The 57,671-nt window shown below is 39.0% G+C and carries 48 protein-coding genes and 1 pseudogene (2 of these 49 running past the window's edge); 6 read left to right on the top strand and 43 right to left on the bottom strand.

Annotated features, from left to right (window positions below):
- On the top strand, positions 1-72 hold the 3' portion of the coding sequence (locus tag ACVC7S_RS03780; RefSeq protein ID WP_447266241.1) for a chloride channel protein. 1,479 nt of this gene lie to the left of the window's left edge; only the last 72 of its 1,551 coding nucleotides appear in the window; its start codon lies beyond the left edge, outside the window; the stop codon is at positions 70-72.
- Positions 73-740: 668 nt separating this feature from the next.
- Positions 741-1,811 carry a tyrosine recombinase XerS gene (gene xerS, locus ACVC7S_RS03775; protein ID WP_000817892.1) on the top strand — a complete coding sequence of 357 codons (1,071 nt, stop codon included), beginning with the start codon at positions 741-743 and terminating at the stop codon, positions 1,809-1,811.
- A gap of 76 nt (positions 1,812-1,887) precedes the next feature.
- Here xerS and ACVC7S_RS03770 read toward each other — a convergent pair whose 3' ends face one another.
- From ACVC7S_RS03770 to eno, 24 genes are all read right to left on the bottom strand, one after another.
- Positions 1,888-2,877, bottom strand: a complete 990-nt coding sequence (locus tag ACVC7S_RS03770) for a lipoate--protein ligase (RefSeq protein ID WP_409002719.1) — start codon at positions 2,875-2,877, stop codon at positions 1,888-1,890.
- A 195-nt stretch (positions 2,878-3,072) separates the two neighbouring features.
- Positions 3,073-4,776 (bottom strand): dihydrolipoyl dehydrogenase, encoded by a 1,704-nt coding sequence (gene lpdA, locus ACVC7S_RS03765; protein ID WP_447266240.1) that lies wholly within the window; start codon positions 4,774-4,776, stop codon positions 3,073-3,075.
- A gap of 41 nt (positions 4,777-4,817) precedes the next feature.
- Complete coding sequence (locus ACVC7S_RS03760) at positions 4,818-5,861, bottom strand: dihydrolipoamide acetyltransferase (RefSeq protein ID WP_000752692.1); 1,044 nt, start codon at positions 5,859-5,861, stop codon at positions 4,818-4,820.
- Positions 5,862-6,309: 448 nt separating this feature from the next.
- Positions 6,310-7,302 carry an alpha-ketoacid dehydrogenase subunit beta gene (locus ACVC7S_RS03755; RefSeq protein WP_265480852.1) on the bottom strand — a complete coding sequence of 331 codons (993 nt, stop codon included), beginning with the start codon at positions 7,300-7,302 and terminating at the stop codon, positions 6,310-6,312.
- Between the two features lie 16 nt (positions 7,303-7,318).
- The gene (locus ACVC7S_RS03750; RefSeq protein WP_447266239.1) at positions 7,319-8,287 is read right to left on the bottom strand and encodes a thiamine pyrophosphate-dependent dehydrogenase E1 component subunit alpha; all 969 of its coding nucleotides are present in this window, start codon (positions 8,285-8,287) and stop codon (positions 7,319-7,321) included.
- Between the two features lie 177 nt (positions 8,288-8,464).
- Entirely contained in the window at positions 8,465-9,805 is a 1,341-nt protein-coding gene (locus tag ACVC7S_RS03745; protein WP_447266238.1) for an MATE family efflux transporter, read from the bottom strand.
- Between the two features lie 41 nt (positions 9,806-9,846).
- On the bottom strand, positions 9,847-11,115 hold the full coding sequence (locus ACVC7S_RS03740) for a dihydroorotase (RefSeq protein ID WP_447266237.1): 1,269 nt from the start codon (positions 11,113-11,115) through the stop codon (positions 9,847-9,849).
- Positions 11,116-11,127: 12 nt separating this feature from the next.
- Positions 11,128-11,592: an NUDIX hydrolase gene (locus ACVC7S_RS03735; protein ID WP_447266236.1), complete on the bottom strand. Its 465-nt coding sequence runs from the start codon at positions 11,590-11,592 to the stop codon at positions 11,128-11,130.
- 9 nt (positions 11,593-11,601) lie between these two features.
- The gene (locus tag ACVC7S_RS03730) at positions 11,602-12,255 is read right to left on the bottom strand and encodes a uracil-DNA glycosylase (protein ID WP_447266235.1); all 654 of its coding nucleotides are present in this window, start codon (positions 12,253-12,255) and stop codon (positions 11,602-11,604) included.
- A gap of 117 nt (positions 12,256-12,372) precedes the next feature.
- Positions 12,373-12,666 (bottom strand): hypothetical protein, encoded by a 294-nt coding sequence (locus ACVC7S_RS03725; protein WP_447266234.1) that lies wholly within the window; start codon positions 12,664-12,666, stop codon positions 12,373-12,375.
- A 23-nt stretch (positions 12,667-12,689) separates the two neighbouring features.
- A complete protein-coding gene (locus ACVC7S_RS03720; protein WP_447266233.1) occupies positions 12,690-13,382 on the bottom strand; it encodes a YjjG family noncanonical pyrimidine nucleotidase in 693 nt (230 codons plus the stop codon).
- A gap of 30 nt (positions 13,383-13,412) precedes the next feature.
- Positions 13,413-14,027 carry a hypothetical protein gene (locus ACVC7S_RS03715; protein WP_447266232.1) on the bottom strand — a complete coding sequence of 205 codons (615 nt, stop codon included), beginning with the start codon at positions 14,025-14,027 and terminating at the stop codon, positions 13,413-13,415.
- 831 nt (positions 14,028-14,858) lie between these two features.
- Complete coding sequence (locus ACVC7S_RS03710; protein ID WP_447266231.1) at positions 14,859-15,581, bottom strand: HamA C-terminal domain-containing protein; 723 nt, start codon at positions 15,579-15,581, stop codon at positions 14,859-14,861.
- A complete protein-coding gene (locus ACVC7S_RS03705) occupies positions 15,557-15,802 on the bottom strand; it encodes a hypothetical protein (RefSeq protein ID WP_447266230.1) in 246 nt (81 codons plus the stop codon). The genes ACVC7S_RS03710 and ACVC7S_RS03705 overlap by 25 nt, the downstream gene beginning before the upstream one ends.
- Positions 15,803-15,811: 9 nt before the next feature.
- Complete coding sequence (locus ACVC7S_RS03700) at positions 15,812-17,065, bottom strand: restriction endonuclease (protein WP_447266229.1); 1,254 nt, start codon at positions 17,063-17,065, stop codon at positions 15,812-15,814.
- Complete coding sequence (locus tag ACVC7S_RS03695) at positions 17,062-17,568, bottom strand: hypothetical protein (RefSeq protein WP_447266228.1); 507 nt, start codon at positions 17,566-17,568, stop codon at positions 17,062-17,064. The genes ACVC7S_RS03700 and ACVC7S_RS03695 overlap by 4 nt, the downstream gene beginning before the upstream one ends.
- A gap of 12 nt (positions 17,569-17,580) precedes the next feature.
- A complete protein-coding gene (locus tag ACVC7S_RS03690; protein ID WP_447266227.1) occupies positions 17,581-20,082 on the bottom strand; it encodes a DNA cytosine methyltransferase in 2,502 nt (833 codons plus the stop codon).
- Complete coding sequence (locus tag ACVC7S_RS03685; protein ID WP_447266226.1) at positions 20,082-20,291, bottom strand: helix-turn-helix domain-containing protein; 210 nt, start codon at positions 20,289-20,291, stop codon at positions 20,082-20,084. The genes ACVC7S_RS03690 and ACVC7S_RS03685 overlap by 1 nt, the downstream gene beginning before the upstream one ends.
- Positions 20,292-20,375: 84 nt before the next feature.
- Positions 20,376-20,879: a hypothetical protein gene (locus ACVC7S_RS03680; protein WP_447266225.1), complete on the bottom strand. Its 504-nt coding sequence runs from the start codon at positions 20,877-20,879 to the stop codon at positions 20,376-20,378.
- Positions 20,880-21,162: 283 nt separating this feature from the next.
- The gene (locus tag ACVC7S_RS03675) at positions 21,163-21,705 is read right to left on the bottom strand and encodes a ClbS/DfsB family four-helix bundle protein (RefSeq protein WP_447266224.1); all 543 of its coding nucleotides are present in this window, start codon (positions 21,703-21,705) and stop codon (positions 21,163-21,165) included.
- Positions 21,706-21,836: 131 nt separating this feature from the next.
- Positions 21,837-22,751 carry a peptidase gene (locus tag ACVC7S_RS03670; protein ID WP_447266223.1) on the bottom strand — a complete coding sequence of 305 codons (915 nt, stop codon included), beginning with the start codon at positions 22,749-22,751 and terminating at the stop codon, positions 21,837-21,839.
- Positions 22,752-22,934: 183 nt separating this feature from the next.
- Positions 22,935-23,771 carry an AraC family transcriptional regulator gene (locus ACVC7S_RS03665; protein ID WP_447266222.1) on the bottom strand — a complete coding sequence of 279 codons (837 nt, stop codon included), beginning with the start codon at positions 23,769-23,771 and terminating at the stop codon, positions 22,935-22,937.
- Positions 23,772-23,973: 202 nt separating this feature from the next.
- A complete protein-coding gene (locus tag ACVC7S_RS03660; RefSeq protein ID WP_447266221.1) occupies positions 23,974-24,468 on the bottom strand; it encodes a YkgJ family cysteine cluster protein in 495 nt (164 codons plus the stop codon).
- 124 nt (positions 24,469-24,592) lie between these two features.
- Positions 24,593-25,897 (bottom strand): surface-displayed alpha-enolase, encoded by a 1,305-nt coding sequence (gene eno / locus ACVC7S_RS03655; protein ID WP_000022813.1) that lies wholly within the window; start codon positions 25,895-25,897, stop codon positions 24,593-24,595.
- A gap of 310 nt (positions 25,898-26,207) precedes the next feature.
- Here eno and ACVC7S_RS03650 point away from each other — a divergent pair, with 310 nt between their 5' ends.
- Complete coding sequence (locus tag ACVC7S_RS03650; RefSeq protein WP_268725186.1) at positions 26,208-26,678, top strand: hypothetical protein; 471 nt, start codon at positions 26,208-26,210, stop codon at positions 26,676-26,678.
- A 76-nt stretch (positions 26,679-26,754) separates the two neighbouring features.
- Complete coding sequence (locus tag ACVC7S_RS03645; protein WP_447266220.1) at positions 26,755-27,201, top strand: DUF1694 domain-containing protein; 447 nt, start codon at positions 26,755-26,757, stop codon at positions 27,199-27,201.
- On the opposite strand, the gene ACVC7S_RS03640 is transcribed toward ACVC7S_RS03645, so the two are convergent.
- From ACVC7S_RS03640 to ACVC7S_RS03590, 11 genes and pseudogenes are all read right to left on the bottom strand, one after another.
- Positions 27,198-28,313, bottom strand: a complete 1,116-nt coding sequence (locus tag ACVC7S_RS03640; RefSeq protein WP_447266219.1) for a glycerate kinase — start codon at positions 28,311-28,313, stop codon at positions 27,198-27,200. The two genes, ACVC7S_RS03645 and ACVC7S_RS03640, sit on opposite strands and share 4 nt — an antisense overlap.
- Positions 28,314-28,322: 9 nt before the next feature.
- Entirely contained in the window at positions 28,323-28,967 is a 645-nt protein-coding gene (gene serB, locus ACVC7S_RS03635) for a phosphoserine phosphatase SerB (RefSeq protein WP_447266218.1), read from the bottom strand.
- A gap of 61 nt (positions 28,968-29,028) precedes the next feature.
- Positions 29,029-30,462 (bottom strand): glycogen synthase GlgA, encoded by a 1,434-nt coding sequence (glgA, locus tag ACVC7S_RS03630; protein ID WP_447266217.1) that lies wholly within the window; start codon positions 30,460-30,462, stop codon positions 29,029-29,031.
- Positions 30,459-31,598 carry a glucose-1-phosphate adenylyltransferase subunit GlgD gene (glgD, locus tag ACVC7S_RS03625; protein WP_447266216.1) on the bottom strand — a complete coding sequence of 380 codons (1,140 nt, stop codon included), beginning with the start codon at positions 31,596-31,598 and terminating at the stop codon, positions 30,459-30,461. Before glgD ends, glgA begins: the two co-directional genes overlap by 4 nt.
- Positions 31,588-32,730: a glucose-1-phosphate adenylyltransferase gene (locus ACVC7S_RS03620; protein WP_447266215.1), complete on the bottom strand. Its 1,143-nt coding sequence runs from the start codon at positions 32,728-32,730 to the stop codon at positions 31,588-31,590. The genes glgD and ACVC7S_RS03620 overlap by 11 nt, the downstream gene beginning before the upstream one ends.
- 161 nt (positions 32,731-32,891) lie before the next feature.
- The gene (gene glgB, locus ACVC7S_RS03615; protein ID WP_447266214.1) at positions 32,892-34,787 is read right to left on the bottom strand and encodes a 1,4-alpha-glucan branching protein GlgB; all 1,896 of its coding nucleotides are present in this window, start codon (positions 34,785-34,787) and stop codon (positions 32,892-32,894) included.
- 269 nt (positions 34,788-35,056) lie between these two features.
- Positions 35,057-36,480, bottom strand: a pseudogene (locus ACVC7S_RS03610) (NADP-dependent glyceraldehyde-3-phosphate dehydrogenase).
- Positions 36,481-36,675: 195 nt separating this feature from the next.
- Positions 36,676-38,961: a type I pullulanase gene (gene pulA, locus ACVC7S_RS03605; protein WP_447266213.1), complete on the bottom strand. Its 2,286-nt coding sequence runs from the start codon at positions 38,959-38,961 to the stop codon at positions 36,676-36,678.
- Between the two features lie 154 nt (positions 38,962-39,115).
- On the bottom strand, positions 39,116-41,074 hold the full coding sequence (gene ligA / locus ACVC7S_RS03600) for an NAD-dependent DNA ligase LigA (RefSeq protein WP_447266212.1): 1,959 nt from the start codon (positions 41,072-41,074) through the stop codon (positions 39,116-39,118).
- A gap of 86 nt (positions 41,075-41,160) precedes the next feature.
- Entirely contained in the window at positions 41,161-43,062 is a 1,902-nt protein-coding gene (locus tag ACVC7S_RS03595; protein WP_447266211.1) for an ABC-F family ATP-binding cassette domain-containing protein, read from the bottom strand.
- A gap of 77 nt (positions 43,063-43,139) precedes the next feature.
- The gene (locus ACVC7S_RS03590) at positions 43,140-44,294 is read right to left on the bottom strand and encodes a DUF4352 domain-containing protein (protein ID WP_447266210.1); all 1,155 of its coding nucleotides are present in this window, start codon (positions 44,292-44,294) and stop codon (positions 43,140-43,142) included.
- A gap of 386 nt (positions 44,295-44,680) precedes the next feature.
- Between ACVC7S_RS03590 and ACVC7S_RS03585 the strand changes: the two genes are divergently transcribed.
- Both ACVC7S_RS03585 and ACVC7S_RS03580 read left to right on the top strand, forming a co-directional pair.
- Positions 44,681-46,399, top strand: a complete 1,719-nt coding sequence (locus ACVC7S_RS03585; protein ID WP_447266209.1) for a phospho-sugar mutase — start codon at positions 44,681-44,683, stop codon at positions 46,397-46,399.
- Between the two features lie 110 nt (positions 46,400-46,509).
- Complete coding sequence (locus tag ACVC7S_RS03580; protein WP_447266208.1) at positions 46,510-46,857, top strand: thioredoxin; 348 nt, start codon at positions 46,510-46,512, stop codon at positions 46,855-46,857.
- Positions 46,858-46,889: 32 nt separating this feature from the next.
- Here the strand turns inward: ACVC7S_RS03580 and ACVC7S_RS03575 are convergent, their stop codons facing one another.
- The 8 genes from ACVC7S_RS03575 to ACVC7S_RS03540 form a co-directional block, all read right to left on the bottom strand.
- On the bottom strand, positions 46,890-50,144 hold the full coding sequence (locus ACVC7S_RS03575; protein ID WP_447266207.1) for a DEAD/DEAH box helicase family protein: 3,255 nt from the start codon (positions 50,142-50,144) through the stop codon (positions 46,890-46,892).
- On the bottom strand, positions 50,141-52,030 hold the full coding sequence (locus ACVC7S_RS03570) for an Eco57I restriction-modification methylase domain-containing protein (protein WP_447266206.1): 1,890 nt from the start codon (positions 52,028-52,030) through the stop codon (positions 50,141-50,143). Before ACVC7S_RS03570 ends, ACVC7S_RS03575 begins: the two co-directional genes overlap by 4 nt.
- A gap of 106 nt (positions 52,031-52,136) precedes the next feature.
- Positions 52,137-52,946 carry an MBL fold metallo-hydrolase gene (locus ACVC7S_RS03565; RefSeq protein ID WP_001289488.1) on the bottom strand — a complete coding sequence of 270 codons (810 nt, stop codon included), beginning with the start codon at positions 52,944-52,946 and terminating at the stop codon, positions 52,137-52,139.
- 1 nt (position 52,947) lies between these two features.
- Entirely contained in the window at positions 52,948-54,297 is a 1,350-nt protein-coding gene (vicK, locus tag ACVC7S_RS03560; protein ID WP_447266205.1) for a cell wall metabolism sensor histidine kinase VicK, read from the bottom strand.
- Positions 54,290-54,997, bottom strand: a complete 708-nt coding sequence (gene yycF / locus ACVC7S_RS03555) for a response regulator YycF (RefSeq protein ID WP_220106883.1) — start codon at positions 54,995-54,997, stop codon at positions 54,290-54,292. The genes vicK and yycF overlap by 8 nt, the downstream gene beginning before the upstream one ends.
- Before the next feature lie 63 nt (positions 54,998-55,060).
- A complete protein-coding gene (gene mutY, locus ACVC7S_RS03550) occupies positions 55,061-56,233 on the bottom strand; it encodes an A/G-specific adenine glycosylase (protein WP_447266204.1) in 1,173 nt (390 codons plus the stop codon).
- Positions 56,234-56,315: 82 nt separating this feature from the next.
- Positions 56,316-57,290, bottom strand: a complete 975-nt coding sequence (gene pta / locus ACVC7S_RS03545; RefSeq protein WP_447266203.1) for a phosphate acetyltransferase — start codon at positions 57,288-57,290, stop codon at positions 56,316-56,318.
- Positions 57,291-57,333: 43 nt separating this feature from the next.
- Positions 57,334-57,671, bottom strand: partial view of an RluA family pseudouridine synthase gene (locus tag ACVC7S_RS03540; RefSeq protein ID WP_447266202.1) — the final stretch only. Its footprint extends 559 nt past the window's final position; 338 of the gene's 897 nt are visible here — the last part of the coding sequence; its start codon lies off the right edge, out of view — the gene reads right to left on this strand; the stop codon is at positions 57,334-57,336.

The following is a 57,671-nucleotide window of genomic DNA, read 5'->3' as shown; positions in this document are numbered from 1 at the left end:
TATCTGGGTGATATGATTCACCTGGTGATTCCAAAAAGTGAAATTGGAAAAGTCAAAGATTTGTTGCTGTAGGTTTTTTACATAATTCATATTATGTAAAAATTTAATTTAATACATTAAAAAACCGATTCTCAGAAATGAGATCGGTTATTTTTTGCAGATAAAATATTTTACATACAAATAATTGAACTTGGGTAAAAATAAGACTATAATTAAGTTAGAAATGATAAAGCATAAAGCTAGAAAGGAGTTTACTGTATCCTAAGGGTCAGTATTATTAATAAATTATGAAAAAAATAATTATTTTTATCTTGTTAATCCTCTTAATCTTTTCTATTATTGCAATTTTTATATACAACATGTTATAAAAAATAAATAAAGAGATATTTTTGACACATGTAATATAATCAAATTGTCGAATAAACAGCTCAAGGATAAACTAAATCCCTAGAAGACAACAGTCCTCTAGGGATTTTTTACGTCGGTTTTTGATCAAAGTGTATTTTGGAGCTGAAAATGGTTTATCCTTTTTGGATTATGGATAATTGAAAAAATTTTTAGTTTTTACTTAAATAAAGTACATAATTGAATATAATTGGCTTAAAAAATTTTTTTGGTTATTTTTTTATTTTTTGCACTTTAAAAAAACTCATATAACATCTTTCCGAAAAACTATAATTTTCTTGAAAAATATATAAGTCTATGCTATACTACTAGTAGACTAATTTATGGAGAAAATCATGAAACGTGAGATTTTACTAGAACGAATCGACAAACTAAAACGAATCATGCCCTGGTATGTTCTGGAATACTACCAATCTAAGCTTGCTGTTCCATACAGTTTTACAACCTTGTACGAATACCTCAAGGAATATGACCGATTTTTCAGCTGGGTTTTAGAGTCTGGGATTTCAAATGCTGATAAAATGGCTGATATTCCTTTATCGGTCTTGGAAAACATGTCTAAGAAAGACATGGAATCCTTTATTCTTTATCTACGAGAACGACCTTTGCTGAATGCTAATACAACCAAACAGGGCGTTTCACAGACAACCATCAATCGAACCTTGTCAGCACTTTCCAGTCTTTACAAGTATCTAACTGAGGAAGTTGAAAATGACCAAGGAGAGCCCTATTTCTATCGTAATGTAATGAAGAAAGTTTCAACCAAAAAAAAGAAGGAAACACTTGCTGCTCGAGCTGAAAACATCAAGCAAAAACTCTTTCTAGGTGATGAAACAGAGGGTTTTCTAACTTATATCGATCAGGAGTACCCACAACAGCTCTCCAATCGAGCTCTATCTTCCTTTAATAAGAACAAGGAGCGAGATTTGGCCATTATTGCACTTCTCTTAGCCTCAGGTGTCCGCTTATCTGAAGCTGTTAATCTGGATCTAAGAGATCTCAATCTCAAAATGATGGTGATCGATGTCACTCGAAAAGGTGGTAAACGAGACTCTGTCAATGTCGCAGCCTTTGCCAAGCCTTACCTAGAGAATTATCTCGCCATTCGAAATCAACGCTATAAGACGGAAAAGACAGATACAGCGCTCTTTCTGACCTTATATCGTGGTGTTCCCAATCGTATCGATGCTTCTAGTGTTGAAAAAATGGTTGCTAAGTACTCAGAGGATTTCAAAGTTCGTGTAACACCCCATAAACTACGCCATACTCTGGCTACTAGGCTCTATGATGCTACTAAATCGCAAGTTTTGGTCAGCCACCAATTAGGACATGCCAGCACACAAGTCACTGACCTCTATACCCATATCGTCAATGATGAACAAAAGAATGCTTTGGACAGCTTATGATTGTTGCGTAATAATAATTATGTAAAATTAATCTCAAAAAAAGAAGTTGATAAAATATGCAACTTCTTTTTTCTTTTTATCCCACTACCGCTTCAGCGATTTCTTCACGGCTGATACCAGCAAAGTAGCGTGTAATATCAATAGTCTCTAAGGCCTTAAGAACATCCTCACGTTCGTATTTCACGCCACGAAGGATATCTTCTACAGCTGCAACATCTTCGATACCAAAGAAGTCACCATAGATCTTGATGTCTTGGATTTTTGATTCAATGACGTTGGCAAAAACTTCAACCTTACCACTAGTGAATTTTGTTCCACGACGGATGTTAAATTCAGGTGATTTACCGTAGTTCCAGTCCCAAGTACCAAACTTAGTATCCTTGATACGATTGATTTCCGCCAATTCTTCTTCTGAAAAGACGTATTCAGTCATCTCTGGGTACTCTTTTTTCATGTATTCCAATAGCAAATCACGGAATTCCTCAACTGTGATTTTTTCTGGTAATTCATTGACAATATTGGTTACACGAGCACGGACGGATTTCACACCTTTTGACTCAAATTTGTCTTTTGAAACCTTGAGGGCGTTAGCAAGTACTGACAGATCAACGTCAAAGAGCAAGCAACCGTGGTGCATGATACGCCCATTGATATAGGCTTGGGCATTTCCACAGAATTTCTTACCGTCAATTTCTAAGTCATTACGACCTGTAAATTCAGCTTTAACACCAAGTTGAGCCAAAGTATTGATGACTGGAGTTGAGAAGCTCTTGAAGTCAAAGGCACGGTTTTCATCTTCTTTTGAGATAATCGTGTAGTTGAGGTTGTTCAGATCGTGATAAACAGCTCCACCACCACTGATACGGCGGACTACCTCAATGCCATTTTCTCGAACATAATCACGGTTGATTTCTTCGATAGTATTCTGGTGACGTCCAACAATGATAGATGGCTTGTTAATCCAAAGAAGGAAGATTTGATCCTCATCTAGTAAGTGTTTAAAGGCATATTCTTCCAAGGCAATATTAAATGCAGTGTCGTTTGAATGATTGATAATATATTTCATAGTATTTCCAAAAATTTAGTTTTTAAATTCTGTTCATAGCAATCCAATTTTCTAAAGTGGTAAAAAGAAATGTAATGTGTTATCGTTACATTTCTCGGAAAAATTGAGACAAGGGGCTCAATTTTTAGGCATGGAACTCTAATAGAGGTCGCTGCCGTCCGTACTACTTTAAGAAAATTTAGTTGAAAAACTTATTTATTTTTTCTTTGGTGAATGGATGGCCATTCCTAGAACATCTGCGAATGCTTCGTACATCACTTCAGAGTATGTTGGATGTCCGTGGATGGTCTTCAGCATTTCTTCAACAGTGATTTCCATTTCAATAATGCTTGACGCTTCGTTAATCAATTCTGCAGCTGCAGGACCGATGATATGGACACCAAGGATTTCTCCGTATTTCTTATCTGCAATGACTTTTACGAAACCTTGAGCCGCATCAGAAGCAATAGCACGTCCGTTAGCCGCAAAGTTGAATTTACCGATGGCTACATCGTATTTCTCACGAGCTTGCTCTTCTGTTAAACCGACTGCTGCTACTTCAGGAAGAGTGTAAATGGCTGCAGGAGTCAAGTTGAGTTTTGCTACGACGTGATTTCCTTTGAGGGCATTTTCAGCGGCAACTTCACCCATGCGGAAGGCTGCGTGCGCCAACATCTTGGTACCATTGATATCACCTGGTGCGTAGATACCTGGAACAGAAGTTTCCATGTATTCGTTGACCTTGATACGTCCACGATCCAATTCAAACTCAACATCGCCAATACCTTCAAGATCTGGAACACGACCGATTGACAGAAGAGCTTTGCTTGCAATGATATCGTCTTTTCCTTCAACTTTAATACGAAGTTGACCATTTTCCTCAATGATTTCTTGCAGTTTTGTACCTGTCAAGATGGTCATTCCTTTACGCTCAAGGATCAAGCGAAGATTCTTAGAAACTTCCGCATCCATAGCTGGAACGATACGGTCCATCATTTCGATAACAGTTACTTTTGAACCAAATGTCATGAAGGCTTGACCAAGTTCGATACCGACAACACCACCACCGATGATAACAAGGCTTTCTGGAACTTCGTTCATTTCAAGAATATCGTCACTTGTCATCACGAGTGAAGATTCCATACCAGGAACGTTGATCTTGCTGACTTTTGAACCACCAGCAAGGATGATTTTCTTGGTTTCAAGCAATTCCGAACCATTTACCAAGACATTCTTGTCTTTAGTGATGGTACCAATTCCTTTATGAACAGTAACTCCGTAGCTACGAAGAAGACCTGCAACTCCACCTACCAAGGTATTGACAACCTTAGATTTAGTTTCTAAAAGTTTATCCATATCTACAGTGAAGTTTGGATTTTCGATGACGATACCACGGTTTGCTGCATGACCGATGTTTTCGATGATTTCAGCGTTGTGAAGGTAGGTCTTAGTTGGGATACATCCACGGTTCAAGCACGTTCCACCGAGTTCAGATTTCTCAACAAGGGCAACCTTCCCACCGAGTTGGGCAGCTTTAATGGCTGCAACATAACCAGCAGGACCTCCACCAATTACAACGATATCAAAGGCATCATCGCTCTTACCGTCGTCGTTTGAGGCGCTAACTGCAGGCGCAGGTTTTGATTCTGGTGCAGCCGCTCCAGCTGTTGGGATGTTTTCCCCTTCTTCGCCAAGATAACCGATAACTTCAGTTACTGGAACAGTTTCACCATCTCCTTTAAGGATGGCAATCAAGTATCCATCTTCTTCGGCTTCCAATTCCATGCTGACTTTGTCAGTCATGATTTCCAAAAGGATTTCTCCTTCTTTTACAAATTCTCCGACTTTTTTATTCCATTGGACGATTTGTCCTTCTGTCATATCTACGCCGGCTTTTGGCATAATTACTTCTAAGGCCATGTCTTACTTCCTTCTAAATCTCTAAAATAACAATAGCTGACTTAAACCAACATTGAGATTGGATTCTCAATCAAGGCTTTCAAGTCTTTCATAAACTTAGCACCAGCCATACCATCTACGACACGGTGGTCAATGGTTAATCCTAGACTCATGATTGGTCGGATAACAATCTCACCATTGACAACAACTGGTTTCTCGATTGTCGAACTTACACCCAGAATAGCTGAGTTGGGTTGGTTGATGATCGGACCAAAGGACTGAACGCCAAACATTCCCAAGTTACTGATTGTGAATGTCGAATTTTGAAGTTCACTTGGAGCTAATTTACCTTCCAAGGTGCGACCAATGACATCTTTGAAGGCTACAACCAACTCTGAAAGGCTCATCTTTTCAGCATTGTAAACAACAGGTGTCATCAATCCATTATCCATCCCAACTGCCATAGCAAGGTTGACATAGTTGTGAGTGACAATGGTCTTACCATCTTCAGTCAATGAAGCGTTGATGTAAGGATGTTTCATTAATGTCTTAACAACAGCCAGTGAAAGAAGATCAGTAACCGTGATTTTCTTACCAGTAGCTTCCATGATTGGTTCAAGAACCTTCTTACGAAGAGCTAGCATTTCAGACATATCGACATCGTAGTTGAGCGTGAAAGTTGGCGCAGTTAGGTAGGATTCAACCATACGTTGGGCGATTACCTTACGCATTGGTGTCATTGGAATACGCTCAATCTCACCATAAGGAGTGATATTATCTGGAACTTCTTCCACTTTTTCGATTTGAGCAGGAGACTTGATGGTGTCGTTTTCGATATTTTCAGGAAGGAAGGCCAGAACGTCCTTCTTCATGATCTTACCACGATGACCAGTTCCTTGGATTTCCTGCCAAGCAATGTTATGTTCAAGGGCAATTCGTTTTGCAAGTGGCGAAATGCGAACCACGTTTGTGTCTTTATAAGTTTCCACGTCTTCTTTGTGGACACGACCGTTTGCACCTGAGCCAGAAACGTCGTAGAGGTTGATACCTAGATCATCCGCTAACTTTCTAGCCGCAGGAGTCGCTCTTAGCTTGTCATCAGCCATGACCTCTCCAATTCTATACTAAGATATTAAGGACGAAGAGGGCAATGAAAAAATAGGAGATTGACGATGTGTTCGATGAACACAAGGAAATCTATCTTTTTTTCGCAGACCTCCGTCCGAATTCAATTACATGATACTAAGGGCGTCAAAAAGCGACTGAAAAATAGGAAATCTACGTAGGCTTCGATGAAGCTAAGGAGATTTATCTTTTTTCCGAGCTTTTAGCCCGTGTTCAACTCTACAAGTAACTTGGACACGAAACGTGTCTCAAGTTACTACGGTTGCCGCTATTAGGCGGTCAACCTAGTAGACTTACTAAGTCGTTCGTCGAATAGTATCGATTCGACTCCCTTCTGTCGCAACTTTACAAATAAGTTGGATACGAAATGTATCTCAAGTTGTTAAAGTTAAAAAGAACAGTTGTTTACATAATTTATCTTATGTAGTTTTATTCTTTGTTATAGGTTTTACGGATTGCATCTTTGATGCTTTCAACTGTTGGAATCATTGCATTTTCTAGATTTTGTGCGTAAGGCATTGGCACATCTTCTCCTGCACAACGACGGATTGGTGCATCTAGATAGTCAAATGCTTCTGATTCTGAAATAATAGCTGAAATTTCACCGATATAGCCACTTGTTTTGTGGGCGTCGTTGACCAGAACAACCTTACCAGTCTTCTTCACTGAGTTAATGATGATATCCTTATCAAGTGGCACAAGGGTACGTGGGTCCACAATCTCAACTGAAATTCCCTCTTCTGCTAATTCTTCTGCAGCTTGAATCACACGACGAAGCATTTTTCCATAAGTAACAACTGTTACATCCGTTCCTTCGCGTTTGATTTCGCCAACTCCAAGTGGGATTGTGTAGTCTGGATCAACTGGCACTTCCCCTTTTTGGTTAAATTCTGACTTGTACTCAAGAATGATAACAGGGTTATTATCACGGATAGAAGACTTGAGCAGTCCTTTCATGTCAGCAGGCGTACCAGGCGCTACAACCTTAAGTCCAGGAATGTGAGTAAACCAAGACTCTAGGGATTGCGAGTGCTGAGCCGCAGAACCAACTCCGTTACCAGCTGCACAACGGACAGTCATTGGAACCTGACCTTTACCACCAAACATATAACGTGTTTTAGCAGCTTGGTTGACGATATTGTCCATGGCAATAACCGAGAAGTCCATGAAGGTCATATCGACGATTGGACGAAGTCCCGTCATGGCTGCTCCCGCTGCCGCTCCAGAGATAGCAGCTTCAGAAATCGGACAGTCACGGATACGTTCTGGACCAAATTCTTCAAGCATTCCAACAGAAGTTCCGAAGTCTCCTCCGAAGACACCGACGTCTTCTCCCATCAAGAACACATTTTCATCGCGACGCATTTCCTCAGACATAGCAAGGATAATGGTGTCACGGAAGGACATTGTTTTTGTTTCCATTTTTATCTCTTTCTCCTTAGTCTGCGTAAATATCTTCAAATGCGGATTCAAGCGGTGGGAATGGGCTTTCCTCAGCAAATTTAACAGAAGCTTCTACTGCTTCCTTGACTTGTGCTTGGATTTCTTCCAATTCTTCAGCGCTAGCAATGTTATTTTCAATAAGGTAATTGCGGAGGTTTTCAATTGGGTCTTTTTGTTTCCACAATTCCACTTCTTCGCGAGTACGATATTTACCAGGGTCTGATGATGAGTGACCAAGCCAGCGGTAAGTGACACTTTCAATCAATACAGGACCATTGCCACCACGAACATGGTCTACAGCTTTCTTAAACCCTTCATAAACGTCGATGACGTTGTTTCCATCTTCGATAAACATTCCAGGAATTCCATAAGCTGCGCTACGGTGATGGATATGTTCCACGTTAGTCATTTTCTTGATATCCGCAGAGATCCCATAACCGTTGTTAATGCAGTAGAAAATCACTGGAAGATTCCAGATGGAAGCCATGTTCACTGCTTCGTGGAAGACACCTTCGTTGGTCGCGCCATCTCCAAAGAAGCAAACCACGATTTTTCCAGTGTTTTGCATTTGCTGACTGAGGGCTGCACCAACAGCGATTCCCATACCACCACCTACGATACCATTGGCACCAAGGTTACCAGCATCAAGGTCAGCAATGTGCATGGAACCACCTTTTCCTTTACAGGTTCCAGTGTATTTCCCAAGGATTTCAGCCATCATTCCGTTGAGGTCAATCCCTTTGGCGATAGCTTGACCATGACCACGGTGGTTTGAGGTAATCAGATCATCTGGATTGAGGGCTAGCATAGCTCCGACGTTAGCAGCTTCTTCTCCGACAGAAAAGTGAGTCATACCGGGAACTTTCCCCTTTTTCACTAACTGAGCGATTTTTAAGTCCATGCGACGGATTTCTTCCATCTTACGGAACATCTCTAGCAAAAGATTTTTATCTAAAGTTGACATAATCTTGCCTTTCTAACATTGTTCTTACCTTACTATTTTACCTTTTTTAGTATACGCTGTCAAAGTATTTGTTAAGAAAAATTCACAAAACACAAAAAAGAAATCCCCGACGAAACAGGGTTTTCTTTAATTAGAATATTTTTTTCACAAACTTGTTTTCAATTTATTTTCCAAAAATTAGTTGAATCTTTTCATAATTGTTTGCAAGCGCCATTGATAGAGGATAGCACTAACGACTAAACTCGCTATTAAACCAATCCAGTAAGAATAGGCTCCCAAAGTTGTTACTTGGTCTAAGAATAAACCTAATGGAATGGACACAGCCCAGTAAGCAATTACTCCAAGATAAAAGGGAACAACCGTGTCCTTGTAACCTCTGAGAATTCCTTGCAAAGGAGCTGCAACAGTGTCAGCTAACTGGAAAAATAGACTATAAGTTAGGAAGGTAGATGTTAGTTTAATGAAGTCTGGATTATTTCCATATAAACTGGCTACGACATCTCTCAAGATATAGAGGAAGCTTAAGGTAAAACCTGCAAATATCAACGCTATCCAACGACCAATTTTGATATAGGTCTTTGCATCATCAAAACGCTTTGCCCCAACCTCATAAGAAACCACTATTGCCATAGCAGAAGAAATGCTCACTGGAAAGGCATACATGAGAGTTGAGAAGTTCATGGCTGACTGGTGGCTGGCAATAATCATAGACGAAAACTTTGCCATAATCAAACCAACGACTGAAAAAATAATCACCTCAGCAAATACAGTACCACCGATTGGTAAGCCCAAACGAATCCCTTCTTTGATCTTCACTAGATCAAGCGGAAGTGGTTTTTCCAAATGAAACTCTTTTAACTTTTCCTGCTTTAAAAGGATGATGACTGAGATTCCAAGGAGGCACCAGTAAGCCAAGGAAGTACCTAAGCCTGCTCCTGCTCCCCCTAACTCTGGAAACCCAAAGGCACCGTAAATTAACAAATAGTTAAATCCACAATTTAAAGGTAGTAATAAGAGCATGAGGTACATAGATAGCTTGGTCAAGCCCAGTGAATCAAGTAGCGATCGGATAACACTGAAAAGCAGCAAGGGAATAATTCCGATAGACAAGTACCAAAGATAAGAAACCGAAACAGCTGCCACTTGATTTTCTAAGCCGATATGATTTAAGACTGGTGGTGCAAAAAAAATCACAATCCCGAGCAAAATCAAAGACAATCCAAAAGCCAAATAGATAAATTGATAAAAGTCAGAAGCTACTTCTTCTTTTTTACCTCGTCCTAGATGATGGCCTATGATGGGAACCATAGCCGAAACAATCCCTGTTAAAAAAGTAAAGAAAGGATTCCATAGACTCGTTGCTGTTGAAACGCCAGCCAAGTCCATGGTATTGTACTGTCCCGTCATGGTTGTATCGACAAAAGAGGCAGAATAATTGGCAAACTGATAAATCAGGATAGGGAAAAATATCTTAAGAAATAAGACAAACTTATCTTTAAATTGATGGGTTCGATACATATACGCTCTCTATTCTTATAGTTTATAGAGCAGAATCCCATCTAGTTTTTGTAAACGATTTGTCCCTTACAGATGGTATATTTGACCTGCCCTTTTAAGGTTTCACCGATAAATGGTGAGTTTGCTGATTTTGAAGCAAAGTCTGGACCAACAGTATGATCAGCCTTGTCATCAAAGATAGTGATATCCGCTGGACCATTCTCAGCCAAGTAACCCGCTTCAAAGTTATATAATTTAGCTGGATTAACAGTCATTTTTTCTAGTAATTCCATCAAGCTTAGTTCACCAGCTTCCACCAAATAAGTCAAACCAAGAGAAAGAGAGGTTTCCAAACCAGTCATACCAGATGGCGCTTTGGTGATATCTTCTACATTTTTCTCATCTGCATGGTGAGGCGCGTGGTCAGTCGCGATTACGGAGATGACTCCCGACTTAAGACCTTCAATCACGGCACGACGGTCTGACTCCAAACGAAGCGGAGGATTCATTTTAGCATTGCTACCTTGAGTCAAGAGGAGTGCTTCTGTCTTAGAAAAATGCTGTGGCGCTACTTCTGCTGTGACTTGCGCACCTAGACCTTGAGCGAACTCCACTACCTTGACACTTTCCTCCTTAGATAAATGCTGGATATGAACATGGGCATTGGTTGCGTAGGCAATCATGACATCACGCGCAATCATGGCGTATTCTGCCACCCCTGTCGCACCACAGATATGGAAATGTTCTTTAGCAATGTTTTCATTAAACCCAAGAATGCCGTTCAATCCGGGATCTTCCTCATGAAGGCTGATAAAGGTATTGAGTTTTTTGGCTTCTTCCATGGCTTCCTTGACAACTTTACTACTTTCAAGTGGAATACCGTCATCAGAAAAACCAACCGCACCTGCTTCTAAGAGTGCCTTAAAGTCTGTCAGGTCTTGCCCATTAAAATTCTTAGTAATGGTCGCAACCGTTTTGACATTAATCTTTTCCTTGGCAGCAGATTGGAGAACTTCTTGAAGAGTCTCTACATCCGAAATGGTTGGACTGGTATTAGCCATCATGACAACTGTTGTAAAACCACCCGCTGCTGCAGCTAGGGCACCGGTATGAATATCTTCCTTGTGGGTTTGACCTGGTTCACGGAAATGAACATGGATATCGACCAAGCCAGGAGCAACTACTAGACCAGTAGCATCAATTAGCTCTGCTCCTTCTTCCTTGATTTCAGGCGCAATTTTGATAATCTTTCCATCTTCAACCAAAACATCTCTGACTTGATCCAAACCAGACTTGGGATCCATTACACGACCATTTTTGATTAGTAGCATCTGCTTTCTCCTTTATTCATAGAAATCAACTTGGGTTTCCAACAATTTATCCCCATCATAAACAAACTTGGCTGAAAAGAAGGGTTTGTCCTCTAAAAGCCACTCAACAAAGGTGTGGTCACCCTCCCAAGTTGGCTTGCTCAAGACCTCGTCATAGGGAACCCATTCCAGCGTACCCTCGTTGCAGTCAATCAAGTCCCCCTCAAACTCCGTTACCTTAAAAACATAGGTGTACCAGTCTAAATCAGGCGTGAACTCAGGAAAAGTAATAACGCCTTTTAGAACAGGCTTGGCTTTGAGGCCTGTCTCTTCAAGAATTTCACGCGCTGCGCATTCCTGAGGTGTCTCTCCTCGCTCTAGCTTACCACCCACCCCAATCCATTTACCAGCATGGACGTCATTGGGCTTCTTATTGCGATGAAGCATGAGCAGTTCTTTTCCGTTATCAATGTAGCAAATCGTCGCTAACTGAGGCATATTTTCTCCTTATCTAAGCCATTCGATTGGCTCTTGTCCTGTCTCTCTTAAGAATGCATTGGCCTTAGAAAAAGGCTTGGAACCCCAAAATCCTCTATAAACAGATAAAGGACTGGGGTGAGCTGATTCGATGATCAAGTGATGAGGATTGGTAACTAAGGCCTTCTTCTTGCGTGCATAAGCACCCCAGAGTACAAAGACTACCGGTCTATCGAGATTATTGACAACCTGAATCACTGCATCTGTAAAAGGCTCCCAAATCTGCCCAGCATGACCATTGGCCTGTCCGGCAGGAACCGTCAAGCAAGCATTGAGAAGTAAAACTCCTTGCTCAGCCCAAGCTGTCAAATCATGGGATTCCTTAACGCCAATATCGTCTGCTAATTCCTTCAAGATATTTTGCAAGGACGGTGGCGCTGGAATAGCATCTGGAACCGAAAAACTCAAGCCCTGCGCCTGACCTGGCCCGTGATAAGGGTCTTGCCCTAGAATCACCACCTTAACCTCTTCCAGAGGAGTGGTCAAAAGAGTCTGAAAAACTTTTTCCTTAGGCGGATAAACTGTTCCTTGCGCATAGACCTGCTCCATAAACTGATTGATTTTCCCGAAATACCCCTCAGGTAATTGCTCCTTAATCAAAGCATGCCAAGATGAGTGTTGCATAGCCAACTCCTTCATTTTTACTGCCTCTATTATAGCAAAAAGTGGCTATTGAAACCACTTTTTACAGTTCTTATATACTGTTATTGACCCTATTATTTGACATTAGTATTGACAGTATCAATCAGCCATTAAAAACTTTTCGATTGTATCAATAGCATAGGAAAGTTGATTATTTACAGACATCATCCGTTCAAGATTAGCGTCCATATAGTAGAGTTCAGATAAGCCACCCCTAGGGAGAAAGAGTGAATAGTGGATATTCATCTTCTCTCGAGTACTTAACTCTATATGATTGCTTATGGTATACTTTAACTCTTTTAACGAATTTACTTGAGCAACCACACCTTTTAACTGATACTGCTCGATGAGGTTTAGTAAGTTGTCAATCTCTTCAATGACTTTAGTTTCCATATCATCACCTCTTAGGAAAAGTACTAGATAGTATCCAAACAATCTAGTAAGTCTTGGTAGGAATGGACTTCGTAAGTCGGCTGAGCTTGCGTCTTGTTTTCCAGATGATAGGGATTGTACCAGACAGTATCAATCCCAGCATTATTGCCACCTTGAATATCAGCTGTTAGGGAATCTCCAATCATCAGGGTCTTTTCTTTATCAAATCCAGTAATCTGCTGACCAATTTTTTCATAGAATAGTGCGTCAGGTTTTTGAGTTTGCAACTGCTCGGAAATAAAGACTTGGTTGAAATAGGGAGCCAGACCTGATTGAGCCAAACGACCCGTCTGAATGGCAGTGATTCCATTTGTCGCAGCGTACAGCTCATAATCACGCTCGATGAGACTGTCCAAGAGTTCATGAGCGCCCGAAAGAGTTTGTCCCTGATGACCGAGATAAAATTGGTATCGCTGAGCAAGTAACCTACCGTCTTTCTTCAGTCCAAAATGATCAAATAAACGAGAAAAGCGCGTGTTAACCAGTTCTTGTTTACTGATTTTCTTTTGCTCCAACTTCTTCCAGAGAGCCTTGTTCATAGGAACGTAATAGTCTTTGTAGGCTTGAATATCCGCAACTCCTTCTTCTTTTAGAAGTTGTGTCAGAGCCACATCCTCAGCAGTATCAAAATCAAGCAAGGTGTGATCTAGGTCGAAGACTAAAAATTTGTAGGGCATTGAGTTTCCTTTCTGAGTGAGAAAAAGCAGCTAATATTTGTTTGGGAAATATTTTTTTCCCAACTGCCATAAATACTGATCAATTTCTTTAAGATTAAATTCTTCTAATCCATAGTATTCTCTAAAAGCAATAATTATATTTTTAAATTTTTGATAATCTTTTAGGTCTGCATTCTTAAAGTTGAAAAATTTATCTGTTTTTCTAAAATATTTTAATACCTTTTCTACATAGCTATCATAAATAGGGTATTCGTTAGGATTATGATGAGAACAGTATTTGGTAGAAAAAGAATAAAACTTTCTAGTGACTCCATTGATCGTAACATTTTGAATTTCATTGACTAAAGTTACATCACCTTGTTTCAACCTCTCGTCAATTGTAAGACTCAGAATATGCTCTGCAACTGGATAAACTGAAAAAATATTTGTGCTATAAAAATCATTCGACGTAGCAACCTTTAATAAGATGTCAGAAATTTCTTCATTACTTGGTAAAAGCTCAAAAAATAATTTATCTAAAGCATCTTCTTGCAACTGATAATTTTTAAGATTTTTCCACGTTTTCAAGTATTTTCCTACTTCAATGCCTGACGGTTTAGAAATAACAATATCTGATTTCTGTTCTCTATTATAGTTAATTTGCATACTGATCTCACTTAAAGGAGTTGTTAAAATAATTGATAGATTAATTATACCACAGCTCAGACAGCAGTCCAAATTATCAAATACCTATAACCTTTCAAATAGCGACTTATTCGCTATTTTTATTTCCCCTTGACTCTCCTGCTACTTAGAGTTATCATCAGACAAACAAAATAACGTAAAATTGAAACATGTCAATTGACAACTTTCAATGGACTTCAGGACTACGTTCCTGAAAATATATTTTCAAAAGATATTTTTTGAGCTAATATCCCATTAAACGACAACGGCAGCTTATTGGTATGTGCTTGTAAATTTTTAAATATTGAATGAGCTGAAGAATATTATTGTCGAGCTTCTCGGTCAGAAAGTAATAAAGATTGGGAATTTTGGAATGGGTATTTGAGGTATGATAAGGTTGAGATTTTGAGTATTGAATTGAGATGTGCTAAATAATATTGTCATTAATACAGTCTCATATTTATACCATAACCCAAACAACAGTCCAAGATATCAAAGTTTACAATTCTATAACCCTAAAGAGGGGCTGGGATAAAAGTCATACCCCGAAAAAGTACAGTCAGCAGTCCTAAAATATTACTAATAACTGGATTATCATTTACAAAAAATACGCCATAAAATTTGGCGTGTTTTTATAATTTCTCAATTATTTCTCTTTCATAATCAGTAAAATTCAAGCTATCTATATTACTCTTTATATAATTAATTAATTCAGTAGAATCTATATTTGTACGAATTTTTTTGATGGCAGTAGATGGAACTCCGTAATCTAATAAAACACTTTTCACACCACCAACCCCGTCATTTTCTAGCTTAGCTATAAATGACGAGTAGTCCGATTTCTTTCTTAAGCTTATGATGCAACTTCCGAACTAATTCATTCTTGCTTGTAACTGGAAATAATAGTAAGTGAATTTTTAGTCGTTCTTTATTCTGAAAGTTAGATACCTGTTTTTCAAAATAATTACGTGTTTGCTTCATTACCTCTTTTAATTTTTCTTCAAAATTTTCCGAAACTTTATCCGATCCCTCCTCAAACTCAAAAGATTCCAAAATATTGTTATCAAATAACGCAAAGAAACAAGCATTTATTTTAATTAATTTTGAAAGAAATTTTGTATTGGGGTCAATTAACTGTTTTATAGCATCGTTCTCGATACTTAAATCACTAAACCTATTACTTATTATTGTAAATTCTTGATTAAAAAAATCAACATTAAAATGGTTATGCAAATCTTTCGCCAATTCTCTTAAAGCAGAATTTTTATCTGTATAGAACTTACTCTCTCCCAACCAGAGGTCATTATTTTGCGTATCATAGTGAACGGCATCAAACCCATGAACTACTGCATTAAATGAATCTTTGAAATATAATTTAGATATCAATTGAGGCTCATTCAACTTTCTATCCAGCAAATGATATAAAATTAATTCACCAAACTTACCTCTTTTTAGATATTTATCATCTTCCTTTGAGTATTGTTTACTTAAATAGTACTCACTTGCATTTTTTATTTCATCAATATTATAGAGCAACTTCCTCCCTTTTCTATGTGCTTTCCGAGGGAATCTTTAGAGAGTTCTAATGCTTTAACTTTTCCAAGTGCAAAATTTGCCCTATCATCAAAAATATCTTCCGACCAGTCGTCAATTTTTTGATAAATTTCTCTATCATCACCTAAGTCGAATGAAATGTAAAAGCAGTGCGTTTTATCATCCATATCGGACTTAAAATATTCTGTGTTGTATACTACCATAATACCTATTTAGCAAATAGGTTTATTATCAATCACTAAATAATCATATCTAAAACAATCACTATAATGAATGTCGATTTTATCTATAATAGAAGCAAAATCTAAATCACTAACCGAATCAAATTCATCCGTCTCTAAACCAGTATTTAAAACAAATCGATAATCATTGAAGTCATAAAAATCAGGTTCCGTCGAAGATGTTAAATTCACCATAATTCGAGATGCTTTCGCTAGCAAACAAATATACTGAAAATCTCTATCAATATAGATTGTTTGGTTATTTGGATGTGCCATGCTAAAGTGCTGATTAGGTGTAATCATAATAAGGTTCTCTAAATAATCGGCAATTTCAGGAAATTCTGATTGTGGAAAGATATGGTGTGCCTGGGTTGCTTTAACCTGTTCCGTAGTCTGACTAATTTCAGAGGTACCATCAAGCCATTTATCATTAAATCGTCTAACTTGACGTTTCGCCTTATCGACTGCATATTTTGCAAAAGCTTTGGCCTGATGTTGCTCAGCAGTCAATTTATGCTCTGCTCTCGTTTCGCTCTTCTCTTTACCAGATAATTCGTCTCGCCAATTTATTCTATTATAATTCAGATCATTTAGTGTAATTTGATTTTTAGAAAACATCCCTCGAATAGTCCCCTGTTTCTTTAACTTGAAAGCAAGTGGATTCAAGATTTTTGTGAAAATTCGTCCACATTCTACATCGCCATTTATTGGAGTATTAGCGATGGTAAATTGAATAAATACATCACGCAGTCGCTTGTAAGAATCCTTAGTTTGCTGTTCAAAGAACCGCTCAAATTCAGAATAAAGTCCACTATCTGATAACACTTTTTGAATATATAAGAAAAGAAAATTCAGGGCATTTGTTGGACGAAGTGCAATATACTCCAATAATTCGAAATTATTGACCTGATAAAAATAGCGAGCTCCTGATTTTCGTACAGTTAGGATATGGCTATACCCAAATAGCTTAATCGGCTGACCAAAATACTTATCGTATTCATTACTTGCCTTTTTAGACTCAGTATCAGGTTTAGTGAAAATTTCTAAAACATTATCTCTCGTATAGTCATTGTGCCAAATATCAGAAACGGTAAATTCTCTAGAGACGTCTTCTCTAACATACTCTAAAATACAGTCTGCAATAATTGAAAGGACATCGTAGGTACATTTCTGGTCTATCCATCGAGCATCTTTAGATTTACGAATGTCATAATCGAATTGTGATAAAAACTGCTCAATAGTCATAGGTTAAACCCCTGTTCAAATATCCCGATAAATCCATCTACGTTCAATCCGTCATTTAGCAGTGAATTTCCCAATTTTGCTAAAACAATATCCTTTAATGGAGGAGTGACAAAATCACTATAACCACCTGTTCGTAAAACATCAAAATTATAGTCCGAAATTAAATGATTAATAAATTCATTTGAATTTATCCTCGCTATAATTCCATGAGTGGGACGGCCAGCAGAACTAGTATTACTTAAAGATTGAGATAGATCACTTAAACTTTGCATGTCTTTGAAATAATGAATACGACATTCCTTAGCCCATGCACCATCAACATAGTTACCTTCTATTTGTATTTCTATAGACTTATCATAATTCGAATAAGGCGAACCATCATAATTCTGATAATGACGAGTATTAGTCAAAAAACCTAATACATAAACAAACTCCTCCGGAGTTGCAAAAGAAATCCCAGAAATTCCCCACCGTGGATTATTTGTGCTAAAATCAATTCTCATTTAATTTCTCCTTTATTTCAAAGCTCCGAACCAATAGCTACTGGTCTTGTCAATATTCAATGAACGTGTTTGATAATTTCTAGCAATTTGGTAAAATTCCCTATACTCATTTGTTGAAAAATATGACCGCTGTCGTTCTGTTAACGAAACATTTTTCTTAGGAATAAGAATTGCCAACGAGCCATTTGTTACGACACCAGTTGGTTTTTTCATAACCCTAGGTTTATAACTCATATTGGGAGTCAGATATACTGTTTCATCATTCAGATACTTAAATGTAGCCATTTTGCTTACATTTTTTCGAGAAATATAAGCATCATAGTTTGGTATATCGATAATCTTTTTGCCATCATCACTAATATTTCGAGATTTCAAAACTCGAATATAATCATTATCATTTGGCTGCAACTCAGAATTTGAATTTGTGATTTGCCTATCTCTAAAAACATCAAAAATTCCAAAATTCATCTTAGAAAATACTTCGTCAAATTGAGCATTACGATAAATTACCCAATACGGAAGGTCTTTTGAAAAGATGTAGCTCTTTTTCTGATGATAAGTTATATTTTTAGCTAGTGACCTAATCTTTACACTATTAGCCTTATCCTCAATAGTCTTAATTGCTAAGTTTATCGTTTCAATCAAAACACCTTTAAATCCTTTTTCTCCAAAATCTACTATGCTATAAACATCGTATTCCTCTAAAAATAACCGAGTTTTATAGTATTCAGGGGTATTTAGTATATTTTTGGGCATAATCATAGAAACATAATCAGCGGAACGAATAGCTTTTTCGAGGATAAATTCCGCAAGATTGGTTGATTCATCATTGAAATTGTATTTTTTATAGAGTACGGATTCTTTAGCATTTAGTTTCGTAAAAGGAGGATTGCCAATAATTAAATCAACCCTATCATGTTCAAAAACCATATAGTCTGAATGAACATAGTTAATATGAGCGTTTGATGGCGTATTATTATCGTAAAGCAGTTTCAACAATTCAAGTACCTCTTTATCTACATCAACAACGGTCAAATCAATTTGTTTGTCTGCATATTTATGAAAGATAAAGGGTAAAAAGTTACCTGAACCTACTGACGGTTCTATTATTGAAATGTTATTTTTTTCAAAATTAGGTAGATCTTCTAACATTTCTTGAATAATGAATTTATTTGTAAAGTACGCTGAATTGTTTTGACGTTTGGAATTAGCCAATTCGATAATAGATGATAATGTTGAGAGTGAGAATTTATTTCTATTTTTCAATATGAATGACTTCAAAGACTCAAAATTATCTAACCTCTCATCGATAATTAACTTTTCTACATCAAATTCTGAAAGAGAGACTTTGCTCAGAAAGTCATTTATTTTTTTAGCTATATTTTGAAAAATTGCTGTTGGAACAGCTTCGCCAATACTTTGACGAATATTCATTTCTTCTTTTTTAGATAATTTCCTCTTCTCCTCATAGGTTAGATTATTTAACTCCTCCAAATCTCTATCAATCCATCTAAATTGGTCAGGAATTGTCATCAACCTCATTAACTCTCGAATAGAAAATACACGGTCTTGGGTAGGATGTACAGTGTTTTGACTAGCCATTTGGTCATTCCGAGTATGGATACAAGCAGCAACCTTGTCATAAACTTGGCGAGTATATTTATCTGAGTTTTTAGCCTGATTGATAACTAACTTACCATCAACAATTTTGTGAGGCTTCTTGGTATCATCTTCATTATCAAAAGCACTCTTCCCCTGTTCAACATCATGGATCCAAGAACGCATGTGTTCAGGATATGTCCTAAAACTATGGTAAAAGTCATGAGGACTGTACTGCCCCCATTCTAATTCCTCCATATCCCCAATAATCTCAAAGAGTGATTTTTCTTCTACATACTCTGGGAAGAGCTCACTTGGAACAATTTGATTAGCTAATTTTTTGTCAACACCAATAACTAGCGTCCGTGGTCGTGAAGAATTAGAGCCATAGTTTTTAAAGTTGAGAATACGATGCTCGAAGATATAGTCATTTCCTAACTCCTCAGCAATCATATCTCCAATCGCCATAACCTCTCCACTTTTTGAAAGACATCCCGTTTTCCAAAATGCTGCAACATTCTCAAAAATAAAAAATCTTGGCTTAATCGTTTTTACAATTTCAACACTCTCATTGACCAGACTATTTCGATTGATTTCATCAACTTTTTTCTTGTGATTTGCAACACTCATTCCCTGACATGGTGGAGTGGCAACAACAACATCTACTCGGTCATTGCCCAGCTTTTTCCATCTGTTAATTTCAGTGTAGATTTTTCCCTTTGTGTCGTCTTCCTTAATATCACCAGAAATATAGCCTGTCTCAAATGGGCATTTTTGATTATTTTTCTGAATAGCCAATCGACGCTCTGCAATCTCATTGGTTGCAATACATTCAAAATTCTCCGATTTGAAACCATAGCACCCAACTCCGGCAGATGAAAACAGACTAACATAGGTTGGTTTATTTTTTATCATTAATTTTCCTCTCGTACAGACTCAAAAACATCCTCAATTTGACAGTCTAACTCTTTACAAATCTTATCAATCATTCTCAAACTAATAAACTTATTTTTTCCCATATTAGCAAGAGTGCCCGAATTCATCCCTGTTATGTTTTTCAAATCAGTTTTTGTCATACTTTTATCTATCAGTAATTTCCAAAGTTTATTATATGTTATTGGCATAATCTTAATATTTACTTTCTTAAAGGTTGTCTTTATTTAATTATAGCATATTACAAAACAAATGGGTAACCTCTTTATTCTCCCCTACCCCAACTCCTTGGCTATTCTGCTCTTTTCAAGTTTCCCCTTGGTAATTCGTTTCCATAAAACAAGTGGATTCAAACTATAAGATAGGCGTACAAGGAAATAATTAACCCATTCGATTAGGGCAAAAAGCTGTATTAATATTGCTAAGATAGCCACTTGGAAACTCTGGGTATTCCAGACAATAAAAGGAAAGCCTGAAATAAGTAAAACAAGGTCTAGTATTCTGAAATCACCATATAGTTTGGGGACACTTCCACTTCCGAACTGAGGATTCGACAGTCTTCTAATCAAGATTGCCCAGTAAATTGAACCTTGAAGCAAAATAAATGTAAGTAAAGACAAAGGATAGAGAATGGTTACTAGACTACTCCAATCACCAAGTCGATTTTTCAAAAGGAAAAAACAAAACCAAAAGGATAGGACGGCTGTGAACTCTCCCAAACAGAGGGACACCAACTCTTTTCTAACTTTCTCTTTTTGTATGTTCATCATCTCACCCATCTATCTATCAACCTATATCAGAAAAAAACATTCGAAGCAGTTTATAGTCAACATTTCTCAGAATCAAGACATTCTAAGCATCGAACAGCTCTATTACTTTAATATCATTGTAATTCTAAACTTAGAATTACATTAAAATAAATGTTTGCGTACTATTCTAAGTCCATGATAGCCTTAAATTTTAATTTTTGAAGGATTCTAAAGCTAGAATTATTCAAAAATCACGAGAATAAAGCTATTCGAAGCTTAGAAGAACCTTTGGTGAATTTCAATAGCACTTCAACTAGCTAGTCTTACAATTTTTCTGATGAGCTTTGAGCTTTTTCAGAGCCCAATCATAGTGACTGGAAGTGGAACTCACAAGGTAGGAACCTAGACTTGTCCCTCCCGTCCACTTATAGACACCTTTTGTGAACAATTCGTCATTGCTAAAGCCTTCCATCAACTCTAAAACCTCTTTATGCGATTGCTCTAGTAACCTAGTCGCTTCTTCTAAAGACGTACTCTGGTGCTTCTTCCAAAAAACGACATTCATTTCCCCATAAGTTTTCCAATTATAAGGTTCAGGGAGAAAAGGTCTTTCATGACCCTTTTGATTGGAATGTACCCAGGTCAAAAGTAACTGATGCCATTCATAGAGATGGATCAGAACATCCCGTAGATTTTTATCTCTTTTCCAGTGAGCTTCTTTTTTCTTTTGGTCTTTTGAAAAATCAAAAGGAGTCTGTAGTTCCTCTTCACTTAATTTAGATATAAAGTGATTGAGCTTTTCATAGTTTTCCTTAGAGGCTAGCACTAGCTCCTCTTTTGTTTTTGGTCTAGGCATAGGAGTTCTCCCTTCATTTTTAAGTAGAATAAGCTATTTTCTTACTTCATTATACCATAACCATAATCAAAAAGCAGTTCTTCATTTTACGAAGAACTGCTTTTACGAACTATTTTTTATGCTTATAGTCACTAGTTTACATATAAATCTCTAAAGCGACCATCTACTTCTGCTATCTGATAGAGCAAGTGAGCTAGTTCTTGGTAATCTTCTTTTAAACATGAAAGATGGGCTTGGCCAAATAAAGAAGCCAATTCTTCTTTTAATCTGGCCCCTTCGGGATCATGGTCTTTTAAGAATTTACTGAGATAGAGATTTCGAACAGCAGCAAGTTTAAAGCTGAAATACTGATGCAATTGTTTTTGCTCTGTATTTAAGCCATTTTCAGCAACTGCTTTTGCATAGCATTTCAAAACACCATTTTGACCATTCAGATATCGGTTTTTCATAATCCTTGCTGTTTCCTTATAGATTTCAGTCTGACTAGGACTCTTGACCTTCTTAAAATTTCCCCACATGGAGTAAGATCCGCGCTTATAGTCAATAGCCTCCGCCTTCCAAGCTTCTAATATGTCATTAAAAGCAACCTTCATACAGGCAAAACCAGCTGGATCATGCAAATAGAGATACTGATCATCAATGCCATACACGGTTACGAAGTGATCCACACCATAAAGGATTGTGTGATTGGGGTTGTAAGTCAGATGGCCCATATCAAGAGGTCCCAGTACGACAGGTCCATTGGACAGAAATGTTTCCAACTTTCCTTTAACCTCTTTCAAATCTACTTCCGATCCATCCTTTATATAGAAGTCCTCATAGTCAAACCCTAGTATTTTTAAAGAATTTGAGATGGAAAGATCTGGCATTCCATTATCAAAGAATACTAAAGGGTGCTCCTCATCTTCCTTTACGATACTAGCGCCATTTCCCATCACCATAATTGCCTCTAAAAACTCTGCTTTAAAGTCATAACCATAGGTTTCTAGTGCCATTGCCAATGAATAGCTATAGCAAAGCGACACATCTCCAAAATAAATCTGCATATTCATGCCTCCTTATCTTCTATGGGACTATTATACCGAGAAAACGATACTCATGCCCCATAAAATCCAAACAAAAAATATGGTATTTGTGATTTACGGACATGAATGTCAACAATTAAAAACTCTGTAGAGATTCTTTCCACAGAGTTTAGTTTGCATCTTTATAAAAAATCAGAAAATGATCTAGTCCTTGATCACTGGTATCCAGAGTTCCATTTGATAGTCAAGTGAGGACATGTCTCCCTCGGTATAGACTTCAAAGTCTGGCGCTCCTGAGTGGCGATAGCCAGTTTCTGGGAAAAAAATCTCTAGAACATATTTCCAAGCATGTTGGATGCTTGTTGGTATAGGACCTTTGACTGGTACGATTGCATATTCAGCTGCTGGTATATCTTTGATTGACAGATCTAGTTCTTCTGCTTTAGCTTTATCTGTCACATCATAAGCAGCCATATAGTTGATAATTTCGCCTTCTTTGACATCCGAGCAGACGCCAAAGGATTGGCCGCTACCCAAACCTTCTAGGCTTTCAAAACTGTGAGTTGCATAGAGCTGCTCCCATGCAGACGGACACTGGCTATTGTCAATAGCTTCCAATAGAACGCCTGCTACAGTAAAAGAAGGTTTCTTTTGAATCTTGATATCCATGTTCTTTCCTCCTGTAATCTTTAAGGATAATTGAAGTCTAGGAAAGACTCGATAAGGTTTTCCATTTCGAACTTCTGAGGGAGTTTCCCCGTGGAATTTCTTAAAGGCTGAACTGAAGGCATCCGCAGACTCATAGCCGTATTTTAGTGCTATATCAATGACTTTCTCAGTACTTCCCCGCAAGTCTGTCACTGCTTCTGACAGCCTGCGATTGCGCAAATATTCTGCCAAGGTCATATCAGCCATGATGGAAAAGATTCTGCTAAAAAGAGGATAAGAATAGCCTGATAGCTGCTGAAATCTTTTCATATCCACTTCTCCAGTCAGCTGCTGCTCCAAATAATCCATGGTTTGATTGAATTGATGCATCATATTCGTTTCTTCTTACCTCCACAAGATACAAAAGTCCTTAAAAGCAAAGTGAAAATAGAAAAATTGACGCTAGAGCTGCTAGTCCTAGAAATTTTTTCTTTTTCGAACAGCTTTTAGGTCGTGTTCAATTCTATCTATAGTCTAACAGATATCAGATACTTCCACCCTAGAATCTTTGTACAAGATCTAAAGGTGTAAATTTCTATAACTTATCCTTTAATTTCTCAACAAAGAGATAAGCTGCTGGGCAGGTCAAGGTGTTCTTAATCGTCAAATGGTTGATTTGATGAATCTTCTTACGATCTGTATGGGGAAATTCCCGGCAGGCCTTTGGACGAACATCATAGATAGAACAGAGATTGTCTCCACCTAAAAAGGGGCAAGGCATGGATTTAAAAACCTTGTCACCGTCTTCGTCCACCTGGAGAAACTCTACTTCAAAGGCTGGTAATTTCATCTTGAAATACTTAGCAATACGGGTAATATCTGCTTCCTTGAAGTCAGGCCCCAATGTCTTGCAACAGTTAGCGCAGGCAGTGCAATCAATCTCAGAAAAAACTTCTTCGTGAATCTGCTGGGCTATCTTATCTAAGTTTTTAGGAGGTTTTTTCTTTAGATTGGCTAAGACTTTTCGGTGCTCCTTTTGCTTTTGTAAGGCTAGTTGGTGATAGTACTCAATATCAATTTCTTTAGACATAGTTTCTTTCTAATACAAGTATTTTTGTCTATTATACCATAAGTTATTTTTCATTTTTGAGTATTGCACATAAAAAGCCCTTCGGATAAAATCCGAGGGGCTTAAAACGTTGTCAAATCAACGATTATTTTTTAAGGTTGTAGAATGATTTCAATCCACGGTATTCAGCTACTTCACCAAGTTGGTCTTCGATACGAAGCAATTGGTTGTACTTAGCAATACGGTCTGTACGTGAAAGTGAACCAGTCTTGATTTGTCCAGCGTTAGTTGCAACTGCGATGTCAGCGATTGTTGAATCTTCAGTTTCACCTGAACGGTGTGATACAACGGCAGTGTAACCAGCTTCTTTAGCCATTTCGATAGCTTCGAAAGTTTCAGTAAGAGTACCGATTTGGTTAACTTTGATAAGGATTGAGTTAGCAGCACCTTCTTGGATACCACGTGCAAGGTAGTCAGTGTTTGTTACGAAGAAGTCGTCACCAACAAGTTGAACTTTCTTACCAAGACGTTCAGTAAGAGCTTTCCATCCATCCCAGTCGTTTTCATCCATACCATCTTCGATAGTGATGATTGGGTATTTGTTAACCAATTCTTCAAGGTAGTCGATTTGTTCAGCAGATGTACGAACAGCAGCACCTTCACCTTCAAATTTAGTGTAGTCGTAAACTTTGCGTTCTTTATCGTAGAATTCTGATGATGCACAATCAAATCCGATAAATACGTCTTTACCTGGAACATAACCAGCAGCTTCAATCGCAGCAAGGATAGTTTCAACACCATCTTCAGTTCCTTCGAAACGAGGAGCGAATCCACCTTCGTCACCTACGGCAGTTTCCAAACCACGTGATTTAAGGATTTTCTTAAGAGCGTGGAAGATTTCAGCACCGTAACGAAGAGCTTCTTTAAATGTTGGCGCACCAACTGGCAAGATCATGAACTCTTGGAAAGCGATTGGAGCGTCAGAGTGAGAACCACCGTTGATGATGTTCATCATTGGAGTTGGAAGAACTTTAGTGTTGAATCCACCAAGGTAGCTGTAAAGTGGGATTTCAAGGTAGTCAGCAGCAGCGCGAGCTACAGCGATAGACACACCAAGGATTGCGTTCGCACCCAATTTACCTTTGTTAGGAGTACCGTCAAGTGCGATCATAGCACGGTCGATAGCTTGTTGGTCACGTACATCGTAGCCGATGATTGCTTCAGCGATGATGTTGTTTACGTTGTCAACAGCTTTTTGTGTACCAAGACCACCGTAACGAGATTTGTCACCGTCGCGAAGTTCAACTGCTTCGTGTTCACCAGTAGAAGCTCCTGATGGAACCATACCACGTCCGAAAGCACCTGATTCAGTATAAACTTCTACTTCAAGTGTTGGGTTACCGCGTGAGTCTAGGACTTCGCGAGCGTAAACATCAGTAATAATTGACATTTTTTACTCTCCTTTGAGTTAAATTTTTTACACCTCTATGATACCTTAAAAATAAGCGTTTTTCAAGAAAAAACGTTATCTTTGTGCAAATTTTCCTTAACTTTATAAAGTAATCGCTTTCAAATCATTCCGTTAATTCTAGTTAAAAATTTTTTTGTCTCTCAATTAGTGGATAGTGTCAATAAGTAACAATTTAAGGAATGCATAGTGATAAAATATTTTACAATTTTATATCAAATCGATAAATCACTTTAAAAATTGACTTAAATTTGTTACCATATTATAAGACAAATAATTAAGGAGACTAATAATGAAAAATAAATCCATTTTCACTATTTTGTTTTTAGCAGTTTTTTTATTAACAGCTTGCTCACATAATAGTAACAAGATTGTTGAAAAAAATAGTGACGGAACTTCTACTATTACTTATACTGATGGTAGTAAAATTGGAACCAATGGCAAAGATTTTACAATTTTACAGGAAGATGGAGTTTCGCTTGTATATCTAGACCAAGATAAAACCTATCAATACCAAGGTCCTGATGGTAGTTTTGTTTCAAAAGACAGTGGCGGATCTTACACTATGCAACTTCCCTCTGGCGAGAATATAATTTTGTATTCAAATGGTTCTTATTTAATTAGTAAGACTGATGGAAGTTCTGAAACAGGTACAAACAAAGAAGAACTTAATAAATACTTGATTTCTAAAGATTTCACTATTTTTTCTGAACTTGATAAAAAAGTTTCAGATATATTAGAATATATCAAGAAGAATAATTAAGTAGTATTGATCTCCTTCTAAGTATAGAAGGAGATTTTATTTTGGACTTCAACGTTATTTATGGTAAAATAAAACTATGACAGATTTATCAAAACAACTACTAGAAAAAGCTCATGGTGGGCCAAAATTAAACCCGGATGAACAACGTCGTTTTCTCGGCACTTTCGAGGAAAGAGTTCTAGGCTATGCGGATGTTGAGACAGCCAATAGCCTTCAGTTACAAAAGGGATTTTTAAAAATTTTGGAACATTTTCAAGAAAAGACAGAACCTCTTTTTGTGAAGATTTCGCCAACTATCGAGTTTGACAAACAAGTATTCTACTTAAAGGAAGCTAAGAAAACCAATAGTCAAGCTACGATTGTATCAGAAGATCACGCTTCTTCTCCTTTAGGCCTAGTTATTCATTCGAACGAACCTGTTCAAGTGGATGAGAAGGATCTTCGACTGGCTTTTCCAAACCTATGGGAAGAGAAAAAGGAAGAGGCCTCTAAAAAGTCCATCTGGAAAAAGTGGTTCGGCTAATCCTTCCTCAACTTTAGTAAACGCCCAATATTAGCTGCTGTGTGCTCCAAATAGAGGCTTGCTTTTTTCAGACTGTCTTCTAAAGGCTCACTTTTCTCTAGGATAGAGAATGCTGCTTCTATATTTTCAAATGGTAGGGGAGGCAAATCGTCAGCAAGACTACCGCAAATAGCGATAACTGGAACTCCCTTAGGAGTTCTTTTTGCTACACCGATAGGAGCTTTTCCAGCGAAGCTTTGACTGTCCAGTCTGCCTTCTCCAACGATAACCAAGTCAGTATCTTCAACCCGCTTGTCAAAGTCTATCAAGTTCAAACAAGTGTCAATTCCAGATACAATACTGGCCTCAGCAAAGGCACAGAGTCCAGCAGCAATGCCACCGCCAGCTCCTGCTCCCTTCAAAGAAAGGGTTGAAGGTGAGAATTTTTCATAGAATCGCTGTATAGCCAAATCTACTGTCTCAAACAAAGCAGGATCCAAGCCCTTTTGTTTTCCAAATGTATAGGTCGCTCCTTGATGACCACATAAAGGGCTCACGACATCTGCTAAAATGCGGATTTTCACATCTTCAGGAATCCTATACAAGTTGCTATTTGAAACTGACTCGAACTCAAGCAAAGTCTGACCGCAAGCAGGCAATTCTTTTCCCTTCTTATCATAAAAACGATAACCTAAACCAGCAGCAATACCTATCCCACCGTCATTACTAGCCGTACCACCAACTCCGATATAGATTTCTTTCATCCCTTGATTAATGAGATGGCGAATCAACTCTCCAATACCTCTGGTTTGGATGTGAAGAGGTTTTCGTTTCTCTTGGGGAATCTTTCCAAGACCAACCAAGTCAGCAACTTCAAAGAGCGCTATTTGATCTTTTTGAAAGTAGCGCATTGCTTCTTTAAGACCAAAAGGTCCCGTAACCTCTTGCCATTTTTCTTCGAGTTCAAGAGAATGTCGAATAGCATCTACAGTTCCTTCCCCACCATCACCAACAGGACAGAGCAGACATTCTACATCCGCCATTGACTGTTTGAAGCCTTTTTTTATAGCTTGAGCGACCTCTTCTGCTGTCAAACTTTCTTTAAAAGAATCAGGTGCAATTACAATTTTCATAGTTTCCTCTCATTCTAAGAAATCAATCAAAGGAAGAACTTCCAAAAAATCCCTCGTATCTACATGACAAGCTATCTCTGCTTTTACGACCTCCTTGGCACAAAAGGCTATGCCGTGACCTGCTGACTTTAACATCAAGAGGTCATTGGCACCATCACCGATGGCAATCGTTCTTTCTTTGGAAAGTCCTAATTCCTTTCTCCATTTCTCTAGAATAGCTTTTTTTACTTGACCTGTCACAATTTCACCGACTAATTTTCCAGTTAAAAAGCCGTCTTTGACTTCCAACTGGTTAGCAGAGAAATAGGAGATACCAAGGGATTTTGCTAATCTCTCAACAATCGGACTAAATCCACCAGACACTAGACCTACTAGCATGCCCTTGTTTTGAAGTATGGAGATAAATTCTTGAGCATTCTTGGACAGGTGAATGGATTTGAAGACAGTATCAAAGACTGAAATCGGAAGACCTTTTAACAAAGCCACTCTTGCTCTTAAGCTTGTTTCAAAGTCCAATTCACCTCGCATTGCCTGGCTTGTAATCTGCGAAATTTTGGCTTCGCAACCTGCTTCTCTTCCTAAAAGATCAATCACTTCCTCTTCTATCAGGGTGCCATCAACATCCATAACACAGAGCCCCATTACTTGAGTCATCACTTCTCCTCTTTTCTAAACAGCCCAAAAATCGTATGAAAGAATCATACGATTTTATCTATTAGTTGACTAAACTATGGTACAAATCAAGATAAGACTTGCAAGCTGTATCCCATGAGAAATCACATTCCATAGCTTGTTTTTGTAGATTTCTCCAAACGTCCGGCTGGTACTTATAAACATCCAAGGCTGTTTGGAAACTCCAGTTAAGCCAGTATGGTGTTAAATTGTCGAAGCTAAATCCAGTACCAGTTCCTTCGATCGGATTGAAGGATTGAACTGTATCTCTTAGTCCGCCAACCTCATGAACCAATGGTAGAGTTCCGTAGCGCATAGCCATCATTTGTGACAAGCCACATGGTTCAAAACGGCTCGGCATGAGGAAAAGGTCACAAGCTGCGTAAATTTCTTGAGCCAGTTTGACGTCAAAAGTGATATTCGCTGATAGTTTGTCAGGATAGACTTGAGCAAACCATGAGAAGGAATGTTCAAAAGCAGGATCTCCTGTTCCTAAAAGAACGATTTGAACGTCCTCTTGCAAGAAACGATGCAAGCTTTCTACCACAACATCAAAGCCTTTTTGGCGGGTCAATCGAGAGACAATCCCAACTAGAGGAACATCTGCTCGCACTGGTAACCCAACTCTCTCTTGTAATTTTGCTTTATTTTGAGCTTTTCCAGACAAATCTTCCTTATCAAAATGATAGTCTAAAAGAGCATCTGTCTCTGGATTATAGAGATCAGTATCGATTCCATTAACAATTCCCGAAACCTTACCTGACTCCATGCGAAGAATCTGGTCCAAACCGCAACCAAACTGACTAGTCATAATCTCATGTGCATAGCTAGGAGATACGGTTGAGACACGATCCGCGTATAGGATACCAGCCTTCATCCAGTTAAGGCAATCATTCCAGCGAAGGGTGCCATCAGCATAGCGTTCAAACCCAACACCAAACAAATCCCACAACATTCCTTCAGAAAATTGACCTTGAAATTCCAAATTATGAATAGTTAAAACTGTTCTGATTCCTTGATATGCTTGAATCCAATGGTACTTTTCTTTTAACAAGAAGGGAATCATAGCTGTGTGGTAGTCATGAACATGGAGAAGGTCAGGGATAAAGTCAATGCGTTCCATTGCTTCTAGAGCAGCCAGTTGGAAGAAGGCAAAGCGTTCACCATCGTCAAAATCACCGTACACATGACCGCGGAAGAAATAATATTGATTATCAATGAAGTAGAAAGTAACCCCATTTAAGACAGTTTTTTTAATACCACAGTACTGTCTACGCCATCCTACACTAACTTCAAAGTGGAGAACATCCTCTATCTGGTCACCGAACTTTGCTTCTACCATATCATAATAAGGCAAGAAAACTGCAACTTCGTGCCCCGTTTTTACAAGTGATTTGGGAAGTGCACCGATGACATCGCCCAAACCACCTGTTTTTGAAAAGGGTGCTCCTTCTGCCGCTACAAATAAAATTTTCATGAATAAATGTCCTCTGTTACTGTTTCACCCTTCTTAACTACAACTGGATGTTCTGCTGTTCCTCGAATGACAACACCGTCCGCAACTTCAACACCTTTATCTAATACAGCATACTCAACTTGGGCACCTTGACCAATCACAACACGAGGGAATAAAATGCTGTCCTTCACCACACTATCTTTGTGAACATAAATGTTACGAGATAGGACTGACTGAACTACTTCACCCTCAATGATACTACCAGAAGCAAACTGAGAAGTACTTACTTTTGAAGTATTCGCATAGTAGGTTGGTTCTTCATTCTTAACTTTGGTATAAATTTTTTGATTTGGTGAGAAAAGAGAGTAGAATTTTTTAGATTCAAGCATATCGATGTTTGCTTGATAATAGGACTGAACAGAATGAATGTTCGCTAAGTAGCCTGTGTATTCGTAGGCAAAAGCTCCTTCTTTTGCAGCTAAATCACGAAGAACATAGCGCAGCTTTTCAGGATATTCTTTCTGAGCCTCTTCTTCAAGTCGTTCAATCAACCAAGGAGTATCCACAACAAAGATATCTGTAGACATATTGAAGAGTTCATCCGTAGATTTGTTATCAAAGAGTTTGTGCGAACGAACATGGTCAGTTTCATCAATTTCCAAGATAGCATTCACATCAGAAATGTCTTTCTTTGGAAGTTTCTTATATACAACTGTGATCGGACCTTTCGTTGTATTGTGTAGATGGAAGACTTGATTCAAGTCAATATTCACCAGCACATCACAGTTAATCGAAACAGTTTGGTTTGAGCCAGAACGTTTCAAGTAAGTAAGAAGCTGTTGGTAATACTCCTTCCCAACTGTACTGCTTTCAACACGAGTATTATAAATTCCTAGATAGTAGTGACTTAGAAGGGTTGACAAGCCCCACTCACGACCTGAACGGATATGGTCAAATACTGAGCTGATATTATCTTGTTGGAAAATACCAAATATGCTACGAACTCCTGCATTGGCAAGACTGGAAAGGGGGAAGTCAATCAAACGGTATTTCCCACCGAAAGGCAAGCTAGCCACCGGACGGTGTTCTGTTAACGTTGACATATCATGAAAACCTACTGTGTTTCCTAAAATGGCTGAATATTTATCAATCTTCATCTGTTGCTACCCCCACTACTTCATTGTATCCTACTACTTGTACTTCGTTAGTTCCGTCAATCTCTACGCCGTCTGCAATAATGGCACCCTCACCAATAATAGCACGAGTAATCTTTGCTCCATGGCCAATAATAGCACCACTCATAATGACAGAATCAACAACTTCTGCCCCTTCACGAACCTGTGCTTCTGTTGAAAGAATCGAACGTTTAACCGTTCCATCTACAAAACAACCATCCACGACCAATGAATCCTCAACGTGTGCATGCGCACCAAAGTAGTTGGGTGGTGAGATCAAGTTTCTTGAGTAAATTTTCCACTGACGATTACGGCTATCCAAGGCATTTTCTGGTGAAATATACTCCATATTGGCTTCCCAAAGTGACTCAATCGTACCAACGTCTTTCCAGTAGCCATTAAATTCATAAGCATAGACACTTTCACCAGACTCGAGATAGTTAGGGATAACGTTCTTCCCAAAGTCTGACATATCCACATTGCTCTTTTCAGCAGCAACAAGCATATTGCGAAGTCGTTTCCAGTCAAAGATATAAATCCCCATAGAAGCCTTTGTAGACTTAGGTTGAGCAGGTTTTTCTTCGAATTCAACGATACGGTTATTGGCATCTGTATTCATGATACCAAAACGGCTAGCTTCTTTGAGAGGTACGTCTAGGACAGCTACTGTCAAACTGGCATTGTTATCCTTATGGGACTGAAGCATATCATCGTAATCCATCTTGTAGATGTGGTCACCAGAAAGAATCAAAACATACTCAGGATTAACACTATCAATATAGTCGATATTTTGGTAGATAGCGTGACTGGTCCCTTCAAACCAACGGTTTCCTTCACTTGCGGAATAAGGTTGCAGGATTGAGACCCCTGAACTAATACCATCCAAGCCCCAGCTGGACCCATTTCCGATATGGTTGTTCAAGGCGAGAGGCTGGTACTGAGTAATGACACCGACATTGTGAATCCCAGAGTTAGCACAGTTTGAAAGCGCAAAGTCAATGATACGGTAGCGCCCACCGAATTGCACCGCTGGTTTGGCAATGCTTTGAGTGAGTTTTCCGAGACGTGTTCCTTGCCCACCCGCAAGGATCAAAGCTAGCATTTCATTCTTCATTTTCTACTCCTTTTTATAGACATGTGAACGTTAAAATCGTAAGAAGGTCGGAAGTCAAACTTTTTATAAAAATAATAGGAAGTCCATTTTTCTTGTGTTTCAAGTCCAATCCAAGTAAACCAACTAGTAACATCTTACATCATTACCAAATCAATAGCATTCTACTCTTTTTGCTTAGTCGGTTTCAAACGACGCTTAATCTTCCAGATGCTTGCTCCCATAGCAGGCAGGGTAAAGGTCAAGGTCTGCTCATAATCTTTCCATAAGCCTTCTTGAGTCTGAACTGTTTGATTGTGTTCTTTCCACACTCCTCCCCATTCTTCTAATTCTGTATTCCAAACTTCTTCATAGACACCTGCGACAGGAAGTCCGATTGTAAAGTCTTGACGTTCAACTGGTGCCATATTAAAGACGCAGACTAACATCTCATCTTTTTTACTCTTGCGAATAAAGGAGAGGACACTTTGGTCTCTATTATCTGCATCGATGATTTCAATACCGTCATAGCTAGTATCAATCTCCCAAAGACAACGATGATCTTTGTAAAATTGATTAAGCTGCGAAGTAAAGTGTTTCATCTTAGAGTTCATGTAATCTTCTAAGTTTGACCATTCTAATTGCTCTTCAGATTTCCATTCTAAAAATTGACCGTATTCACTTCCCATAAAGAGCAATTTTTTACCAGGGTGGCAAATTTGATAGGTGTAAAGATTGCGCAAGCCGGCAAATTGATTGTAGCGATCGCCCCACATCTTGTGCATCATACTCTTCTTGCCGTGAACGACTTCATCGTGTGAAAATGGTAAGAGGTAGTTTTCTTTGAAAACATACATAAAGCTGAAAGTCACTAGATTAAAATCATACTTACGATAAATAGGATCTTCCTCATAGAAACGAAGAATATCATTCATCCAGCCCATGTTCCACTTATAGTCAAAGCCAAGTCCACCTGACTCTTTCGAACCAGTAATTTGGGTAGCTGACGAACTTTCCTCCGCTATCATCATCACATCTGGGTGCTCTGACTTGATTACATCATTTAAACGTTGAAGGAAATAGTAGCCTTCGTAGTTGAGGTTCCCGCCGTCTTTATTTGGAGTCCATGGAGCATTATCGTAGTCGAGATAGAGGATGTTGCTAACCGCATCTACTCGAATACCGTCTAAATGATAAAACTCAATCCAATGTTTGATACTAGAAATCAAGAAAGACTGAACTTCATTCTTCCCAAGGTCAAAGTTAAGAGCTCCCCAACCGTAGTTATGGGCCTTGTTGTGGTCTTGGTATTCAAAAGTCGGAGTTCCATCATAATAAGCAAGGGCATCATCATTGATAGTGAAATGACCTGGAACCCAGTCCACAATTACACCGATGTTATTTAAATGGCATTCCTCAACAAAATCCTGAAATTCTTCAGGTCGCCCATAGCAATGTTCTAGAGCAAAATACCCCATGAGCTGATAGCCCCAACTCAAACCAAGCGGATGCGCCATTAAAGGCATGAACTCAATGTGAGTATAGTTCATCTCAACAAGATAAGGAATCAACTCTTCTTTTAGTTGTGCAAAACTATAGGGACTACCATCTGGATTTCTCTTCCAAGACCCAGCGTGCGCTTCATAGATATTGACTGGACGTTCCGCAAAACCTAGCCGTTTTCTACGAGCTAACCAAAGACCATCCTTCCATTTCTTGTCAGGAATATTTGTTAGAATAGCTCCTGTACCAGGGCGAGCTTCAAAACGGAGGGCCAAAGGATCAACCTTCATAATCTGATGACCATTTGCACGAGTGATATGGTATTTATAGATTTGCCCTTCTTGAGCTAGGCTAGTAAAAACTTCCCAAACCCCAAATTCATTTCGAACCATAGGAATTTGATTTTCTATCCAGTTAGTAAAGTCACCTACTAAATGAACTGCTTGAGCATTTGGTGCCCAAACTCTAAATGTATACCCTAATTCTCCGTTAAGCTCCTCTCTATGTGCTCCGAGATAATGCTGAAGATGGATATTCTCTCCAGTTGTAAAGGTTCTTAAAGCTTCAAAATTGTTCATTCAATCCCCTTTCTTTATGTAAGCGTTTTCTATGTTTCTATTATACTATCTTTTGAGGGAACTTTCAAGAGATTTCCGTAATTAATGTTATATTTTTATGAAAGCCTTCAAAAAATTATCTTAAGATTTTAAGTACTTTCATCTATTTGGCAAAAAATAATGTTTATTCACTTATATTCTTTTCAATTTATATACTATTGTTCGTATTCCCTTTTTATAGTAAATTTATATTGAAAATATAATCAGGAATTTTGTCCTGATTTTTAAGGTTATTTCATATCAAAAACAATAGATTTAACATTTGTCATGGCTTCTATACTATATCTGATACCTTGAACCCCTGCACCGGATCCTTTTACTCCAAGAAATGGGAAGTTATCTGGTCCTCGTTGTGTTTTATTATTGATGTGAACTGTTCCCACTTCAAGTTTTTCAGCAATTTCAAAAGCTTTTTTAAAATCATTTGTAAATACAGATGACTGAAGTCCAAACTCAGATTGATTTGCGATGGCAATCGCTTCTTCTACATCTGCGACACGAATAACCGGTAAAACGGGCCCAATGGTTCTTCCCAGGCTAATTTCATATCTCTTGTGACATAATCAAAAAGTCCTGGCCAAATGAGATTATTCTCACGTTTGATTGGGCTAAGCGCTTTAGCTCCTTTTTCCTGAGCATCTTCAATCAATCCCCAGATGAAATCAGCTGAAGCATTATCAATAACAGGAGTGATATCAGCATTGTCAAAAGGATTACCAACTGTTAGTTTTGCCACTTCAGTCTGGAGTAAATTTGCTAATTTGTCTGCTACACTATCAACGACCAAGACACGCTTGATAGCTGTACAACGTTGCCCTGAATAACTAAAGGCACCAGCTACGATTTGCTTGGCTGCGTGTTCCAAATCAGCATCTTCTAATACAATAGCTGCGTCTTTTCCACCAAGTTCAAGCATGATAGGCCGCATACCAGCCAGGCGACCGATTCGCTCACCAATTGGTGTCGAACCCGTAAAGTTGATAAAGTTCACTTCTTTGTGCTCAATAATGTAATCCCCTATCTCAGAACCTCGTCCAGTAATGGTATTCAATACTCCAGCTGGAATACCTGCTTCATCAAAAGCCTTGGCCAATAAGAGACCTGAGATTGATCCTTGTGTTGGTGGCTTAAACAGAACGACATTTCCTGCAATCAAAGCTGGAGCAATCTTTGATGCAGATAAATTTACAGGATAATTAAATGGAGCAATGGCGAGTACGATACCAACGGGTTCCCGGCGTACAATGGACATTTTATTTTTACTGGCAGCTTCAAAGCCACCACCTTCCATGGCTTGACCAGTGATGCGTAGTCCTTCTTCAGCAGTATATCTAATCAAATCAACTGTACGGACTACTTCTCCTATAGCTGCCTGAATTCCCTTTGCCACCTCTTTGGCAAGTATCGTTCCAATTACTTCCTTGTCACGTTCTAAAATATCTGCCGTCTTATGCAGATAGGCTGCACGTTCTACGGGTGCCAAATCACGCCAAGCAGATAGCGCTTCTCGACCAGCTTTCATTACTTCATCAACTTCTGCCTGACTCATAGCTGGTACTGTACCAAGCTTTTCCTGATTAATAGGAGAGTAGATTGTAATTTCATTCTCTGATGATTTCCAATTTCCGTTTACTAAATTCTGATAGTTTGTCAAATCCGCTTCCTCCTGAAAATGATTAAAACTTATTTTAACAAATTTTCAGAAAATTACAACCCTTTTTGCGAAAATTTTGAGATTTTTTTCACAAACTTGATTCTTCAAATAGTTTGACACTTAATTCTACTCTTCATTGAAAACTTATACATAACAAAAAGGATTAGACAATCTAACCCTTTTTAGTTTATGAATTTAAGAGAGTACTTTAAGCACTGCGACACTAGTATTGTCGATTACATTCGACTCTTTTGAACGACTATTTGTCACAAGCATTTCTAGATTTCCTGCATTTTCAAAGTAGAAGGAAGTTCCCTTTGCATTAAATACGACCAATAGATGTTCTGGTCCCCCGTGAATCTCGTAAACAATCCATCCGCTATTTTCTGTAGCAGTGTGGACAAAGACATGACGGTAAACTTCTTCGTATGTAGGATAAGAAAAGGCGCTAGTCTGTGTTTTCAGTCGAATAATCTGACGGACAAAGTCAATGCTTTCTTGTCTTTCATTGATCAAGTCCCAGTTTATTTGGTTGACACTGTCAGGGGCGTTGTAACTATTCATAGCACGTTCTCGGTCTGCGGGAGTGAGTTGTCCATCTTCACCAGTCGGAATCAACTTGGTTCGACCAAATTCTTGGCCAATTTCCATAAAGGACATTCCTTGCATGAGCAGGTTCATTGCTGTCGCTGTCTCAACCTTGCGCATAATCTGGTCAGAACTTTGATCAGGATGAAGCGTCGCCAGCAGGTCATGAAGATTGTAATTGTCATGGGCTTCAACATAGTTGAGAACCTGGTTTGGACTCAGATAAGAGCCCAACTCTCGGCTACCAAGAATAGCCTTGGCTACGATAGGTTCGGTGGCTGCACCGCTGACAAATCCTGACTTGATTGCACCATAAACTTCTCCTCCTTTAATCGCATCACGCTGATCATCGTTGAAGAATCCGATATTTGGCATCTGGTAGGCATTGTCCTTCTTGGCCTTATCATAAGGTGCAAGACCTGTTCCCATATCCCAGCCTTCTCCATAAGTGATAATACGGGGATCAACCTCATCTAGCGCCCAACGAATTGCTTGCATGGTTTTGACATCATGAATACCCATCAAGTCAAAACGGAAACCATCAATATTGTATTCTTTCACCCAGTATAGGAGAGAATCAATCATGTACTTACGGAACATTTCATGTTCACTGGCTGTTTCATTTCCTACACCTGTACCATTTTGGAAGGTTCCATCTCGGTTCATGCGGTAGTAATAATCTGGTACAGTTGTTTGGAAAGGCGCATCAACCGTTGAGAAGGTGTGATTATAAACCACGTCCATGATGACACCAATTCCTGCATCATGATAGGCCTGAACCATGGTTTTAAGATCACGAACGACCTGTCCTGGATCATCTGGATTACTAGAGAAACTTGGTTCTGGTGCATTGTAGTTTTGAGGATCATAGCCCCAGTTATAGGTTACGTTTCCATCCTCATCGTATTCCTTATGGCGATCAAAGATTGGTTGAAGTTGAACATAGTTGCAGCCAAGTTCTTTGATATAGTCAAAGGCGGTTGCTTGTCCGAATTGGTTAGTCGTTCCTGTCTGCGCAGCCCCAAGGAAGGTTCCACGGAGATGCTCTGCCACTCCAGATGTTGGAGATTTGGTCAAATCTCGGATATGCATTTCACAGATAACGGCTTTACATGGATTTTCCAAACGCCAAGGAGCTTCTGTCCCATGTTTGACTTCAAATCCATCTACTTGTCTCTCTTTGTGTGAGAGAATAACAGAACGTTTTCCGTCAGGACTGGTTGCAATTGTATAAGGATCTCTTGTCAAACTCTTGTGATGAGGGAATTCAATCTGATACTGATAAGCCTTGCCAGCAAGATTCTCATCTAAATCTAGACCCCAAACACCAATGGTATTGTACTTATGACTATATGAATAGCTATTCCCACGCTCTAGATTATAGGTTTTCCAAATTGGAGCATCGTTGCTGGTATTTTCATAGACAACTACCTGTACAGCTGTAGCTGTAGGAGCCCAAAGTTTAAAGCTTGTCTGATAATCTGAAAGACTATAACCTAGTTCTCCTTGATAGCCCCAGTGGTGATCGTAGCTAGCGCTATGGATTGCTTTATCAAAAGCAAATGGATTTTGATCTTTGTAGTAAGGACTAGCAATGGCTGGATTTTCAGAATAATAAACCGTCTCGTCGCCCTCTAAAATCCAAACTTCTGTCAGAAGCGGATAGTAGTTATAACGCACTGGATATTCCTTAATATTTCCATCAATCTCAACTGAGAATTTTAGGTTTTCTAACTTTTCTTGACTTGTAACTGTGAAAGAGAACTTTGCTCCAAAAAAGTCATTCTCATAATACAATTTTTCAACATTGTCTGCCTGTTTTCTACTAAATGAACAAGCAGTATAATCCCCATTTTTTCGATGAAAATGGATGACTACTGGGTATCTATACATTTCTTTTCCTAATTTCTAATTTCAATTTAATTTTTTTATGTGGTGCTGATAGATTCAGCGATTGAATGTCTGACTGACAATAGACTTAATCTATGTAAAAACACTTCAGGAGAGATAGTTTCTGACTATCTAAGACCTAGCTGACTGCTATTCTTTACAAACTTTCCAACCAGGCTTCATCTTGAACTTCAATACCAAGTTCTTGAGCTTTTTGGAGTTTGCTTCCCGCATCCGCTCCTGCTACGACTAGGTCTGTTTTCTTGGATACACTGCCGGTTACCTTAGCTCCTAGACTTTCGAGTTTGCTTTTTGCTTCTGAGCGCGTGAGACGTTCCAATTTTCCTGTCAGAACTACTGTCAAACCTGACAAGGCTGCATCTGCTACTACTGTCTGCCCTTTGTAGTCCAGATTGACTCCAGCTTCTTTCAACTCGTCTAAGAGAATTTTTGATCCTTCTGTTGCAAAATAAGTCTGAAGGCTTTGGGCAATCACCCCACCCAAGCTCTCGATACTTGCTACTTCCTCTGGATCAGCTTGGGCTAGATTTTCAATAGAGTGGAAATGTTGGAGCAAGAGCTGACTAGCCTTGCTTCCAACATGGCGAATTCCCAGACCAAACAAGAGCTTTTCAGCAGAGTTTTCCTTAGATGCTTGAATAGCCTGATATAGTTTAGAAGCAGACTTTTCCTTGACACCTTCTAAAAGGAGGAAGTCTTCTTCTTTCAAACGGTAGATATCCGCCACATCCTTTACTAAATTGGCAGCAAAGAGTTTCTCAACTATGGAAGGACCAAGGCCTGTAATATTCATGGCATCACGAGAGGCAAAGTGAATCAAACCTTCCATGATTTGGGCAGGACAGCGAGGATTGATACAACGTAGAGCAACCTCATCTTCAAAATGAAGTAACTGACTGTCACAGCTCGGACAGTTAGTCGGAATATCTAGTTTTTCTTCAGAAACACGCTTGGACTCTACCACACGCAAAACAGCAGGAATGATATCTCCAGCCTTATAAACGATAACCGTATCGTCTTTGCGAATATCTTTTTCAGCAATATAGTCTACGTTGTGTAGGGTCGCACGGCTAACAGTTGTACCAGCAAGCTGAACAGGTGTGAGATTGGCAGTCGGGGTCACAACACCAGTGCGTCCTACTGTCCAGTCAACTGAGAGTAGTTGGGCTTCTTTTTCCTCAGCAGGGAACTTATAGGCTACTGCCCACTTTGGCGCTTTAACTGTAAAACCGAGTTCTTCTTGACCTGCTAAGTCATTGACTTTGATAACCACTCCATCAATATCGTAAGGTAGATGTTCCCGTTCTTGTCCTACTTCTTGGATAAAATTCCATATCTCATCCATGCTTTCAGCCAAGATTCGTTTAGGATTAACTACAAAACCAAGTTGTTCAAGATGCTTCAAGACTTTTTCTTGACTATCTCGAGTTGAAGGACTAGCTTCTTGATAGAGAAAAGTCGCAAGATTGCGCTTGGCAACTACTGCTGTATCCAGCTGACGCAAAGTTCCAGCCGCCGCATTACGAGGATTGGCAAATTCAGGCTCTCCATTTTCTTGGCGAGCTTGGTTGACCAGATCAAAGGAAGCGCGTGGCATGTAACACTCCCCACGAACTGTGATATCTAGTTTTTCTGGCAAGGTCAAAGGAATATCCTTGACGCGCTTGAGATTTTCAGTGATATTCTCACCAATAGAACCATCCCCACGTGTCGCACCGACTACCAAAATTCCCTTTTCATACGTAAGCGAGATAGACAAACCATCGATTTTCAACTCACAGATATAAGTGGGATGGGGTAACTCCTTGCGAACACGCGCATCAAAAGCTTCTAACTCTTCACGTGAAAAAGCATCCTGCAAACTATAAAGAGGATACTGATGACTGTATTTTTCAAAACCATCTAAAACCTTACCACCAACACGATGGGTTGGACTGTCTGCTAAAACTTGATCTGGATAGGCAGCTTCCAAATCGACCAACTCTCGGTAGAGGCGATCGTACTCGCTATCTGAAACCGAAGGATTGTCACTCGTATAGTACTCGCTCGCATAGCGGTTGAGTAAGGCAACTAACTCATTCATTCTTTTATTCATAAAACCATTTTACCACAAACCAAGCCCTCCTCACAATGGAGAAGGGCTGAAAAAATAACAAGATTATCAAAAAATAAGAAAATTTCTTACACCTGCTCCGATAATTCTTCCCATTCAAGCATAGCCGCTTCCTGACGATGGCTAATTTTGTCCAGTTCAGCCTGCAATTCCATGAGCTTTTCAGCATCGTTGGTTTCCAGCATTTGTTCAGAAATGGCTTGACTTTGGGTTTCTAATTCTTCAATTTCTACCTCTAAGTTCTCGATTTGACGCATGAGCTTGCGGGCTTCTTTCTGACTTTCTTTCTGAGCTTGGTAGTCATTAACAGGACTTGCTTCTTTTGCTTGATTACTAGTTAAAAGTTCCTCATTCTGGCTTACTTCTACTTCTGTCTTCTTTTCAACATAGTAGTCATAGTCTCCTAGATAGAGGGTCGAACCATTTTCGGACAATTCCAAAATATGAGTTGCAACGCGGTTGATAAAGTAACGGTCATGACTGACAAACAGAAGGGTTCCATCAAAGTCTATCAAGGCATTTTCTAGCACTTCCTTGCTATCAATATCCAAGTGGTTGGTAGGCTCGTCAAGTATCAGGAAGTTGTTGTTTTCCATAGACAGTTTAGCAAGCAACAAACGAGCGCGTTCACCACCAGACAGCATGCCAACTGATTTTTTAACATCATCTCCTGAGAAAAGGAAGGCACCTAGGCGATTACGGATTTCAACCTCTGGTGTTAGTTTAAAATCATTCCAAAGTTCATCTAGGACACTATTGCTTGGTGTTAGCTTGCTTTGAGTCTGATCATAATAACCAACCTCAACATTTGCTCCAAAACGCTTCTCTCCTTTGATAAGAGGAATCTGGTCTACTATTGACTTGATAAAGGTTGACTTCCCAATACCGTTTGGTCCAACGATAGCAACAGCATTCATCTTGCGAAGGTCAAGATTTATCGGTTCTGACAAAATTTCCCCATCATAACCAATGGCTGCATTTTCAACTGTCAGGACGACATTACCAGATGTTTTTTCAGACTGGAAGGTCATATTGGCTGATTTCTTCCCAGCTTCAGGCTTATCCAAGCGCTCCATTTTTTCCAGTTGTTTACGGCGCGATTGGGCACGTTTGGTTGTCGAAGCTCTTACTAGATTGCGATTAACAAAATCTTCCAGAGCAGCGATTTCCTTCTGCTGCTTTTCATAGTTTTTTGCCTCAGTTGCTAGTTTTTGCTCTTTTTGTTCAACAAAACGAGAGTAATTCCCCACATAGCGATCCAAAGAATGCTTGGTTAAATCGAGCGTAATTGTTGCAACCTTGTCCAAGAAATAACGGTCGTGACTAACAATGAGAAGAGCCCCACTATAATTGACCAAGTAGTTTTCCAACCAGGCGATGGTCTCAATATCCAAATGGTTGGTAGGTTCATCTAAGACCAAGAGATTCGGCTTTTCAAGGAGCATTTTGGCCAGAGCCAAGCGGGTGTTTTGACCACCAGAAAGCTCAGAAATTTTCATCTGCCACATAGTCTCATCAAACTTGAAACCATTTAAAATCGCTCGAATGTCTGCTTCGTAGGTGAAGCCACCTGCTTGACGGAAATATTCTGACAAACGGTCGTAGTCTGCCATGAGTTTATCTAGTTCCGCTCCAGTTTTCTCACCCATCTCCAACTCCATCTGACGCAGTTGTGTCTCCGTACGCCGTAAATCATCAAAAACATGGAGCATTTCGTCGTAAATGGTATTCTCAGACTCAAATCGGCTGTCTTGGGCTAGGTAGGAAAGAGAGATGTCTTTTTTCTTATTGATTTCCCCTCTAGTTGGCTCCTCTTCTCCAACTAAAATCTTCAAAAGAGTTGACTTTCCTGCTCCATTTTTTCCAACAAGAGCAACCCGATCGCGTTCATCTACCTGCAGATTGATATTATCAAAAAGAACCTCTCCTGCAAAAGAACGTTCAATTTTATTGGCTTGTAAAATAATCATGATTCTATTTTACTATCTTTTTCACTTTTAGACAATTGCAATGAAAAAAGTTCGAGTATAAACTCGAACTTTTTATTTTAGTATCCAATGCCTCCACGGAATGTGCGAGCCATATCTTTTAAATCATAGTTCTTAGAAGAGGTATCGATTGTCCATTTACCATCTTTCTTCGTCATTTTGATTTCATAACCCTCTTTTCTCATACTATTACTAGTATCTAGAGGAGTTGATTCAAATTGGCTTGGAGCATTTTCTAAAATGTACTTCTCACCAGCTTTCATAGCTTCTGAATAGTTGCTGTACTTACCTTTGTTTTCGTCGTAAAATTTACGGCTTAATTCATAAACATTCAAGTTATCCAAGTCAATCGTTTCAGGTCTTACATAGATAACGGCGTAGTCTGGCAAGTATGTTTTAACTTTGTAATCAATTTTTGCTCGTTTAGAGTTTGCTTTAATATACGCCTCAGCAAATGTACGAAGCTCGGCATCTGAAGGTTTGTAGTTATAGAAACCTTTTCCGAATGATTCTACAAATTTCTTGATGAATTCTTCTCTATCAGCCTTCACATCGTTTGTAAATTCAGCATCACCATCAGAAGATTTTTTATCATCTGCAAGGGATACGACTTGAGCCTTGTTATCAGATGTACTTAGGTTTGTTCCGCCGCCTGAGCTTTCTCCATTAAGGTAAACGGCATCGACATATTTTTTCATTACTTCTTTAGCTTCATCAATGTGATCCTCGTATTTACTTGGATCAACTTTGATAGCTACGTCGTTATTCTTTTTAGAGTCTTCTTTGATATCTTCGTAGAAGCTAGGTGCAAAATGAAGCTCATATTTAGCATCTTTGTCTACTTCATAAACAACATAACCAGCTACACTCTTACCTTTAGAGATGCTATCTCCATAAGACATGAATTTAGTCTTGCTGTCGCTTTCATAGATTTGAATTGGTTCTACTTTTTCATCTTTTTCATTGTAAAGGGTGATATCGCGACTAGTGAAACTGAACTTTTTATCACGGTTGTTTTTGATTTCTACTTGAAGAGCAAGGTAGCTTGAAGATGAATCTTCATCTTTAGGCAATACAAACATCCCATCTTTAACAGATACTTCAAAGTTGGAGTTTGAGGCAGTACCGTTGTCGCTTGCCTTCTTTGTTGATCCACAAGCAACAAGTGCTAAAGCTGATACCAGCAAAGCAGAATACTTAAGAATTTTTTTCATAATAGAGTATCTCCTTTTATTATTTACTATATTCTACCATAGCGATAATAAAATTCAAAATAGAAACCGAACCTTTTTAAAAAAACTTAAAATTATAGAATAATAACTTAAATTTTTTCAAAAAATTATTTTAAGTATAGAAGCATCGTCTTAGAGAATCAATAGGAAGTCACGTTTTTTCTTTGAAAACTTTTTCTATATATTTTTCTAAATTTATTAGGAATTCAGTTTGAAACCGTTTAGTTATAAACTCTTGTTTAGCCTTTTTTAGGGAAATGAAAAAAGCTCGATACGAGTAATAGCGACTATGCTAACGTTTTACTAAAATCCTAAATCATGGTATAATAAAGCCGATTAAAACAATTTACAATAAAAGGAGACGCTCAATGACTTACCAAGAAAACTATCAAAAATGGCTTGATTTTGCTGAACTTCCAGACTACCTTCGTCAAGATTTGGAAAACATGGACGAAAAGACAAAGGAAGACGCCTTCTATACCAATCTTGAATTTGGTACTGCTGGTATGCGTGGATTGATTGGAGCTGGTACTAACCGTATCAATATCTATGTTGTCCGTCAAGCAACTGAAGGTTTGGCTCGTTTGATTGAGTCAAAAGGTGGAAATGAAAAAGAACGTGGTGTGGCAATTGCCTACGATAGCCGTCACTTCTCACCAGAATTTGCCTTTGAATCTGCTGCAGTCCTAGCAAAACATGGTATCAAATCTTACGTATTTGAAAGCCTTCGTCCAACTCCAGAACTGTCATTTGCAGTTCGTCACCTCAACTGTTTCGCAGGTATCATGATTACTGCTAGCCACAACCCAGCTCCATTTAATGGTTACAAGGTTTACGGTGAAGACGGTGGACAAATGCCTCCACATGATGCGGACGCTTTGACTACTTATATCCGTGGAATCGAAAATCCATTTGCTGTGGAAGTTGCCGATGTAGAAGCTGAAAAAGCTTCTGGTTTGATTGAAGTCATCGGTGATGCTATTGACACTGAGTACCTCAAAGAAGTTAAAGATGTCAACATCAACCCAGCTTTGATTGAAGAGTTTGGTAAAGACATGAAGATTGTCTATACACCACTTCACGGTACTGGTGAAATGTTGGCTCGTCGTGCTCTTGCCCAAGCAGGATTTGACTCTGTTCAAGTTGTTGAAGCACAAGCAACTGCTGATCCAGACTTCTCAACTGTAAAATCGCCAAACCCAGAAAGCCAAGCAGCCTTCGCCCTTGCTGAAGAACTTGGTCGTCAAGTTGGTGCAGACGTTCTTGTGGCAACTGACCCTGACGCTGACCGTGTTGGTGTTGAAGTTCTTCAAAAAGATGGTAGCTACCTTAACCTTTCAGGTAACCAAATCGGTGCTATCATGGCTAAATACATCTTGGAAGCCCACAAAAATGCTGGTACTCTTCCTGAAAATGCTGCCCTCTGCAAGTCTATCGTATCAACTGACTTGGTAACGAAGATTGCTGAAAGCTACGGCGCAACCATGTTCAACGTCTTAACTGGTTTCAAATTTATCGCTGAAAAGATTCAAGAATTCGAAGAAAAACACAACCACACCTACATGATGGGATTTGAAGAAAGCTTCGGTTACTTGATTAAACCATTCGTACGTGATAAAGACGCTATCCAAGCTGTTCTTGTCGTTGCTGAGCTTGCTGCTTACTACCGTTCACGTGGTTTGACTCTTGCTGACGGTATCGAAGAAATCTACAAAGAGTACGGTTACTATGCTGAAAAGACTATCTCTGTAACTCTTTCAGGTGTAGATGGTGCTGAACAAATCAAAGCTATCATGGCTAAATTCCGTAACAATGCTCCAAAAGAATGGAACACAACAGCTATCACTGTCGTAGAAGACTTCAAGGCTCAAACTGCTACTGCTGCTGACGGTACTGTTACAAACTTGACAACTCCTCCAAGTGATGTATTGAAATACACACTTGCTGATGGTTCATGGATTGCCGTTCGCCCTTCAGGTACAGAACCAAAGATCAAATTCTACATTGCTGTTGTAGGGGAAACAAACGAAGATTCACAAGCTAAGATTGCCAACATCGAAACAGAAATCAATGCCTTTGTAAAATAAGCAAGCTAAAAGATGAGATAAACCAATCTCATCTTTTTTTCGTATCAAATCCGAGCAATTTTAGAAACTTTGTGGCATACTAGTTTTATCAAAAAAAGAGAGGTATTCTTATGAATCAATTTTTAGAAGATATTAAAGACCTTGAAGTGACTACAGTTTCACGCGCCCAAGAAGCACTCGATAAGAAAGAAACAGCAACCTTCTTCATCGGTCGCAAAACTTGCCCTTACTGCCGTAAATTTGCTGGTACATTAGCAGGCGTCGTAGCTGAAACCAAAGCACACATCTACTTCATCAATAGCGAAGAACCTAGCCAACTCAATGCTTTGCAAGATTTCCGTTCACGTTATGGAATCCCAACCGTACCAGGATTTGTTCACATTACAGATGGCCAAATCAATGTCCGTTGCAACTCTTCTATGTCAGCACAAGAAATCAAAGAATTTGCAGGATTGTAAAAAACAACAAAAGAAGGCTCTCGCCTTCTTTTTTAATTATATTCAAAATATCTATTCACCAATTCCTGAATTCTACCTTCTTTGGCAGCTGGAATGGTATCTTCTAAAACAAAGTTCCTTCTACTGATATCTTGAGAGAGATTTCCAAAGATAAAATTAGTCGAAATGTTATAGATAATCTCTGAAGGCGCAAATCCATAAACTTGATTTTCTAGGATATGTTTTAAGCGTTCTTCAGGATTTGGAAAAGCTTCTTTCAAGCCATTGCTGTTATATAGCCGCTTAACAAGCTCTGCAATATAGAGACCTGACTTCATGTACAAATCAATGAATGTCTTAGACGGATCATCAAAGATTCCTGGATTTTCTTTTTCAAGGTCATCCACCATTCTCTTCACTACCCGTTTAGGAGTGAAAATTTGATTGGTTTTCTGTGGTGGAATATAGTCGAAAATATCTTCTTTTTGATCTTTAAAATAATCTGCCAACTCCTCTTTCTTGCGAAGAAATTCTTGGATGGCTTCATCAAATGTTGCTCGATCAAAGAGATGTCCTGCAAAATCCTGCCCACCATCTCTCAAATAACGAAATTGTTCAATCGTAATACCAGTCACTTCAAAGAAGACATGCTCAGGAACAAAGGTGTCAAAATTATCAAGTGTTAGAGATTGATCACCGTAGGCCATGATGAAACTTGGAATTGTTCGTGCAAATCCTCGAAGATGGTCCCGAATCTCATCTTGGGCTGATTGTTTCAACTGTTCCACCCGTTTTATCTCAACCTGTTCAATAAACTTCTCGGGCATTTTTTCCACTTCTTTTTTAAGTGTTTGTTCTAGTTTTTCTTTATGAATGAGATTATTTTCTTCTAAACGTTTTTCAAGAACTTCTTGAATCTTATCTTTTTGTTCTTTATCATTTTCTTCCTTGAGCTGTTGTTGCAACTCTTCCTTGATATGAGCTTCAGAAATTTTACGTTCTATCTCATTTTTTCGAACTTCGTTCTCAAATGTTGCTACAATTTGTTTCTTGATCTGGTCTGTTTCCCGAGTTTTCAGATCATATCCAACCTTCAATTCCTCTACAATTACTGAAGAAACGGTCTTACTCAAGTCATTGACCAGCTGTTTTTGAGTTCTTTCCTCATCTTTTGTGACTAACTCAGCAACAGACTCACCAAGCCCATAAACTTTTTCACCAAAAAGTCGCGTTTGTTGATTGACCACGATTTCATGGTCAACCACTGCATTGCCCTCATCATCCACTGTAACACCTGAAAAGTCTAGTAGATCCGATGATGTTTGTAACTTGCCTTCCTTTTCAACTGGTAGTTCATTTAAGATGTCTAGAACGGTTTGACTGGCTTGGAAAATGCCGCTGATATTATCAAATAAGAGATTAGACATAAACCCACGTTTGAGGACTTCCCTAGCTTTTATTTGACGCGGTATAGTCAGAACTGCCTTAGCATCAATTTCAACCATCTTACCTGCACGGTCTTCTGCTATGACAGGGAAGAAATTTAAGAGTTCTCTGATGTTCTCTTCACGAGTTGCGGAAGTTCCACCACCTCCTGCAGTCGCAAGTGATAAGTTGTTCGCAAACTCATCAAAGAGAATCAGGGTTCTTTCTGGCGCAAAGTCAAATACATAGGCTCTTTCTTTGCGGAAGTGATTTCCTTTGTTATCGCTCCATGAGTAAGGGTTTTGTGCACGGAAGGCAGCTTGCATATAAATGGCAGGTGATTTCAAGTTTGATAACATCAATACGCCTGTCCATTCAGGGATCGTCACACCTGTCGTCAATTGACCGACGGATAGGGTAATGGTTTTGTCATTCTCTGCTATCGCTTTTCTAACCAAGTCTAGGGATTTGAGTTTAACCTTATCATCTTCCTCGGACATACGCCCGTCACCAGCAGCTAACACAATCTCATAGTTTTCATAGATGGGATGTTCCTCTAGCAGTGCTTTTAAGGCTTTTGCTGAGGCTACACGTTCTAAGAGCCAAAAAGTATGCTTGAGTTCGTTCCGAAGCTCTTTGGTTGAAAATGGATATTTCTCATTGCTTGATAGAGTATCTAACCAATTTCTGACATCTTGCTCATGGATAAATTTCCCTTTATCATCTGTAGCGAAAAATTCACTCAAGTCAAAAGCATAGTCGATGTTCTCTCCATCGAGTTGAGCACCTTTTTCTAACTCCTCACCAATCATCTGAGACATTTGATAGGTAAAGAGATTTAACTGAGGCAAGCTCTCATATGGATTTTCCTCTTCTTGATCAGGTGACCAAGTTGTTTTAGCTGCCTGCTCATCAGCGTAAGACCAGTTGTAGATCTGCTCCTCGGTAAATTCTCCCTTAGCTAATGCCTTAAATGGAGTTCCTGATAGATGCAAGGTAAAGTTTCGACGGATCTTATTAAAAGCCTGATCTGTCTTAAAGGTAGCAACTCCTTCGTGAGCCTCATCGATAACCAACAAGTCCCAATGTAGATCAGTGACCCATTTAAGTTTATTGTGCTCTCCACCAAGATAAGCAGAGCCTTTCAAGTCTTGGAGACTGATAAAAGCAAGTTGTCTTACATCGTCATCTAAAATACCAACAAATTCTTTACGTGACAAGGTTGGGCGATTTTTAAGACTGTCTGATTCTGAAACAAACTTATAAGTCGTTTGACCTGCTATGAATTTTTCAAAATCATCATACCATGAGTTAGCTATTGCAGGTCTGTTGGTTACGATTAGGACATTGACAGCATCCATTCGACGAGCTAGGTCATAGGTAGATAAGGTTTTACCAAAACGTGGCTTGGCATTCCAGAGGAACTTACCTCCTAGATGATTCTTGAAATAAGCTAAAGTTTTAGAAACTGCCTCTTCTTGCTCTTGTCGCAGAGTATAGTCCTGTCCTTGACCAGGCTGATAACCTGACAAATCATGCTGAACAAACTTATCAAAAAGATTTTTAGATTTCTCAGGTGTCCCATTAAAGTAAAACCATTCCGTCTTAGGGCGACGTTCCACATCATGGAAAGAAAGGAAATGGTGGAAATCATGGTCCTTAAAAGTCTTTCCCTTATCAGGTTCTTCCGTATAGGCTGCATCACCAGTCCATAAGACATCTGTATCTATATGAGCAGTATGCGTTTGTTCTTTAATCCGTTGTGTGACATCACGCTCTGTATAACCAATCTTAATCCAGCCCTCATTGCTAGTTACCGTAGGAGTGGTGTAAGCATAGATTTTAGGATGAATCTCTTTAGAAGTTTTAATTTCTACCATCAATCCATCTCCTTCACATGTATTTTAATAAAAGCTATATGCTCTGGAGAAAGACCATATTTTTGATAGAGTCGGTGGTCAATATCAGCCACTGATTGTGTCCAATCAATGTCCGAATTGACTGAAAAGTCTTGGAGAGGGACATTTTGCCAAGTATCTTTATTATTATCCTGAGTAATCTTAAGAGTCCCTAACAATGTTCTACAAAATGTTGTTTTAATATATTTTAGACAGTTTTCAGCTTCAACTTCTAAATCAAAATTACCAAAAGAAATAAAAGATTGTGTATAACCCACGAGTGGGGTACCCACGAGTGGGGTACCCACGAGTGGGGTCGATAGGACTTCGCCAATCGCCCCACTCCCATTGGACTTAGGTAACAATACTTTATATTTATTCAAATTTTCATGTTTCTCAATATATTTTTTATTTATATATTTATACTGACGTTTATTTTTAATGAGACCTAATACCTTAATATCATCATCTGATTGTGTTATGTCTGTAAATAATGGAAGTTGTTCAAAAATTGATGTAGTTAGGCGTTTCTCTTTTCCATCACTACCAATAACAGAGCGTAACTCTGGATAATCGCTATAAACAGCATCTAAATTAAATTTATTTTGTAAATGAATAATTGGAGCAATTGGTTTAAACATTTTATGATTAATAACTAACTGTAAAATTTCATTCAATTCAGTAAAAGGTGTATACGTTTTTATTGCTCCAAAAACTCTATCATTATCATGGTAACTAATAGTCACTCCACCTTTAATATCCGTACCAGGAAAAACTTTCGAAGAATCTTGGACATAATACATGACTTTAAAATGTTCATTCAACAGCATTTTTTCATTCCATGATTTTGGTGTTTTACCAGCCTTAAATAAAAACCTAGCAGGTGTTATCAATACTGATTTTCTACTAATTTTATATGATTCATCCATAAAATGATGATATATTGGTTTATCACTTGTTCCTTGTAATTCTTCCTGATAAGGCGGATTTCCTATCACGACATCAAATTTCATTTCACTTTCCTCACTAGATAGGCACTCAAAACCTATCATTTTATTCTTTTTCCAGTCCTTGATTTGGGTTTTAGATTCTTCTACTTCTTGAACTTCCAGCTCATCTGAAAACAAGCTTAGCTGTTGAGATTGCTCTTGTTTAGCTGAGTAAGGACTGATTTTATTCAATCCATCCATTTGAAAGACATTGTAGGAGATAATAGTCGCAATTTCTTTCTTTTGCTCTAAGGTCGGTTGATTTCCAGTCTTTGCAAGATAGTAGTCCTCAAATGTTGCTAAAAGATTTTCACGCGCCAAAATCAGTGAATCTCCTTGGTACTCATAACCATACGAAGCTCGATAAGCTTTTTTTACGAGTTCATAGAAGATTGCTTCATCCGAAACCTCACGACTAATGCGCTGCAATTTTCTATCAACAAAACCAACTCGCTCAGATAATGGAATTTCCTCACCAGTCACTGTATCATAGCGAGTAACCATATAAGGTGCTTCACCACAGGTGATTTCTAGCCAGAGCACTTGGATATAATCTTCAAGATCCAGAGCTTCAAGTTCAGCTTCCACGTAGCCATTTTGCTTTTCAACCAACCAAGTTGGCGTAAAGACTTCGGCTCTAATCTTGGTTCGGTCTTTTTGCTCATACTTAGACTTTTCTGATCGGGGTTGAATCAAGTTTGCATAGGTTCCCGTCACCCTACTTGGAGTAATGCGGTCACTTGGAGCAAATCCCTTTCCCAACAATTCATAAGAATGAGTCGCCCAAACAATATTTTTCTTGGTCGTTCGATCTTTTAAAAGAATTTTTAATAAGTCAGCAGACTCCATAGCCAACTTTTCTTCACTAATATCTATCGTCATAAGGCAACCTTTCTCGTACTATAAACCTTATTATATCATATTTTAAATGGTGTTTGGAGTAGAAAATAATAGCTAAACATAAGAAAAGAAGGCACTCGCCTTCTTTTTATATATCTGTCAATGGTGTTGCGGTATCTGGTGAAGTGTCGTAAACCTTAAAGTCAACTCCGACTCCCAGATCGGCTTGGGCTAGCTGATTGACCATGGTCATATGAGCCAGCTCCTTGATATTGTTCTCTTTGGACAAGTGGCCAAGGTAGATTTTCTTGGTTCGATTTCCCATGGCACGAATCATGGCCTCAGCTCCGTCTTCGTTAGAGAGGTGGCCAAGATCAGATAGGATACGCTGTTTGAGTCGCCAAGCATAAGATCCAGCTCGTAAGATTTCTACATCGTGGTTGGACTCGATGAGATAACCGTCAGCATTCTCAACAATTCCTGCCATACGATCACTAACATAACCTGTGTCAGTCAACATGACAAAACTCTTATCATCCTTCATAAAACGATAAAACTGGGGTGCTGCGGCATCATGACTAACCCCAAAACTCTCAATATCGATATCGCCAAAAGTTTTGGTTTTTCCCATTTCAAAAATGTGCTTCTGCGATGAATCCACCTTACCGAGGTACTTGCTATTTTCCATAGCCTGCCAAGTTTTCTCATTGGCGTAAAGGTCCATACCATATTTGCGAGCCAAGACACCGACCCCATGAATATGGTCTGAATGCTCATGTGTAATCAAAATTGCATCCAAATCTTCAGGTTTGCGATTGATTTCACTCAAGAGACTTGTGATTTTCTTACCTGACAAGCCTGCATCCACTAATATTTTCTTTTTTGGGGTTTCCAGATAAAAGGAATTTCCACTGGAACCTGATGCTAAAATACTGTATTTAAAGCCTATTTCACTCATTCTAGTCTTCTATTTCGTCCTCCCATATTTCTTCTTTTACGGCATCCTTATCATAAGGGAGCACGATGGTAAAGGTTGATCCCTTACCGTATTCACTTTTGGCCCAAATAAAGCCGTTGTGTTGTTTGATGATTTCTTTGGCGATGGCTAGACCTAACCCAGTTCCACCTTGTGCACGACTTCTTGCACGATCCACACGATAAAAGCGGTCGAAAATCTTCGGTAAATCTTGTTTGGGAATACCTAGGCCTTGGTCTTTGATGGATAAAATCATCTGGTCGTCAGTTGTTTTCATGCTGACAGTAATTTTCCCACCATCTGGTGAGTACTTAATGGCATTGTTAAGAATATTATCAATCACCTGGGTCATCTTATCAGTATCAATCTCGATCCAAACTGAATTGATTGAGTAATCTCGAACCAGCTCATATTTTTTCTCTTGATCCTGACCTCTCATCTTGTCAAAACGGTTAAGGATAAAGGTGATGAAGGCTGTAAAGTTAATCAACTCCACATCCAACTGAGTAGTCGCATTATCAATACGAGAGAGATGCAAGAGATCTGTCACCATCCGCATCATGCGGTTAGTTTCATCAAGCGAAACCTTGATAAAATCAGGGGCTACAGGATCATACAAGGCTCCCTCGTCCAAGGCTTCAAGATAAGATTTAACACTGGTCAAAGGAGTTCTCAGCTCATGACTCACGTTTGAAACGAAGAGTCTCCGCTCGCGTTCTTCCTTCTCCTGCTCGGTCGTATCATGTAAAACAGCAACCAAACCAGAGATGAATCCAGACTCACGGCGAACCAGAGCGAAACGTACACGAAGACTCAGGTATTCACCATTCACATCTTGGGAATCAATCATCAACTCAGGAATCTGTGTAATCAGGTCACGCAGTTCATACTCATCCTCTATCTTAAGCAATTCTAAAATGCTTTTGTTAAGGACATCCTCTTTCTGCACACCTAATTGTTTCTTGGCCATGTCGTTAATCATGGTAATCTGACCACGGCGATTGGTCGCAAGCACTCCATCTGTCATGTAAGAAAGAATACTATGCAGTCTTTTACTCTCTTGTTCCAGATTTTCTTGGGTCAAACGAATAACTTCTGACAAATCGTTCAGATTATTGGTGATATTGGTGATTTCTGTACTTCCTTGCAAGTCCAAAACTTGAGAATAATCACCTGCAATCAAGTCCTTAACCTTTTGATTTATCTCCTTCAGACGGATATTATCCCGACGATTTTCCAGTAACAGCAAGGTCACCACCAGGATAAAGCCCAGTAAAATCAAGATAAAGATAAAATCGCTGGTCAGAATAGTTTGTCTAATATCTTCAATCATTATTTCTCATATAGTATCCAACACCACGACGTGTGAGAATGTACTCTGGACGACTTGGAGTATCTTCGATTTTCTCACGCAAGCGTCTGATGGTCACGTCCACTGTACGAACATCACCAAAATAATCATAACCCCATACAGTCTCAAGCAAGTGTTCACGCGTAATCACTTGACCAATATGAGATGCCAAGTGATACAAGAGTTCAAACTCACGGTGGGTCAAATCTAATTCCTCACCATATTTCTTAGCCACGTAAGCATCTGGAACGATTTCCAAATCACCAATTTGTAAGGGCTGCGTCTTCTTCTCATCAGACTCTTGGCTATCCACAGAAACTAGGTCGGTACGACGAAGCAGAGCCTTGACACGAGCCTGCAACTCACGGTTTGAGAAAGGTTTTGTAACATAATCGTCTGCACCTAACTCTAAACCAATAACCTTGTCAAACTCGCTATCCTTAGCTGATAGCATAATGATAGGAACACTACTGGTCTTGCGAATGGCTTTGGCTACTTCTAAACCATCAATTTCAGGTAACATCAAGTCGAGGATAATAATATCTGGTTGCTCTGCTTCAAATAGCTCGATTGCCTCACGACCGTTGAAGGCTGTTACAACTTCGTAGCCTTCTTTGGTCATATTGAACTTAATAATATCTGAGATTGGTTTCTCATCATCTACAATTAATATTTTTTTCATTAGATCACCTTTTTCTTTTTCTATTATAACAAAAAATTGTAAAGAAGACACAAATGGCTAATCTCAGTCCCCATCTCCAAGAACTACTTTATAAGCCTGCCAAATTTTTTGTTGAGGTTTCGCAAGTGGATAATCAGAAAACTCCTGAGGAGAAACCCAGCGAATTTCTCTGTCGGAGAACTGTTTTAATCCTGTCACCTGACCTGCTAGGATTTGAATATGCCATTTTCGATGACTAAACACATGCTTGACCTGGTCAAATACTTGCTGGGACCAATTCACTTCTAAATCATAATCCTGCTCAAAATTTTCTTGAGGGCTTGGTCCAAATGCTCTGCTTTCCTCTTTGACTTGTGAAAAGAGATCTAGTTGATTATCATCGCTAGAGAAATCGTCAACTTCAATCATTGGGAAGTGCCAAAAACCGGCTAACAGTTTCTCACTTTCATTTTTCTCAAGTAGATATTGCCCACGGTCATTGCACACAACCAAAGCCTTAAGATAGATTGGAAGAGGCTTTTTCTTGGGTTCTTTGATCGGATATCGATCCATGGTTCCATTCTGATAGGCTGCGCTAAATTCCTTAACAGGACTTTCTTCTGGTCGAGGATTAACTGGAGACTCAATATCAGACCCCAAGTCCATCAAAGCTTGATTAAAATCCCCTGGCCGTTTCGGGTCAATCAAGATTTCCATCATAGCTTGGAAAATCTTGCGATTGCTGGGAACTCCGATATCATAATTTACCTCAAACAAGCGAGATAAAACTCGCATGACATTGCCATCAACTGCTGGCTCTGGTAGATTAAAAGCGATACTGGAAATAGCTCCCGCAGTATAGGGGCCAATCCCTTTCAGGCCAGAAATTCCTTCATAGGTATTTGGGAATTGACCACCAAAGTCAGATATAATCTGCTGAGCCGCAGCCTGCATATTGCGTACGCGGGAATAATAGCCCAACCCCTCCCAAGCTTTCAGTAAACGTTCCTCAGGCGCATTTGCCAAACTTTCAACAGTTGGAAACCAGTCTAAAAATCGTTCATAGTAGGGAATAACCGTATCTACCCTAGTCTGCTGAAGCATGATTTCAGAAACCCAGATGTGATAAGGATTTTTACTTCTCCTCCAAGGCAAATCTCGCTTGTTTTCATCGTACCAGTTGAGGAGTTTCTCACGGAAAGAGGAAATCTTCTCCTCTGGCCACATGTCAACACCGTATTCTTTCAAATCTAACATATATCTAGTATAACATAGAAGCTTCTAACTGTCCTTTTCTTAGCGCTAAAAAGCCTCTTCCTAAAGGAAAGAGGCCTATTTCTTATTGATGAACCGCTTGGGCAGCAGTGATAAGGGTCAACTTGTAAACATCATCAGAATTACATCCACGAGAAAGGTCGTTTACTGGCTTGTTCAAACCTTGCAAAACAGGTCCGACAGCCGCAAAACCACCGAGACGTTCTGCCATCTTGTAACCAATATTTCCAGCTTCGATACCTGGGAAGATAAAGACATTTGCTTGACCAGCAACATTGCTATCTGGTGCTTTAAGGGCAGCCGTTTCAGGAACAAAGGCCGCATCAAATTGCAACTCACCATCAATCTCAAGGTCAGGACGCAAGTCATGAGCAATTTTAGTAGCTTCCACTACCTTATCAACACTTTCACCAAATCCTGAACCTTTAGTAGAATAGCTCAGCATGGCAATTTTAGGTTCGATGCCAAACATTTTAGCTGTAATAGCTGAGTTGATAGCAATCTCTGCCAAAGCTTCTGCATCTGGATTGATGTTAATGGCACAATCCCCAAATAGGTAGCGTTCTGTTCCACGAACCATGAGAAAGGCACCTGAAGTGCGGGATACATTTGGACGAGTTTTGATGATTTGAAGGGCTGGGCGAACTGTTGAGGCAGTTGAGTGAATCGCACCAGATACCATACCGTCAACCAAGCCCAAGTAGACTAGCATCACACCAAAGTAGTTGACATCTTCAACCAAAACTTTGCGCGCTTCTTCTTCAGTCATTTTGCCCTTACGACGCTCTACTAAAGCAGCAACCATTTCTTCAAATCGAGGATAGTGTTGAGGGTCAATGACTTCATAGCCGTCCATAACCCCTTCGATTTCAAGATATATTTTGATTTTTTCTGGGTTCCCAAGCAAAACAGGAACAACTTCAGTTTCTTTTACCAAGCGTTTGGTTGCCTGAAGAATACGAGGTTCTTCCCCTTCAGGGAGAACAATACGAGCATTTTTGCCAACTAGGTTGGCTTTGAGATTTTCAAAAACTTCCATGAGTTTTCTCCTTTAAGAAATTAAATTATACTCAAAATAGATTTTAAAGAGTATTAGTTGATAACTGAGTAATAAGATTGCTGAAATCATCCGGCAAGGAGCTTTCTAGTTGCAACTCTTGCTCTAGAAAGGGATGATAAAATGATAAGAAATGGCAATGCAAGGCCTGTCGTTGAATCCCATCGTCTAGGCTACCTCCATAAAGATCGTCTCCCAACAAGGGAAAACCGATATGAGAAAAATGCACTCTAATCTGATGGGTTCGCCCAGTATGCAATCGAATATCGATCAGGTGAATATCTCCATAAGACGCTACAACTTTGTAAGAGGTATGGGCGTATTTTCCACCCTTGGCAACCCTTCTCGTGATAATGGAGTCCA

Source organism: Streptococcus sp. Z556, assembly GCF_053010225.1.
The sequence above is the reverse complement of the archived record's forward strand: the minus strand, read 5'-3'. Positions and strand labels throughout refer to the sequence as shown.

Coding starts and splice junctions, on each gene's coding strand:
- xerS (WP_000817892.1), top strand. CDS start 741: ATGAAACGTGAGATTTTACTAGAACGAATCGACAAACTAAAACGAATC.
- ACVC7S_RS03770 (WP_409002719.1), bottom strand. CDS start 2,877: ATGAAATATATTATCAATCATTCAAACGACACTGCATTTAATATTGCC.
- lpdA (WP_447266240.1), bottom strand. CDS start 4,776: ATGGCCTTAGAAGTAATTATGCCAAAAGCCGGCGTAGATATGACAGAA.
- ACVC7S_RS03760 (WP_000752692.1), bottom strand. CDS start 5,861: ATGGCTGATGACAAGCTAAGAGCGACTCCTGCGGCTAGAAAGTTAGCG.
- ACVC7S_RS03755 (WP_265480852.1), bottom strand. CDS start 7,302: ATGGAAACAAAAACAATGTCCTTCCGTGACACCATTATCCTTGCTATG.
- ACVC7S_RS03750 (WP_447266239.1), bottom strand. CDS start 8,287: ATGTCAACTTTAGATAAAAATCTTTTGCTAGAGATGTTCCGTAAGATG.
- ACVC7S_RS03745 (WP_447266238.1), bottom strand. CDS start 9,805: ATGTATCGAACCCATCAATTTAAAGATAAGTTTGTCTTATTTCTTAAG.
- ACVC7S_RS03740 (WP_447266237.1), bottom strand. CDS start 11,115: ATGCTACTAATCAAAAATGGTCGTGTAATGGATCCCAAGTCTGGTTTG.
- ACVC7S_RS03735 (WP_447266236.1), bottom strand. CDS start 11,592: ATGCCTCAGTTAGCGACGATTTGCTACATTGATAACGGAAAAGAACTG.
- ACVC7S_RS03730 (WP_447266235.1), bottom strand. CDS start 12,255: ATGCAACACTCATCTTGGCATGCTTTGATTAAGGAGCAATTACCTGAG.
- ACVC7S_RS03725 (WP_447266234.1), bottom strand. CDS start 12,666: ATGGAAACTAAAGTCATTGAAGAGATTGACAACTTACTAAACCTCATC.
- ACVC7S_RS03720 (WP_447266233.1), bottom strand. CDS start 13,382: ATGCCCTACAAATTTTTAGTCTTCGACCTAGATCACACCTTGCTTGAT.
- ACVC7S_RS03715 (WP_447266232.1), bottom strand. CDS start 14,027: ATGCAAATTAACTATAATAGAGAACAGAAATCAGATATTGTTATTTCT.
- ACVC7S_RS03705 (WP_447266230.1), bottom strand. CDS start 15,802: ATGGTAGTATACAACACAGAATATTTTAAGTCCGATATGGATGATAAA.
- ACVC7S_RS03700 (WP_447266229.1), bottom strand. CDS start 17,065: ATGACTATTGAGCAGTTTTTATCACAATTCGATTATGACATTCGTAAA.
- ACVC7S_RS03695 (WP_447266228.1), bottom strand. CDS start 17,568: ATGAGAATTGATTTTAGCACAAATAATCCACGGTGGGGAATTTCTGGG.
- ACVC7S_RS03690 (WP_447266227.1), bottom strand. CDS start 20,082: ATGATAAAAAATAAACCAACCTATGTTAGTCTGTTTTCATCTGCCGGA.
- ACVC7S_RS03685 (WP_447266226.1), bottom strand. CDS start 20,291: ATGCCAATAACATATAATAAACTTTGGAAATTACTGATAGATAAAAGT.
- ACVC7S_RS03680 (WP_447266225.1), bottom strand. CDS start 20,879: ATGGGTGAGATGATGAACATACAAAAAGAGAAAGTTAGAAAAGAGTTG.
- ACVC7S_RS03675 (WP_447266224.1), bottom strand. CDS start 21,705: ATGCCTAGACCAAAAACAAAAGAGGAGCTAGTGCTAGCCTCTAAGGAA.
- ACVC7S_RS03670 (WP_447266223.1), bottom strand. CDS start 22,751: ATGCAGATTTATTTTGGAGATGTGTCGCTTTGCTATAGCTATTCATTG.
- ACVC7S_RS03665 (WP_447266222.1), bottom strand. CDS start 23,771: ATGATGCATCAATTCAATCAAACCATGGATTATTTGGAGCAGCAGCTG.
- ACVC7S_RS03660 (WP_447266221.1), bottom strand. CDS start 24,468: ATGTCTAAAGAAATTGATATTGAGTACTATCACCAACTAGCCTTACAA.
- eno (WP_000022813.1), bottom strand. CDS start 25,897: ATGTCAATTATTACTGATGTTTACGCTCGCGAAGTCCTAGACTCACGC.
- ACVC7S_RS03650 (WP_268725186.1), top strand. CDS start 26,208: ATGAAAAATAAATCCATTTTCACTATTTTGTTTTTAGCAGTTTTTTTA.
- ACVC7S_RS03645 (WP_447266220.1), top strand. CDS start 26,755: ATGACAGATTTATCAAAACAACTACTAGAAAAAGCTCATGGTGGGCCA.
- ACVC7S_RS03640 (WP_447266219.1), bottom strand. CDS start 28,313: ATGAAAATTGTAATTGCACCTGATTCTTTTAAAGAAAGTTTGACAGCA.
- serB (WP_447266218.1), bottom strand. CDS start 28,967: ATGACTCAAGTAATGGGGCTCTGTGTTATGGATGTTGATGGCACCCTG.
- glgA (WP_447266217.1), bottom strand. CDS start 30,462: ATGAAAATTTTATTTGTAGCGGCAGAAGGAGCACCCTTTTCAAAAACA.
- glgD (WP_447266216.1), bottom strand. CDS start 31,598: ATGAAGATTGATAAATATTCAGCCATTTTAGGAAACACAGTAGGTTTT.
- ACVC7S_RS03620 (WP_447266215.1), bottom strand. CDS start 32,730: ATGAAGAATGAAATGCTAGCTTTGATCCTTGCGGGTGGGCAAGGAACA.
- glgB (WP_447266214.1), bottom strand. CDS start 34,787: ATGAACAATTTTGAAGCTTTAAGAACCTTTACAACTGGAGAGAATATC.
- pulA (WP_447266213.1), bottom strand. CDS start 38,961: ATGTATAGATACCCAGTAGTCATCCATTTTCATCGAAAAAATGGGGAT.
- ligA (WP_447266212.1), bottom strand. CDS start 41,074: ATGAATAAAAGAATGAATGAGTTAGTTGCCTTACTCAACCGCTATGCG.
- ACVC7S_RS03595 (WP_447266211.1), bottom strand. CDS start 43,062: ATGATTATTTTACAAGCCAATAAAATTGAACGTTCTTTTGCAGGAGAG.
- ACVC7S_RS03590 (WP_447266210.1), bottom strand. CDS start 44,294: ATGAAAAAAATTCTTAAGTATTCTGCTTTGCTGGTATCAGCTTTAGCA.
- ACVC7S_RS03585 (WP_447266209.1), top strand. CDS start 44,681: ATGACTTACCAAGAAAACTATCAAAAATGGCTTGATTTTGCTGAACTT.
- ACVC7S_RS03580 (WP_447266208.1), top strand. CDS start 46,510: ATGAATCAATTTTTAGAAGATATTAAAGACCTTGAAGTGACTACAGTT.
- ACVC7S_RS03570 (WP_447266206.1), bottom strand. CDS start 52,030: ATGACGATAGATATTAGTGAAGAAAAGTTGGCTATGGAGTCTGCTGAC.
- ACVC7S_RS03565 (WP_001289488.1), bottom strand. CDS start 52,946: ATGAGTGAAATAGGCTTTAAATACAGTATTTTAGCATCAGGTTCCAGT.
- vicK (WP_447266205.1), bottom strand. CDS start 54,297: ATGATTGAAGATATTAGACAAACTATTCTGACCAGCGATTTTATCTTT.
- yycF (WP_220106883.1), bottom strand. CDS start 54,997: ATGAAAAAAATATTAATTGTAGATGATGAGAAACCAATCTCAGATATT.
- mutY (WP_447266204.1), bottom strand. CDS start 56,233: ATGTTAGATTTGAAAGAATACGGTGTTGACATGTGGCCAGAGGAGAAG.
- pta (WP_447266203.1), bottom strand. CDS start 57,290: ATGGAAGTTTTTGAAAATCTCAAAGCCAACCTAGTTGGCAAAAATGCT.